Origin of the sequence: Vibrio fluminensis, assembly GCF_015278125.1 — a bacterium.
Lineage (GTDB): Bacteria > Pseudomonadota > Gammaproteobacteria > Enterobacterales > Vibrionaceae > Vibrio > Vibrio fluminensis.
On the sequence record NZ_JADILO010000011.1, the window covers coordinates 55,812 to 113,482 of the forward strand.

At 45.7% G+C, this 57,671-nt stretch carries 52 protein-coding genes and 1 pseudogene (2 of these 53 cut by a window edge); 16 read left to right on the forward strand and 37 right to left on the reverse strand.

Annotated elements, in window-relative coordinates:
- The 5 genes from IRQ95_RS09980 to IRQ95_RS10000 form a co-directional block, all read left to right on the forward strand.
- A protein-coding gene (locus IRQ95_RS09980) for an ABC transporter ATP-binding protein (RefSeq protein WP_194436788.1) crosses the window boundary here: on the forward strand, positions 1 to 185 show its 3' portion. Its footprint begins 1,738 nt before the window's first position; only the last 185 of its 1,923 coding nucleotides appear in the window; the start codon falls outside the window, past its left edge; the stop codon is at positions 183 to 185.
- Entirely contained in the window at positions 182 to 670 is a 489-nt protein-coding gene (locus tag IRQ95_RS09985) for a TIGR02444 family protein (RefSeq protein ID WP_194436789.1), read from the forward strand. Before IRQ95_RS09980 ends, IRQ95_RS09985 begins: the two co-directional genes overlap by 4 nt.
- The gene (locus tag IRQ95_RS09990) at positions 667 to 1,641 is read left to right on the forward strand and encodes a hydrolase (protein WP_194436790.1); all 975 of its coding nucleotides are present in this window, start codon (positions 667 to 669) and stop codon (positions 1,639 to 1,641) included. Before IRQ95_RS09985 ends, IRQ95_RS09990 begins: the two co-directional genes overlap by 4 nt.
- Positions 1,642 to 1,695: 54 nt before the next feature.
- On the forward strand, positions 1,696 to 1,908 hold the full coding sequence (locus IRQ95_RS09995) for a YheU family protein (protein WP_194436791.1): 213 nt from the start codon (positions 1,696 to 1,698) through the stop codon (positions 1,906 to 1,908).
- Positions 1,909 to 2,092: 184 nt separating this feature from the next.
- A complete protein-coding gene (locus IRQ95_RS10000; protein WP_194436792.1) occupies positions 2,093 to 2,962 on the forward strand; it encodes a phosphoribulokinase in 870 nt (289 codons plus the stop codon).
- 51 nt (positions 2,963 to 3,013) lie between these two features.
- On the opposite strand, the gene IRQ95_RS22295 is transcribed toward IRQ95_RS10000, so the two are convergent.
- The gene (locus IRQ95_RS22295) at positions 3,014 to 3,148 is read right to left on the reverse strand and encodes a hypothetical protein (protein ID WP_267254537.1); all 135 of its coding nucleotides are present in this window, start codon (positions 3,146 to 3,148) and stop codon (positions 3,014 to 3,016) included.
- 210 nt (positions 3,149 to 3,358) lie between these two features.
- Here IRQ95_RS22295 and crp point away from each other — a divergent pair, with 210 nt between their 5' ends.
- Positions 3,359 to 3,991, forward strand: a complete 633-nt coding sequence (gene crp / locus IRQ95_RS10005) for a cAMP-activated global transcriptional regulator CRP (protein ID WP_005597159.1) — start codon at positions 3,359 to 3,361, stop codon at positions 3,989 to 3,991.
- 425 nt (positions 3,992 to 4,416) lie between these two features.
- On the opposite strand, the gene IRQ95_RS10010 is transcribed toward crp, so the two are convergent.
- From IRQ95_RS10010 to pilM, 17 genes are all read right to left on the reverse strand, one after another.
- Complete coding sequence (locus tag IRQ95_RS10010) at positions 4,417 to 5,208, reverse strand: DUF1338 domain-containing protein (RefSeq protein ID WP_194436793.1); 792 nt, start codon at positions 5,206 to 5,208, stop codon at positions 4,417 to 4,419.
- 112 nt (positions 5,209 to 5,320) lie between these two features.
- Entirely contained in the window at positions 5,321 to 6,778 is a 1,458-nt protein-coding gene (gene astD / locus IRQ95_RS10015; RefSeq protein ID WP_194436794.1) for a succinylglutamate-semialdehyde dehydrogenase, read from the reverse strand.
- Positions 6,779 to 6,803: 25 nt separating this feature from the next.
- Complete coding sequence (astA, locus tag IRQ95_RS10020; protein ID WP_194436795.1) at positions 6,804 to 7,823, reverse strand: arginine N-succinyltransferase; 1,020 nt, start codon at positions 7,821 to 7,823, stop codon at positions 6,804 to 6,806.
- 301 nt (positions 7,824 to 8,124) lie between these two features.
- Complete coding sequence (locus IRQ95_RS10025) at positions 8,125 to 9,339, reverse strand: aspartate aminotransferase family protein (protein WP_194436796.1); 1,215 nt, start codon at positions 9,337 to 9,339, stop codon at positions 8,125 to 8,127.
- Between the two features lie 686 nt (positions 9,340 to 10,025).
- Positions 10,026 to 10,604, reverse strand: a complete 579-nt coding sequence (locus IRQ95_RS10030; protein ID WP_194436797.1) for an aminodeoxychorismate/anthranilate synthase component II — start codon at positions 10,602 to 10,604, stop codon at positions 10,026 to 10,028.
- Between the two features lie 140 nt (positions 10,605 to 10,744).
- Entirely contained in the window at positions 10,745 to 11,761 is a 1,017-nt protein-coding gene (gene trpS, locus IRQ95_RS10035) for a tryptophan--tRNA ligase (protein WP_123780078.1), read from the reverse strand.
- A gap of 236 nt (positions 11,762 to 11,997) precedes the next feature.
- Positions 11,998 to 12,678 carry a phosphoglycolate phosphatase gene (locus IRQ95_RS10040; RefSeq protein WP_194436798.1) on the reverse strand — a complete coding sequence of 227 codons (681 nt, stop codon included), beginning with the start codon at positions 12,676 to 12,678 and terminating at the stop codon, positions 11,998 to 12,000.
- A 41-nt stretch (positions 12,679 to 12,719) separates the two neighbouring features.
- A complete protein-coding gene (gene rpe, locus IRQ95_RS10045) occupies positions 12,720 to 13,391 on the reverse strand; it encodes a ribulose-phosphate 3-epimerase (protein ID WP_194436799.1) in 672 nt (223 codons plus the stop codon).
- A 100-nt stretch (positions 13,392 to 13,491) separates the two neighbouring features.
- Positions 13,492 to 14,316, reverse strand: coding sequence for a Dam family site-specific DNA-(adenine-N6)-methyltransferase (locus IRQ95_RS10050; RefSeq protein ID WP_194436800.1), 825 nt, complete (start codon positions 14,314 to 14,316; stop codon positions 13,492 to 13,494).
- A 133-nt stretch (positions 14,317 to 14,449) separates the two neighbouring features.
- On the reverse strand, positions 14,450 to 15,919 hold the full coding sequence (locus IRQ95_RS10055) for an SPOR domain-containing protein (protein WP_194436801.1): 1,470 nt from the start codon (positions 15,917 to 15,919) through the stop codon (positions 14,450 to 14,452).
- A gap of 56 nt (positions 15,920 to 15,975) precedes the next feature.
- Positions 15,976 to 17,064 carry a 3-dehydroquinate synthase gene (gene aroB, locus IRQ95_RS10060; protein ID WP_194436802.1) on the reverse strand — a complete coding sequence of 363 codons (1,089 nt, stop codon included), beginning with the start codon at positions 17,062 to 17,064 and terminating at the stop codon, positions 15,976 to 15,978.
- 30 nt (positions 17,065 to 17,094) lie between these two features.
- The gene (gene aroK, locus IRQ95_RS10065; protein WP_194436803.1) at positions 17,095 to 17,613 is read right to left on the reverse strand and encodes a shikimate kinase AroK; all 519 of its coding nucleotides are present in this window, start codon (positions 17,611 to 17,613) and stop codon (positions 17,095 to 17,097) included.
- A 164-nt stretch (positions 17,614 to 17,777) separates the two neighbouring features.
- A complete protein-coding gene (locus IRQ95_RS10070; protein ID WP_431358052.1) occupies positions 17,778 to 19,487 on the reverse strand; it encodes a type IV pilus secretin PilQ in 1,710 nt (569 codons plus the stop codon).
- Positions 19,484 to 20,041, reverse strand: a complete 558-nt coding sequence (locus IRQ95_RS10075; protein ID WP_194436804.1) for a hypothetical protein — start codon at positions 20,039 to 20,041, stop codon at positions 19,484 to 19,486. Before IRQ95_RS10075 ends, IRQ95_RS10070 begins: the two co-directional genes overlap by 4 nt.
- A complete protein-coding gene (locus tag IRQ95_RS10080) occupies positions 20,038 to 20,646 on the reverse strand; it encodes a type IV pilus inner membrane component PilO (RefSeq protein WP_194436805.1) in 609 nt (202 codons plus the stop codon). Before IRQ95_RS10080 ends, IRQ95_RS10075 begins: the two co-directional genes overlap by 4 nt.
- Positions 20,636 to 21,217, reverse strand: a complete 582-nt coding sequence (locus tag IRQ95_RS10085; RefSeq protein WP_194436806.1) for a PilN domain-containing protein — start codon at positions 21,215 to 21,217, stop codon at positions 20,636 to 20,638. The genes IRQ95_RS10080 and IRQ95_RS10085 overlap by 11 nt, the downstream gene beginning before the upstream one ends.
- On the reverse strand, positions 21,207 to 22,196 hold the full coding sequence (pilM, locus tag IRQ95_RS10090) for a type IV pilus assembly protein PilM (protein ID WP_194436807.1): 990 nt from the start codon (positions 22,194 to 22,196) through the stop codon (positions 21,207 to 21,209). The genes IRQ95_RS10085 and pilM overlap by 11 nt, the downstream gene beginning before the upstream one ends.
- Positions 22,197 to 22,341: 145 nt before the next feature.
- Between pilM and IRQ95_RS10095 the strand changes: the two genes are divergently transcribed.
- On the forward strand, positions 22,342 to 24,900 hold the full coding sequence (locus IRQ95_RS10095; RefSeq protein ID WP_194436808.1) for a PBP1A family penicillin-binding protein: 2,559 nt from the start codon (positions 22,342 to 22,344) through the stop codon (positions 24,898 to 24,900).
- Positions 24,901 to 25,038: 138 nt separating this feature from the next.
- Here the strand turns inward: IRQ95_RS10095 and oxyR are convergent, their stop codons facing one another.
- Positions 25,039 to 25,926, reverse strand: a complete 888-nt coding sequence (gene oxyR / locus IRQ95_RS10100) for a DNA-binding transcriptional regulator OxyR (RefSeq protein ID WP_194436809.1) — start codon at positions 25,924 to 25,926, stop codon at positions 25,039 to 25,041.
- A gap of 192 nt (positions 25,927 to 26,118) precedes the next feature.
- On the opposite strand from oxyR, the gene IRQ95_RS10105 reads away from it, so the two are divergent.
- A complete protein-coding gene (locus tag IRQ95_RS10105; RefSeq protein ID WP_194436810.1) occupies positions 26,119 to 26,847 on the forward strand; it encodes a glutathione peroxidase in 729 nt (242 codons plus the stop codon).
- A 57-nt stretch (positions 26,848 to 26,904) separates the two neighbouring features.
- Here the strand turns inward: IRQ95_RS10105 and IRQ95_RS10110 are convergent, their stop codons facing one another.
- The 7 genes and pseudogenes from IRQ95_RS10110 to argC form a co-directional block, all read right to left on the reverse strand.
- Positions 26,905 to 27,165, reverse strand: coding sequence for a DUF3624 domain-containing protein (locus IRQ95_RS10110; protein ID WP_194436811.1), 261 nt, complete (start codon positions 27,163 to 27,165; stop codon positions 26,905 to 26,907).
- Positions 27,166 to 28,595: 1,430 nt separating this feature from the next.
- Positions 28,596 to 30,164 (reverse strand): alkyl hydroperoxide reductase subunit F, encoded by a 1,569-nt coding sequence (gene ahpF / locus IRQ95_RS10115; RefSeq protein ID WP_194436812.1) that lies wholly within the window; start codon positions 30,162 to 30,164, stop codon positions 28,596 to 28,598.
- Between the two features lie 168 nt (positions 30,165 to 30,332).
- Entirely contained in the window at positions 30,333 to 30,890 is a 558-nt protein-coding gene (gene ahpC, locus IRQ95_RS10120) for an alkyl hydroperoxide reductase subunit C (RefSeq protein ID WP_075652225.1), read from the reverse strand.
- Positions 30,891 to 31,843: 953 nt separating this feature from the next.
- A pseudogene (argH, locus tag IRQ95_RS10125) lies at positions 31,844 to 33,211 on the reverse strand (argininosuccinate lyase); the annotation flags it as partial.
- Positions 33,212 to 33,494: 283 nt separating this feature from the next.
- Complete coding sequence (locus IRQ95_RS10130; RefSeq protein ID WP_194436814.1) at positions 33,495 to 34,712, reverse strand: argininosuccinate synthase; 1,218 nt, start codon at positions 34,710 to 34,712, stop codon at positions 33,495 to 33,497.
- An 88-nt stretch (positions 34,713 to 34,800) separates the two neighbouring features.
- Positions 34,801 to 35,592: an acetylglutamate kinase gene (gene argB, locus IRQ95_RS10135; protein WP_123780103.1), complete on the reverse strand. Its 792-nt coding sequence runs from the start codon at positions 35,590 to 35,592 to the stop codon at positions 34,801 to 34,803.
- Between the two features lie 52 nt (positions 35,593 to 35,644).
- Positions 35,645 to 36,646: an N-acetyl-gamma-glutamyl-phosphate reductase gene (gene argC / locus IRQ95_RS10140; protein WP_194436815.1), complete on the reverse strand. Its 1,002-nt coding sequence runs from the start codon at positions 36,644 to 36,646 to the stop codon at positions 35,645 to 35,647.
- 150 nt (positions 36,647 to 36,796) lie between these two features.
- On the opposite strand from argC, the gene argE reads away from it, so the two are divergent.
- The 3 genes from argE (at position 36,797) to IRQ95_RS10155 (ending at position 41,878) form a co-directional block, all read left to right on the forward strand.
- Positions 36,797 to 37,936 (forward strand): acetylornithine deacetylase, encoded by a 1,140-nt coding sequence (gene argE / locus IRQ95_RS10145; protein ID WP_194436816.1) that lies wholly within the window; start codon positions 36,797 to 36,799, stop codon positions 37,934 to 37,936.
- 314 nt (positions 37,937 to 38,250) lie between these two features.
- Positions 38,251 to 40,884 (forward strand): phosphoenolpyruvate carboxylase, encoded by a 2,634-nt coding sequence (gene ppc, locus IRQ95_RS10150; RefSeq protein WP_194436817.1) that lies wholly within the window; start codon positions 38,251 to 38,253, stop codon positions 40,882 to 40,884.
- Between the two features lie 454 nt (positions 40,885 to 41,338).
- The gene (locus IRQ95_RS10155) at positions 41,339 to 41,878 is read left to right on the forward strand and encodes a PadR family transcriptional regulator (protein ID WP_194436818.1); all 540 of its coding nucleotides are present in this window, start codon (positions 41,339 to 41,341) and stop codon (positions 41,876 to 41,878) included.
- Between the two features lie 96 nt (positions 41,879 to 41,974).
- Here IRQ95_RS10155 and cysE read toward each other — a convergent pair whose 3' ends face one another.
- The 5 genes from cysE to epmA all read right to left on the reverse strand — a co-directional run bounded on the left by cysE (position 41,975) and on the right by epmA (position 46,362).
- Positions 41,975 to 42,796, reverse strand: coding sequence for a serine O-acetyltransferase (gene cysE / locus IRQ95_RS10160; protein WP_194436819.1), 822 nt, complete (start codon positions 42,794 to 42,796; stop codon positions 41,975 to 41,977).
- A gap of 199 nt (positions 42,797 to 42,995) precedes the next feature.
- Positions 42,996 to 44,030: an NAD(P)H-dependent glycerol-3-phosphate dehydrogenase gene (gene gpsA / locus IRQ95_RS10165; protein WP_194436820.1), complete on the reverse strand. Its 1,035-nt coding sequence runs from the start codon at positions 44,028 to 44,030 to the stop codon at positions 42,996 to 42,998.
- Between the two features lie 170 nt (positions 44,031 to 44,200).
- Positions 44,201 to 44,671, reverse strand: a complete 471-nt coding sequence (gene secB / locus IRQ95_RS10170) for a protein-export chaperone SecB (RefSeq protein WP_194436821.1) — start codon at positions 44,669 to 44,671, stop codon at positions 44,201 to 44,203.
- A gap of 136 nt (positions 44,672 to 44,807) precedes the next feature.
- Entirely contained in the window at positions 44,808 to 45,242 is a 435-nt protein-coding gene (locus IRQ95_RS10175; protein ID WP_194436822.1) for a rhodanese-like domain-containing protein, read from the reverse strand.
- Positions 45,243 to 45,396: 154 nt separating this feature from the next.
- Positions 45,397 to 46,362 carry an elongation factor P--(R)-beta-lysine ligase gene (gene epmA, locus IRQ95_RS10180; protein WP_194436823.1) on the reverse strand — a complete coding sequence of 322 codons (966 nt, stop codon included), beginning with the start codon at positions 46,360 to 46,362 and terminating at the stop codon, positions 45,397 to 45,399.
- A gap of 458 nt (positions 46,363 to 46,820) precedes the next feature.
- On the opposite strand from epmA, the gene frdA reads away from it, so the two are divergent.
- Genes frdA through frdD form a run of 4 tightly spaced genes read left to right on the forward strand, consistent with a single transcriptional unit; the run spans position 46,821 to position 50,190 of the window.
- On the forward strand, positions 46,821 to 48,644 hold the full coding sequence (gene frdA, locus IRQ95_RS10185; protein WP_194436824.1) for a fumarate reductase (quinol) flavoprotein subunit: 1,824 nt from the start codon (positions 46,821 to 46,823) through the stop codon (positions 48,642 to 48,644).
- Positions 48,644 to 49,417, forward strand: a complete 774-nt coding sequence (locus IRQ95_RS10190; protein ID WP_194436825.1) for a succinate dehydrogenase/fumarate reductase iron-sulfur subunit — start codon at positions 48,644 to 48,646, stop codon at positions 49,415 to 49,417. Before frdA ends, IRQ95_RS10190 begins: the two co-directional genes overlap by 1 nt.
- Before the next feature lies 1 nt (position 49,418).
- The gene (gene frdC / locus IRQ95_RS10195) at positions 49,419 to 49,802 is read left to right on the forward strand and encodes a fumarate reductase subunit FrdC (protein ID WP_194436826.1); all 384 of its coding nucleotides are present in this window, start codon (positions 49,419 to 49,421) and stop codon (positions 49,800 to 49,802) included.
- Positions 49,803 to 49,812: 10 nt separating this feature from the next.
- Positions 49,813 to 50,190, forward strand: coding sequence for a fumarate reductase subunit FrdD (frdD, locus tag IRQ95_RS10200; RefSeq protein ID WP_194436827.1), 378 nt, complete (start codon positions 49,813 to 49,815; stop codon positions 50,188 to 50,190).
- 91 nt (positions 50,191 to 50,281) lie between these two features.
- Here the strand turns inward: frdD and IRQ95_RS10205 are convergent, their stop codons facing one another.
- From IRQ95_RS10205 to hslV, 3 genes are all read right to left on the reverse strand, one after another.
- Positions 50,282 to 51,892, reverse strand: coding sequence for a BCCT family transporter (locus IRQ95_RS10205; protein WP_194436828.1), 1,611 nt, complete (start codon positions 51,890 to 51,892; stop codon positions 50,282 to 50,284).
- Positions 51,893 to 52,218: 326 nt separating this feature from the next.
- Positions 52,219 to 53,553: an ATP-dependent protease ATPase subunit HslU gene (gene hslU / locus IRQ95_RS10210; protein ID WP_194436829.1), complete on the reverse strand. Its 1,335-nt coding sequence runs from the start codon at positions 53,551 to 53,553 to the stop codon at positions 52,219 to 52,221.
- 41 nt (positions 53,554 to 53,594) lie between these two features.
- Complete coding sequence (gene hslV, locus IRQ95_RS10215; protein ID WP_194436830.1) at positions 53,595 to 54,137, reverse strand: ATP-dependent protease subunit HslV; 543 nt, start codon at positions 54,135 to 54,137, stop codon at positions 53,595 to 53,597.
- 178 nt (positions 54,138 to 54,315) lie between these two features.
- Here hslV and galE point away from each other — a divergent pair, with 178 nt between their 5' ends.
- Positions 54,316 to 55,332: a UDP-glucose 4-epimerase GalE gene (galE, locus tag IRQ95_RS10220; protein WP_194436831.1), complete on the forward strand. Its 1,017-nt coding sequence runs from the start codon at positions 54,316 to 54,318 to the stop codon at positions 55,330 to 55,332.
- A gap of 70 nt (positions 55,333 to 55,402) precedes the next feature.
- Here the strand turns inward: galE and IRQ95_RS10225 are convergent, their stop codons facing one another.
- The 3 genes from IRQ95_RS10225 to priA form a co-directional block, all read right to left on the reverse strand.
- Positions 55,403 to 55,948, reverse strand: coding sequence for an SPOR domain-containing protein (locus IRQ95_RS10225; protein ID WP_194436832.1), 546 nt, complete (start codon positions 55,946 to 55,948; stop codon positions 55,403 to 55,405).
- Between the two features lie 166 nt (positions 55,949 to 56,114).
- Positions 56,115 to 57,128: a DNA-binding transcriptional regulator CytR gene (gene cytR / locus IRQ95_RS10230; protein WP_348541601.1), complete on the reverse strand. Its 1,014-nt coding sequence runs from the start codon at positions 57,126 to 57,128 to the stop codon at positions 56,115 to 56,117.
- A gap of 354 nt (positions 57,129 to 57,482) precedes the next feature.
- Positions 57,483 to 57,671 carry the 3' end of a primosomal protein N' gene (gene priA / locus IRQ95_RS10235; RefSeq protein ID WP_194436834.1) on the reverse strand. The gene runs 2,013 nt beyond the window's last position, so 189 of the gene's 2,202 nt are visible here — the last part of the coding sequence; its start codon lies beyond the right edge, outside the window; its stop codon occupies positions 57,483 to 57,485.

A 57,671-nucleotide genomic window follows, 5' to 3' on the forward strand; every position in this document is an offset into this window, starting at 1 on the left:
AACTTGCCAATGCAGAGCAACAATTAGCGGACAACTCACTGTATGAGGCCGAAAACAAGGCTAAACTTAATCAAGTTCTCACGATACAAGCTTCCAGCAAAGCTGAGTTAGAAGACGTAGAAATGGAATGGATGGCTCTCCAAGAAGAGCTAGAGCAGATGGAACAGGAGTTCAGTGATCAATGAGTAATAAGCGCGTATACCTTTCACTTACCCTAGAACGCCTTTGGCAGTTTAGCTTGCAATACTACAGTGTGCGAGAAGTGAAGGAAGCGTGCTTAACTCTGCAAAACCATCACCATGGTAACGTTAACCTCCTGCTGCTTCTCAAATGGCTGGATGAACAAGGCGCGACTATCGCGCTTAGAGATTGGGCTCAAGTTGAACAATGCTTGAGCCGCTCTGAAACCCTTCTCAGTAGCTTTAGAGAGCTACGCCGAAAACTCAAACTTACTGTTCCCGATAGCTTATATCGAGAAACCTTGCAATTTGAACTGCAACTAGAAAAACAACAACAGTCAGATTTAGTCGATTGTATTAATGGGCTTACTCTGCACAACGCCGAAGATGAACCATTGACTCTGCGTTATTGTCGTCAGTTAGATGGAGAGCACCTTTACTCCATTTTCTCTCAACCCTTTGCACCGGATAACCCAACTGACACGCTATGACAAACTTTACCGCTGCCGCGGGCATGGCCAATGCCCATATGCAAACTCTAGCGCCACGTTTTATTCGTAAAAAAGCGCTGTTCGAACCCATTTGGCAAACTCTCGACACCCCTGACGGTGACTTCATCGATCTTGCCTGGAGTGAAGATCCGCAAGCCGATGCAGCACAAAACAAGCCGCTATTTATTCTGTTTCATGGTTTGGAGGGTTGCTTCTATAGCCCTTATGCCAATGGATTAATGTCGGCGTTTGCTAAGCAGGGTTGGTTATCCGTGATGATGCACTTTCGCGGGTGTAGCGGTAAACCCAATCGCTTACCGCGCGCCTACCATTCAGGTGAAGTGGAAGATGCGCGTTTCTTTTTGCAGCAGCTCCAACAGCAATTCCCTCAGCAAACCAAGGTTGCGGTAGGCATATCTCTTGGCGGCAATATGCTGGCTAACTATTTAGCCGAATACGCTGAGGAGCCATTGTTAGATGCGGCTTCGATTGTATCAGCACCACTGGATCTCTCAGCCTGCTCCAGTCGTATAGAGCAAGGTTTCTCTAAGCTCTACAAAGCCTACTTACTCAAATCTCTCAAGCGCAATGCGCTGCGCAAACACCATCTACTCAAAGGAGAGCTTGGGCTCACCTACCAAACCATTAAGCGCGTGACTAAGTTATACGACTTTGACGATCTCATCACCGCGCCACTGCATGGCTTTAAAGACGCTGAAGATTATTATCAGCGCTGCTCTGGTATCCATCGCTTACAACAGATCAAACTGCCTACGCAGATCATTCATGCTAAAGATGATCCCTTTATGACTGACGCGGTGATCCCCCACTTTGTACTGCCTGACAATATCGACTATCGACTGCTCGATAACGGCGGCCATGTTGGCTTTGTCACTGGCTCACTACTCAAACCAAGATTCTGGCTAGAAGAGATGTTACCCGCTTACTATCAGCCACTAAAAAACGCATAATATGAGAGCCAGAAAAGCTGGCGCTCATTTCAATCATAAAAGTAAGAGGTATTTATGATTATCCCTTGGCAAGATATTGCTGCTGACACCCTAGACAATTTAATTAGAGAATTTGTACTGCGTGAAGGAACCGACTACGGCACTGTCGAGATTTCATTGCAAGATAAAGTCGACCAAGTTAAAGCTCAGCTTGCGACGGGTGAGGCAGTCATCGTCTACTCCGAGCTCCATGAAACTGTGGATATTCAACTTAAACAGAAATTCTGAACACGCTCCTAGGGCTACCAGACAAATAGCGAAATAAAGCAACATTGTGGATTGCTCTAGGATTATTTTTTAGCGTAAAAGTTAAAGCATGTTATATTGCTGTTATATACCCAAGTGACTCAACAACTTGTTGAGCTCGCTTAAGAACAATTAACAGGAACGTTAGTTTTAGACAGGGTTTGTCATGTCAGCAAAGCATCCAATCATTGCCGTCACTGGTTCTTCTGGTGCGGGTACTACCACGACCTCCGAAGCCTTTCGCAAGATGTTCAATATGATGGACATCAAACCAGCCTGGGTAGAGGGAGATAGCTTCCATCGCTTTACGCGTCCTGAAATGGATGTGGAGATCCGCAAAGCCCGCGAACAAGGTCGCCATATCAGCTACTTTGGTCCGCAAGCGAACGACTTCCCGGCCCTAGCTGAGTTTTTCCGTCAATACGGTGAAGATGGCAGCGGTAAAGTCCGTCGCTACTTACACACTTTCGATGAAGCGGTACCTTACAACCAAATGCCCGGTACTTTTACACCATGGCAAGAACTCCCCGAAGACAGTGATGTACTTTTCTACGAAGGTTTACACGGTGGCGTTGTTGATGGCGGTGTTAATGTGTCGCAGCATGTCGACTTTCTTATTGGTATGGTGCCGATCGTCAACCTTGAATGGATTCAGAAATTTGTCCGTGATACGCGAGACCGTGGACATTCTCGTGAAGCGGTAATGGACTCGATAGTCCGTTCTATGGATGACTATCTAAACTACATCACCCCTCAATTCTCTCGCACGCATATTAACTTTCAACGCGTGCCTACGGTGGACACATCAAACCCATTAGATGCGAAGGGGATTCCAAGCTTAGATGAAAGCTTTGTGGTAATTCGCTTGCGCGGCTTTAAAAATGTTGACTATCCCTACCTATTAGCAATGATAGATGGGTCATTCATGTCGCGTCATAACACGCTTGTTGTCCCTGGTGGCAAAATGAGTTTCGCGATGGAATTGATTGTCAGACCGATTCTTCAGCAGTTAATAGAAACGGGAAAAATTGGCTAGTTCTGTTACCCAAGCAACCTAGAAATACGAGTTTCATTGAGCACATCACCCTCACACGACTTTGAGATGGCTCGCAACTAAGCGCTCTAGCTCTCCTTGTCTTTCCTTTGAATCAGGAAAGTGACGACGCTCTGAAGTACGCATTTTGAAGTGACTTAGGTGGCGATAAACACGATTACTTTTCATACCGTGATCATGTGCACGTTTTCACTTATAAAATAACACTGAGTACCCGATTAAAATCAAGAAATCCTTCGGGAAAAAGGATACTATTTGAAACCGAAACACAAGATAGCTTGCAGCACCAGTAAAGTGCTCTTATCCTAGTTATCCCCATTTTGGGCTTAGCAACAACATGGAAAGCGCAAGCGTACCCTGCAGAGGAAGTGAGATATTATGGTTCTAGGTAAACCTCAAACCGATCCAACATTAGAGTGGTTCCTTTCACACTGTCATATTCATAAGTACCCATCAAAAAGCACGCTAATTCATGCGGGCGAGAAAGCAGAAACTTTGTACTACATCGTTAAAGGTTCTGTAGCGGTTCTTATCAAGGACGAAGAAGGTAAGGAAATGATCCTTTCTTACCTAAACCAAGGTGATTTCATCGGCGAACTTGGTCTATTTGAAGAAGATCAAGAGCGCACAGCTTGGGTTCGTGCCAAGTCTCCTTGTGAAGTAGCTGAAATTTCATTTAAGAAATTCCGTCAACTTATTCAAGTAAACCCAGACATTCTTATGCGTCTGTCTTCGCAAATGGCACGTCGCCTACAAGTGACTAGCCAAAAAGTGGGTGACCTAGCATTCCTAGATGTAACTGGTCGTATCGCGCAAACGCTACTAAACCTAGCGAAACAACCTGATGCTATGACTCACCCAGACGGCATGCAAATCAAGATCACACGTCAAGAAATCGGTCAAATCGTTGGCTGTTCTCGTGAAACCGTTGGTCGTATCTTGAAGATGCTAGAAGAGCAGAACCTAATCTCTGCTCACGGTAAAACTATCGTTGTGTACGGCACTCGCTAATTCACATTAAGTGAACGAGTAAGATTGCAAAAGCCACCCTCGGGTGGCTTTTTTCTTGAGCGGAATCGAGAATTTGGAACGCTTCGCTCCGAGATCGGACCTAGTCCTTCGAGATAAAACAACTTAAACCCCGTTCCATACACGAAACACTCCAATATCTGTCAGCGACAACATTCCGTGTGCGAAGCATTCCCGCATCCGTAAGCGACTGCGTTCCGTGCGCGAAGCATTCCCGCATCCGTAAGCGACAGCGTTCCGTGCGCAAAGCATTCCCACCTCCGTGAGAGGCAACATTCCGTGCGCGAAGCATTCCCACCTCCGTGAGCGGCAGCGTTCCGTGCACGAAGCATTCCCGCCTCCGTGAGCGGCAGTGTTCCGTGCTCGAAGCATTCCCGTCTCCGTAAGCGACAGCGTTCCGTTATCGGTTACCCGTTGGTACTCTCAAATATCTTATCGGCTGATGCGGCAACAAACCCAGGATAAAGCTCACCGTTTTCCATTGGGTAGCGCTTAGCAAACTCGTAGAAACCTCCGGGGATAAGCACTACCCCATCATCAAATTCCACTTGAACTTTGTCTGCCATAGTAGACGACTGCTCTAACAATACATCTGGGGAACCTTTTACCTCACCACCCGATTGATTAATCACAAAACCACAAGCTTTAAGGTAGTCATTCACCTGTTGCACTTGGTCAAACTGATTGAGCTGATTAACACTCACGGTAAAGTGGTTAGCGCCATAACCGTGCGCGGCTAACCACGCGGCGTACTCACTCTCTTGTGCGAGGCGTTGATAATCTTGATGCGTCAATTGCCAAGGGCGACCGGCGTACAAAAACTCACTACCTTGCATATCCTCCGCGGATACTTGAGCAACCAACTGTTTGACTATCATTTGTAGCTGCGTAGAGCACTCTTCAACTTTAAGTTGGCTGATAAACACTTTAGGTTGAGTTGGGTCAGGGTGTTGATAGTGCTTGGCGACCAGTTTTTTGGCTTCAAACAGATAATCGCCAGCCTCTTGGTAGCCTAACGCCAAGAAAGGTTTAGCTAACACCTCTAACTCAACTGGCGCTAAGTTGAAGGTACGCAGGGCTATGTGGTCATTGATTAGTGGTTCATCTTCTTGCAGCAGCTTATGCACATTACCCGCGGAAGGGCAAAGGCGCGAGGTATAATCTTCCCATAGCGACTGGAACAATGTATCTGGCGTCATAGCGCCTCCTTGTTTCGGTGTAGGGTGTCGTTATTGTTATTTGAGTGGTCAATCAAGTGTAGTGTAAGACTAAGTCACTAGAGCATTAACCTATGTGACTTAGTCTAAGTTTTTACAATGTGATGCCAGGGCTCAGGCTATCGGGCAGCTGGGGTTGCTCGCCTTCCATTGAAGCCATTGGGTAAGCGCAGTAATCAGCTGCGTAATAAGCACTTGGACGCAAGTTGCCCGACGCCCCCGGCCCACCAAATGGCGCATCGCCACTGGCTCCGGTTAACTGACGATTGCGGTTAACAATACCCGCTCGGATATGCTCAACGAAATACTCCCACTCAGCGTCATCGGTGGAGACTAACCCTGCTGACAAACCAAAGCGGGTATCATTGGCGAACTCTACCGCTTGCTCGATGCCTTGATAGCGGATCACTTGCAGTAAAGGGCCAAAATACTCTTCATCCGGCAACGCTTCGACAGCCGTTACATCAATGATGCCCGGTGAAACAAATGCGCATGAACCTAACTTTGCTTCAATGAGACTTTCACCACCGAGTGATTGCAGGTTTTGCTGCGCATCGAGAATTATTTTCGCCGCCGCTTGAGAGATCTGAGGTCCCATAAAAGGCGCGGGGTCGGCAAAAGGTTGATCAACACGAATATTGCGCGTGGCCTCGACTAGTCTCACCAGCAGTTGATCACCTTTATCGCCGCTTGGTACATACAGTCGGCGCGCACAGGTACAACGCTGACCAGCACTGACAAATGCAGATTGGATAATGGTATAAACGGTCGCATCGAGATCTCCGTACTGCTCTGAAATCACCATCGGGTTGTTACCGCCCATCTCCAGCGCCAGCATTTTATCTGGCTGACCTGCAAACTGGCGATGCAGTAAGTGCCCAGTATTAGCGCTGCCGGTAAACAACAGCCCATCAATCCCTTTTGATTCAGCGAGCGCGATCCCGGTCTCTTTACCGCCTTGAACTAAGTTAATCACACCATCAGGCAAACCCGCTTTCTGCCAAAGTTTCATCGCTAGTTCACCCGTCCACGGAGTTTGCTCCGACGGCTTAAACACAACGGTATTACCGGCTAACAGCGCAGGGACAATATGCCCATTGGGTAAATGTGCAGGAAAATTATAAGGACCAAAAACAGCCATAACGCCTAACGGTCGGTGACGCAGGACGATTTGATTACCTGCTGCCTCACGTTGCGACTCACCCGTGCGCTGATGATAAGCACGAATTGAAATGGCAATTTTACCCGCCATTGCCGCCGCTTCCGTACGCGTTTCCCACAGCGGCTTCCCGGTCTCTTTGGCAATCACCTCAGCAACTTGCTCGCTATTGGCTTTCACCAATTCCGCAAAGCGCAACACGACCGCTTCACGCTGCTCAAAGCTCAGCTTTTTCCAGCTTAAAAATGCCCGTCTTGCGGATGAAACCGCCTCATCCACTTGAGCCGCCGTTGCGCTGCGGCTTTGCCATACTACTTCACCACTGTATGGTGTGATTGACTCTATCGTTTCACCTTCACCTTCTAGCCACTTACCTGCTATCCACTGTGTCATATCATCATTCCTTAACTGTTTGACGTTATTGCGCAAGCATGCGCACGTAATCCCCGTGTTCGACCTGCAAAGCCGCTGCAACATCCGGTGCGATAATGACCGACTCAGTGGCATGGTCGTGAGCCGCTTTAGCCGCGACGGCTCTAAAGTTTTCAAACAAGGTGTTACTGATCAAATAGTCGTTATCGCTACTGTGCTCACTGATAGCAACTTTGGCACGGAAAGAGTGACGCACCGATTCGATATTACGCAAATCGCACTCGACGGTCGGGCCACCATCAAAAATATCGACGTAATTACGACAGGTGAAACCCTCTTTTTCCAATAGACTCAATGCTGGCTTGGTATTGTCATGCACCCGCCCAATGACCGCTTGCGCTGCTGGACTAAGCAAATTGATGTAGATAGGTAACTTCGGCATTAGGTCGGCAATAAATCCTTTCTTACCAATCCCGGTTAAGTAATCTGCCATGGTAAAGTCGATACTGAAAAAATTCTCTTGCAGCCATTGCCAAAATGGAGAGTTGCCCTCTTCATCAGAGACACCACGCATCTCAGCAAAAACGGTTTTTGAGAAACGATGAGGATGCTCCGCCATCATCAAAAAGCGGCACTTCGACATCAAACGTCCATTGAGACCACCACGGAACTTCTCACGCAAAAACAAGGTACAAATTTCACTGCATCCAGTGTAGTTATTGCCAAAGGTCAGCAGCTTCACCACATTATTCACCCCCAACTTGGGCGATGAATGAACGATGGTACTGATGTGGTAAGAATAAAACGGCACATCCCAACCAATCGATGCTTCAATCCCAGTACAGCCAGCCACTTCATCACTGTCACTATCAAAACCGACCATGAGATAACCTTCATCACCAGGTTCGGTAACTTGAGGTTTAGCGAAGCTATATTCTGAGTGGGTGATACGGTTAGTCAGTAATTCTTGATTAACCGGTAGAGAAGTAAATCCGTGACCAGATTCCACTGCACAGGTGTGCAACGCATCATAGTCTGACATAGAGATAGGACGAACAACCAGCATCGATACTCCCTCCAGATACTGATATCAACACCGCAATCTCAAGCAGGTTCAAGGCAAGCGAGTTGCCATAACCACTTAAGAACCGCTGCGGGGTTGATATAGCGAAAACAGAGCTCTGTTTTCGCTGAATGTTGTAATTATACCAATCAGCATAAGTCTTTGATCATCCTTGCTGATTAAAATCGCTGATAACGTTGTTGCAGATTTTGTAATTAGAATAACTAGTTAGCGGCAATCTGCGTCTAGTTCTAAGCGATTTTTCTTGCGCAATTTTCTGACCACTTACTTATCCTGATTGGTATTAGTTAGTCAGGCTTGCGAGAGCCTTATCCAGTTTTTCTAAACCTTGTTCGATATCTTGCTTACTGATCACTAAAGATGGCGTGAAGCGCACCACATTGGCTCCCGCCACAAGGACCATAAGCCCTTGTTCTCCTGCCGCAACCAACACATCGCGAGCGCGACCTTGCCATTTTTCATTGAGTGCCGCACCAAGCAGTAAACCTTTACCACGGATTTCGCTGAAGATCTGATACTTAGCATTGATTTTCTCTAGCCCTGCGCGGAATAGTGCTTCACGCTCTTTGACACCTGCTAAAGTTTGGGGCTCACTCACCACATCAATCACCGCTTCTGCAACCGCACAAGCAAGCGGGTTACCGCCATAAGTCGAGCCATGAGTGCCCACTTTTAAATGCTCAGCCAGTTCATTGGTCGTCAGCATTGCGCCAATTGGGAAACCCCCACCGAGAGACTTCGCGGTACTTAAAATATCTGGCGTAATACCCAGACCTTGGTAAGCATAAAACTCACCAGTACGTCCGTTACCGGTTTGAACTTCATCAAAGATCAGTAGCGCGTTGTGCTTATCACATAGTTCACGCACGGTTTGAATAAATTCATCGGTGGGTGCAATAATGCCGCCTTCACCCTGCAATGGCTCCATCATGATCGCGCAAGTGCGGTCAGAGATATGCGCGCGCAAAGCATCAACATCATTATATTCAAGGTGAGTAACGTCACCGGGCTTTGGACCAAAACCGTCTGAATAGGCTTCTTGACCACCGACCGTCACAGTAAAAAATGTCCGCCCGTGGAAGCCTTGTTTAAAGGCGATAATTTCTGATTTTTCCGCGCCATAAACATCCGCCGCATAACGACGAGCCAGTTTGAGCGCCGCTTCATTGGCTTCTGCGCCAGAATTAGCAAAAAAGACCTTATCGGCAAAACAGAGATCGGTCAGTTTTTTCGCCAAACGCAGCGCGGGCTCATTGGTCATGACATTACTTAAATGCCAGATTTTTTGGCTCTGATCATTAAGTGCCGCAACCATTGCTGGGTGACAATGACCCAAACAGCTCACGGCAATACCACCAGCAAAGTCGATGTATTCTTTACCGTTTTGATCCCATACTCGTGAACCTTCACCTTTTACTGGGATCATTTCCATTGGGCTGTAACAAGGTACCATCACCTCATCAAACAGCGCTCTTTGTACATTCATTTCTACCGTCATCGCACATTCCCTCTCGATACCGCATGCCAATGCAGGTTCTGTATCCTTACACTCGACCTTATCCAAGTCATCGCAAACTGCTCGGTTTAAAGTCTCTTGACTATAAGTATAGAAACAATTTTTTGTGTTATGCATTCCCTAACACGGCATTTTATTTACATTTAATTAACCAATTCAATAGTGATTTATGCTGTTTAAATGCAGAAAGATCACTTCATAAAAACAAGCCATGACTATTTATGCATCATTAAACGACTTTTATGAAGCAATTAATAGTTAAGATTGCCATAAGCTAAGGTTTAGAGTGCAGAGAGTTGAGATTGAAGAAGCGAGAATAGAGATGGTAGATGTGAGAATTGAGATAGTAGAACCGAGAGTTGAGATGGTAGATGCGAGAAGAGTAGAAAATTGAGAGATGAGAAATTAGATGGAATGGTTCCGGAATAAGAGTCGAGATAACCGGTTTGTTGCGCGCTAGAGAACGAATAGTTTTGCAAAACGCCCTACCTCAACAACCTGTAAAGCAAATGTTAAAACAGTGAGCTTCATCGACATTTGAGGGTGAGAATCGCGACTTTGGCATAGTCGAAAGCTATAAAGCGGATCTCACCAATCACCGAGACAAGTGCAGCGCATTAGGCGAACAACGCCCACTAACACCGCAATGAATTCAATAAGGGCAAGGGTTAGCGTGTGAGGAAGTTAGCCAGCAGTTGATGACCTTGTTCTGTTTTAATCGACTCAGGGTGGAACTGCACCGCATCGATTGGCAACGTTTTATGCTGGTAACCCATAATCTCATCCATTGAACCATCTTCAAGTTCCGTCCAAGCTGTCAGTTCAAAGCAATCTGGTAAAGTATCGCTTTTTACCACCAATGAGTGGTAACGCGTTACGGTCAAAGGATTGTTCAACCCTTTAAACACGCTCTCACCAGTGTGACGAATTGGCGATGTTTTGCCATGCATCACTTGCCGTGCTCGTACGACTTCGCCGCCAAATACCTGTGCGATCGCTTGATGACCAAGACAAACACCTAAAATTGGCAACTTACCCGCAAAGTGCTCAATCGCTTGTAACGAAATGCCAGCTTCATTGGGTGTACAAGGTCCAGGAGAGATCACCAAGTGGGTTGGCTCCAGCGCTTCAATACCCAAAATATCAATCTGATCATTGCGTACCACTTGCACCTCAACCCCCAACTCACAAAAGTATTGGTATAGGTTGTAGGTAAACGAATCGTAATTATCAATAATCAGTAACATGACGGATAAACAGCTCAATAATCAATCTTGGTTAGGGCGTGTATTGTGCAATAGTGAACCATAAAGGTCAGCAAAAATTTTCTCGAGTACAAATAAAAAAGGTCAGCATTTCGCTGACCTTCGATTCGTTATGCTATCGCTTATGGGCGAGTAACAAAACCCACAGCTTTGTACACTTCTTGCAGTGTAATGGCTGCGCGAGCAGATGCTTTCTCTGCACCTTGCTTCATCACTTGATCCATGTACGCGCGGTCAGCACGAATGCGGTGGTATTCCGCTTGAATCGGCTCAAGCATCGCAACTAGTGCCTCGCCAACGTCTTTCTTAAATGGACCGTACATCTCTACGCCTTGGTATTTCGCTTCAATTTCTGCAAAGCTCATACCTGTCGCTGCTGAGTACAGACCCATTAGGTTAGAGATACCCGCCTTATTTTCCCAGTCGTTAGCGATACGTGGTGGAGTCTCGGTATCTGTCTGTGCTTTGTTGATCTTCTTGATGATCGACTTAGGCTCTTCTAGCAGAGTGATAACGTTCTTACGGTTATCGTCTGATTTAGACATCTTCTTCGTTGCATCTTGCAGGCTCATAACACGCGCATTCACGGTTGGAATGTACGGCTCAGGAATGGTGAAGATTGGATTCTCTGGCGAGTAGATGTTGTTGAAGCGAGTTGCGATATCACGTGCTAGCTCAAGGTGCTGCTTCTGATCGCTGCCGACTGGTACTTGGTGCGCGCCGTACAGCAGAATATCCGCGGCCATTAGCACTGGGTAACCAAATAGACCCACGTTCACGTCATTCGCGTAACGTGCAGACTTATCTTTAAACTGAGTCATGCGGCTCAGTTCACCCATTTGGGTGTAGCAGTTAAGAAGCCAACCAAGTTGAGCATGCTCTGGTACATGTGACTGAACAAATAGTGTGCTCTTCTGTGGGTCAACACCAACAGCAAGACAGATAGCTAATGCGTCTAGAGTTGCTTCATGCAGCGCTTTAGGATCTTGACGAACCGTAATCGCATGAAGGTCAACTACGCAGTATTGGCAATCGTAATCGTCTTGCATTTGCTGCCATTGACGTAGAGCACCCAAGTAGTTACCGATACTTAGTTCACCTGATGGTTGAACACCACTCAATACAATGGGTTTGCTCATGGATGGATTCCTTTGACTTCTTAATCTAATAAATTGGGGGCATACCGCTAAACAAACTCCTCAATTTTCTGGATGTGATAGCAAGGCGACAAGCAAACGCACCGCTATACGCATAGTAAACTATGTGATCAAGCTAAGTGCGCGCTGACAGCACAGCTACAGCTATCAGAAAGCCGAGGAGCGCGGTTTAATCAGTGTACTCATAGATGAGTATTTTGAAAGAGATTTTCGTCTACTTACGCAGAAACAGCGATCACTTCGAGTAATTGCGCAATATTATCCGCGACGAAATCAGGACCACTGGCGGAAATAGGTTCACCATGGTTATAGCCATAGGTCAGAGCAAACGACGCACAACCAGCATTCTTTGCCGCTAAGATATCGTTCTTTGAATCACCGACCATCAGCATTTCATTCGGAGTACAACCATGCTTTTCCATCAACCAATTCAGTGCAACGGGATTCGGTTTACGCTCAGGAAATGCATCACCACCGAGCACATCGCTAAAGAAGTCTGCGATGTCGTGTTGCGCCAGCACATCTGGCACAAACTTAGATGGCTTGTTAGTGACCAATGCCAAAATAAAGCCCGCTTGCTTTAACTCTGCCAAGGTCTCTTTTACTTGTGGGTAAAGGTGCGTCAGTTTATGACCACTCTTTTCGTAGTAATCATCAAACAATTCACGTCCCTTCGCTCGTAGCTCCGGGCTCAGCTCAGGGTTAATATCAATACTTTGGCTCAGTGCACGAGCAATCAAAATATCAGCACCATTACCGACATAATCACGCACCTGCTCTTCGCTCACGCCCGCATAACCTAATTCACGTACCGCTTGATCAGCAGCCACGGCAAGATCAGGCACGCTGTCTAATAGCGTACCGTCAAGATCGAAGGCGATCAGTTTTAATTGGTTCAAAACTTTATCCTACTACTCTAGTTAGATTGACTCTGTGAGGCTTATTTAGCTTGCGCTAGTTCGGCACGCATTTCATCGATAACTTGCTTGTAGTCTGGTTGGCTAAAGATCGCCGAACCTGCCACAAACATATCTGCGCCCGCTTCTGCGATTTCGCGAATGTTATCCACTTTTACGCCGCCGTCGATTTCAAGACGAATGTCGCGACCAGACTCGTCAATCATCTTACGTACTGCACGCAATTTATCGAGTGTATTAGGGATAAATGACTGACCACCGAAGCCTGGGTTCACTGACATCAGTAGGATCATGTCTACTTTGTCCATAATGTATTCAAGGTGAATTAGCGGTGTAGCTGGGTTTAACACGACACCTGCTTTACAGCCGTGTTCCTTGATTAATTGTAGCGTGCGATCAACATGTTCAGATGCTTCAATGTGGAAAGTGATCATTGATGCACCGGCTTTGGCAAAGTCAGGGATGATACGATCAACCGGTTTTACCATTAGATGAACATCAATCGGTGCTGTAATGCCGTAATCACGTAATGCTTTACACACTGGAGCACCAAAAGTCAGGTTTGGCACATAGTGGTTGTCCATAACGTCAAAGTGCACAACATCCGCACCGGCTGCGAGAACTTTCTCTACGTCTTCACCTAGACGAGCAAAATCCGCAGACAGAATCGAAGGAGCGATAAGGAAATCTTTCATACCTGACCTCAAAAAGTAAATTGGCTTCATTGCGTAAATTTGGCGCAATTCTACCTAAGCGGTCAGGCAGATGATAGTGGTAGGTTAAGAAATGTGTACCCTAGTCGTTATTTGGCTTAAACAGTGCCAACAACTCATCGACTTTATTGCGCCCAGCGCCATTGCGGCTAATGGTTCGTTTCACCTTAACCACATTCAGTTCTGCGCCATGGTACAAACGACGCGTTAGTGTGGTGTCGTGATTTGAGATTAATACCGGAATACCACGCTGTTTAGCCGCTGTTTCTGCGATATCAGCCAGTGCAGCTTGATCATCAAGCGAGAAGCCATTACCTGCGTATGAGGTAAAGTTAGCGGTATTTGAAAGCGGCGCATAAGGTGGATCACAATAGACTACGCTGCCTTTACGGGCACGTTTAAACGTCTCTGGGTAACCTTCACAAACAAACGTTGCTTTCTTCGCTTTCTCGGCAAAAAACTCTAACTCTTTCTCAGGGAAATAAGGTTTTTTATAAGAGCCAAACGGGACATTGAAGCCGCCTTTTTTGTTGTAACGGCATAGACCATTAAAACCAAAACGGTTCATGTAAAGGAACGCCAACGAACGATACATCACATTGTCGGTTTTATTAAACTCAGCGCGAATATCAAGATAGACTTCTTTGCGGTTGTTCTCTGCCACAAACCAGCGCTTCGCTTCAGTAATGTACTCTTCTGGATTCTCTTTAAGTAAATTATAAAGATTGATCAAATCTGGGTTGATATCTGCCAGTAGATATTGTTCATAGTCGGTATTGAGAAACACAGAACCAGCACCTACGAACGGTTCTACCAACTTGCGCGCTTCAGGCAGATGACGCTGAATATCTTCAACTAGTCCGTATTTTCCGCCAGCCCATTTCAGGAAGGCACGCTGCTTTTTCATCGACTACTCTATCTATCAACCACAAATTAGGGCTGCGGAATGTAACATATTTAGCGCCATACCCAAAGCAATTGGCAGAGTGATTTAGGCTGAGCGAGCAGAAAGTCACTGCTTTCGCTCAAGCTTTATCTAGTTAGTTGCTTCGGGCGATTTCACGCTGAACTTGATTTAGCGATTTTGCCCAAGGTCCCAGCCGTTGAATTGGCTCTGGTAGACCCCCCACTGCATCACGCGCGACCTGAATCGTCGGATAATTCTGATAGGTAATAATAAACCACTCAACCCCATCTCTCAGGGTTGGATAGACCATAACTTTATTATTTAAATCATAACGATCAAGAAAGTTTTGCACTTCGGCCAAGCTATTCACCGCCGCCAGTTGCAAAGTATAACTGCGCGGAGAAAAGTCATTGAGTTCATCTTTGGCAAAAGAAAAGCCGATAACAGGTTTGGCTGGTGAAGCTGAATCCGCTTCAACTGGTTGACGAGTATCATCAACAAATTGTTCAATTTCCGTAATGTCTGCCTGCTGCGCTTCATTTTCTAACAGTGCATCAACGACTTCTGAAGTGATCACTACACGTTGTGAGTCATCATCAATCACACCAACGCTTTCGGGTTTTTCCACCACTTCAGGTGGTAAGGCCGTGGAATCATCTTCAGCACCAATAAATGAAGGGTCAAGCGCCCCCGATTGCTGCTCAGCAGATTCACTGTTAATGCTAGTTTCTGCGGCACTGTTAGTTTGTGGCTGTTCGAGCGTAGGAATCACCGTTTGCTCTATTTCACCCGTGATTTGCTGCGCGGTTTCATCTGGTGTGGGTTGCCCCATCATCCACCAGTAGCCCCCACCAATCATAGTGAATAACAATAATACAACCAATGCGATATTGATTGGCGAACCGATAATTGAACGAATCACAATTTTCTTCTCCACCTTTTGATCCAGCAAAGCCATGATCTCTCCTGGTCGACGCGCAACAGTACGATAAGCATTTCGCACTCTTCTTTCCATGTCATCTTCGACATAGCGCATCACCAATTGTTCCAAAAATCGTTCCGCTTCTTGCGAGCTAAGTGATTCAATTTCCAGTTCAATCGGCTTGATATCTTGTCCATGGCTTAAACGCCTAAACAGAGCATCAAGACTCGCCACTCGGGTAAACAGCACGATGTTCATTCGCCAACGGTTGTAATGCTGTGCTTGCATCAACAGCAACCAGAGTTCAGATAACAGAGACTCATTAAGCAAATGGGCATCATCCACCACAATGACAATATCACACGCTTCATGTTCCATATTGCGTGTAAAGCTCTCTACCAAGCTATCTGCAGGGTTAAACAGTGGCTCAGACAATAACTGAGTAAGAATGGTCGTACGACGTTGCTCATCGGTTTGATTAGGGTGACACATCAATAACGCTTGGTTTTTATCTTGCGCCCATGTTTCTAAAAAACGCTGTGCAAGCCAAGTTTTACCGGCACCACTAGCACCAGATACGGTGACAAAATTAGAGGTAAACTGCGTCAACAGTTGCAGACGTTCCAACAACTCTATTTGACTATCTAATTCCAGCACTCTGGCTTGATGTGTCACACTCATTTTCTCAACCTAAGCTGTTTATTACTTTGCTTTTTTCAGCCACACAATGCTGGTGATTAAAGCTTACGACCAAAATCTATCGCTTGTTTAATGGTTTGTTCTGAAACGCCTTTAATCACTTGAGCAGAACCAATATCCGTTGGTAATACCAAGCGCAATTCTCCAGCGAGGACTTTCTTATCACGCATCATATGACGCATGAAATCTTCAAAACTCATGCTTTCTGGCGTATGGACTGGCAATTTTGCACGTTTTAATAGCGTAATAATACGCTCAAGTTGCTGTTGAGTGATATCACCCAGCAATTGTGCAGTTTTAGCGGCCATTACTGTACCCGATGACACCGCTTCGCCATGTAGCCAATTGCCATACCCCATCTCAGCTTCAATCGCATGACCAAAAGTGTGTCCAAGATTAAGTAACGCGCGAATCCCTGACTCTTTCTCATCTTGAGCGACTACTTCGGCTTTGATTTCACAGCAACGAGCAATTGCGTAGGTCAATGCTTTTTCATCAAGGGCATACAACGCATCCAAGTTTTGCTCTAACCAATCGAAGAACTCAGCATCATAAATAATGCCGTATTTGATCACCTCTGCCACGCCAGCAGCAAACTCACGCTCAGGTAGCGTAGATAGGCAATTAGTATCGATGATCACCGACTTGGGCTGGTAAAAAGCACCAATCATGTTTTTGCCCAGCGGATGGTTCACCGCCGTTTTACCGCCTACCGATGAGTCCACTTGTGATAATAAAGTGGTTGGGATCTGAATAAAATCAACACCACGCTGATAGCAAGAGGCTGCGAACCCCACCAAATCGCCAATCACACCACCACCTAAAGCAATGATCACCACATCACGGCTATGGTTGTGCTCAAGCATATAGCTCATCACAGTATTGAAGGTTTCTAGGGTTTTGTACTGCTCGCCATCAGGCAATTCAAGTAGCGATGCTTGGCAGCCATGCTGTGCCAGCATTGAGAGGATTCTATCGGCGTATAACGGCGCAACAGTGACATTACTAATCACTACTACCTTTTGCTTTGCCGTTAGAAGAGAAAGGTGGGCCGGATCATCAAATAATCCGGCACCAATTGATATTGGATAGCTACGTTCACCTAAGCTGACCGTAATCCGTTCCATGGGTATGCTCCAATTCGAGTTAAGTGATTCTTAACTCTCTTCTAGCATTTTTACGATCTGGTTGGCTACCACTTTTGCACTTTGATCGTCTGTGCGTACAGTGTAATCCGCAATTTCAGCGTAGAGCGGGTTACGCTCATCAGCCAGAGACTCTAGTACATCACGAGGCTTGTCCGTTTGTAGCAGAGGACGTTTTTTGTCGCGGTTTGTACGTGCAAGTTGTTTTTCAATGGTTGTCTCTAGGTATACAACGATACCGCGAGCAGATAGACGGTTACGGTTTTCTTTGCTCATGATTGAACCACCACCTGTAGCAAGAACGATACCTTGCTCTTCAGTTAGGTCATTAATCACTTTTTCTTCACGAGCGCGGAAGCCTTCTTCACCTTCAACATCGAAAACCCAAGCGATATCTGCGCCTGTGCGTTCTTCGATGACAGTGTCAGAGTCAACAAACTCCATATGAAGCTGTTGAGCTAGATGTCTACCAATCGTACTTTTGCCGGCTCCCATTGGGCCAACAAGGAAAATATTGCGTTTCTCAGCCATGTTTTAGCAGTAATTTACAACGTTAATTCAATGACATCGCCACAAGAAGGGACAGCCTTAAGCTGACTTAGAAGATGCTTGTGACACCTATTCCTCACAGATATTTCGTGATAAGACCCGAAATTATCTAGATAAGGTCGACCTAATGCAAATTTATTTTCTATTTAATGCACAACTACTTTTGGCGTAACGAAAATAAGTAGCTCACTTTTACCCAATTGTTGGTAGCTACGTCGAAACAAAGCACCCAGCAGTGGCAGATCACCAAGTAATGGGACTTTATCCACTGTATCGGTCACACTGCGCTGATAAATACCGCCCAGCACGATTGTTTCGCCATTTTCTACCAACACCTGCGTGCCAATACGTTGGGTGTTGATTGATACCGCTTCTCCGGTACCCGTTTTCAACACCTCACCCGGTCTATCTTGAGTGACATTTAAATCTAAAATTAATCGATTATCAGGGGTAATTTGCGGCGTTACTTTAAGGCTTAATACCGCCTTTTTAAAGGATACTGATGTTGCTCCACTCGATGCAGCTTCCAAATATGGAATTTCTGTCCCCTGCTCAATATAAGCAGGTTGCTTATTGGTCGTGATAAGACGCGGGCTGGAAATCACTTCCGCCTTCGACTCACGCTGCAATGCCGACAGTTCCAAATCGAGTAAAGTACTGCTACCTAGCTTAGCTACTTGAAAAGCGATGGTCGAAGAATTCGCTGCCGCAGCGGCTAAATTTACATTGAGCAACTCACTAATATCAACGTCAGGAAGCAAGCTACCATTCGCGTCAAGGAGTTGAAATTGATTGCGCTGGTCAAAGTTACCCTCTAAAGAGGCGCCTAGTCTACCATCATTGGAGTTGACACTCCAACGAACACCTAACTCATCGAGACTTCCTTCGCTGATCGTGACAATCCGAGCCTCTATTTGCACTTGTTTAATTGGCACATCTAGAGCAGCAACTATCTCAACTACCGTCTCAATATTAGTCGAAAAATCACGAATCAGAAGCGTATTAGTGCGCTCATCAACACGCACAGTACCGCGCTCTGAAAGCACGCCAGAGACACCATCACCGCCAACAAGCTCAGCAATATCGCTTGCGTTGGCAAAATTGACTTTGATAATCTGCGATTGAAACCCCGCACGCTCACTCTCTATACGAGCTTGTTCAATAAGAAGTTTTTCCCTTTGTTCAATTTCAGCCAAAGGCGCAATCACCACCACATTACCTTCCGTGCGCTTATCAAGCCCTTTCACTTGCAAAATAACATCGAGTATTTGTGTCCAAGGCACATCATCTAAACGCAAACTGATATTCCCTGTGACGGAATCAGCCATCACCAGATTAAAATCATTATATTGGGCGATAAGTTGCAAGACATTACGTACCGGAACATCTTGAAAATTAATTGACATCGTTTTGGCTGATAAACTTCGTTCTTCACCTCGATTTTGCTGTTTAGCCTCTATGATCACCTCAAGCAAATTACCATTGAGCTGATAACGATAACTGAACACTCCTTCAATTTGCGCCCGCAACTCGATATCATCACCACGCTGAAAAAGTTCAAGCATCTGCACATTACTAGCAAAATCATCAACATCAAATCGCTTGATTTGCTCAGGATGAATACCAGTATCAAATACTTTTATTGATAAACCTTGCGCCACTTTTTCGATATCGAGGGCAATATGCGGCTCACTCAATTCAAGCATAATTTTGCTGTTGCGTTGTTCATCAAGTTGGAAATCAACACTCACAAAGCGATTAGTCGTCACTTGCGCAACACTGATAGAAGCAGTCATCAATTGCGCCATCACTAACACTATCGTAAGAACAAGATGCTTACGGTAATACCTCATCATTGCTCCACTCCTTGTTTCTCGCTCCGCTTATCTTTCGAGCCTCCGTTAACCGACGTAATGAATGGTGCCGCAGCTGTCGATGGCGCGACACACGTCCGATTATCTGTATCAAAGTGAGCCACTATTACACCTTGAGAACGAATCTCAGTGATCACTCCAAAATGAGCGCGGCTATCCAACACTTGCCCCACTTCTCGCCCAACTAATTGACCATCCGCTAATTCCACCAATGCGATAGGCTGACTTTCGCGTAACACAACACCCTTGAGCGAATGCTCACCAACTTTGATCGCAATAGGTGCTGGCAGAGTATTTGGCCTACAGTGATCCTTTTGCTCTGAAAGCGGCACCAACACATTCTTAGGAAGCGAAAAAGGAGAGCCCTGCTCTTGGTAAATCAAAGGTGAAATAGTCAATACAGGCAAAGAAAACTCTAACTTATCAGCAGACTGAGTTTGGCTGCTCGCAACAAACTCAGATAAATTGGACTGTTCAGAACGGCACCCGACTAGGCCGATAAATAGCATCACTGCCACCAACATAGTCACATTCATCGCGCACCTCTTTGATGCCTAGCTGCACTTAATTCACTAACCGTCTGATAAAGCTGTGCTCGCAATGTCACTTTAACGGTTTGACTGGTATCTCTACTGCGTTCGAACTCCATCTCGGTAACATGAATCAATTGAGGAAGGTGGGTCAATTTTTGAGTAAACCGTGCGATATCGTGATAGTACCCGCTCAGTTCAATGTTCAGGGGTAAGATATCGAAGTCAATTTGCTGATGTCGCGCCCCCCAATCCATATGCGTCAACGACAATTGGTGCTGTTTGGCAAATTGATCGACAGCTTGCAAAATCTGTGAGGATTGATGCGTCTGAAGTAACTGCTGGTGAGATTTACGCTCGAGCCTCTCCAGTTGATTAACTTGACGAGTTAGCGCTGGTAAACGTGAGAGTTCTTTCGTTTGGCTAATAATACTCGTTTTTAGGGTTCTCTCTTGCTGGCGAAGTTGCTCAAGTGTGAGCAATTTACCTTCTAAGTACCACCAATAGCCCACCATCTGAACCGCAATCAGTAACCCTAAACAAAATAGCACGCGAACCATAACCGGAGCCTGGACTAAACCGGCGAAATCAAGCTGGCTATCAATGCTCATCAATACGCTCCTCAAGCAGCTTACTTTGCAGAGGTAAGGTAAAAGAGAGGTGATAGACTTGGTTCTTTTTTCCTCTAGATTCTTGATTGTGCTGAATAGAGTGCATTACTACCTGAGTTGCTTGTGCACTTGTTTCAAACCTTTCTAATAACTGAGTAAGTTGCTCGGTTGATTGAGCAAACCCTTTGATCGTCACCTGCTGATCTTTCAGTATTACATTGTCAAGATACACACCTTTGGGGATTTGGCTCGCCAGTAGTTGCATCAATAATATGGGTTGATTACGCTGCCATTGTAAATCACTCAACTTCTGTAACTGCGTTTGCAACCTCTGTTGCTGTGCGGTTAACAGCTCAAACTCAACCTGTCGCTGATTAAGTTTCGTCAAATAAGTATTTAAAAAATCCAGTCGTTGTTGCTGGATTTGCTGTTGTAAGTCGATTTGGTGAGCAAACGTCCAAAGTAACAGACAGGCGGCTGCTATAATGGTGGTCGAGGTTGCGATAAAATTCCGTTGCCTACTCTGCAGTTCCTGCTCACGCCAGGGCAATAAATTAATGCTATGTAGCATCACTCCTCCTTAGCCAATCTAAGCCAAGTAAAGCGCTACCTAATGCGGCACAATAACTATACGTTCTATTCTGATGGTGGTTATCATCAATAAGGCTTAACGGATCCAATAATTGGCATTTAAGATCAAGCTTAAATCTAATCCTCGCTTGTAATGCTTGCGCCAATAACGGTACGTTCGCCCCGCAACCAGTTAGCCAAATACCTTGAATCAAATGTCGCTCATTACTCGGCATCAACTGCCACTGACGCTCAATTAACGCAACCAACTCAACGGTAAAGTCGTCTAAATGCCGATCGCTAACTTCTCCTTCTGCATGTTCAGTCAGTGCACGAACGCCCACGGATAATTCTTTGCACCACGGCTCTGAAGCGGAAAAATCGCGCACCAAGAGTGAACGAGAATGCCCTAGATCTAACAAAATCCAATTTTCACATGCCAATTTTTTGGTCGCATGCTGCCACAAACGAACTAACCCATGGCTATAGGTTTCGCACAACAAAGGTTTAAAGCCGGCCAAGCAAAAAATGCGACGGCGAGCATCAACAATTGCTCTTTTAGTTGCATAAACCTGTACCAATTGCCCTGATTTATTGGAAGATACTGAAGGTAAAAAACAATAATCAAGATAGAGTTCAGCAATATCAAAGGGAGATTGATGAGAAAATCCCTCAATAATGGCATACTCTTTCTCTTGTACAGACAAAGATTTATCTATCTGTAGAACTTTGGAAATAACTGAATCATCAGGTACCGATATTGCGACTAATCGACTAAAGAAAGGCAAAGCCTTCCTTAGTTCTTTTAGTTTATTTACAATTTCTTGATGATTTAACTGATGGTTATCGGAGAAAATATCATCTTCTGTAATCAACTCTCGATATGCTGAGAGTATAAAAGTGCCTTTTACTGGTTTGATAACAACGGCTGTAATGCTGTGGTGACCAATATCAACGCCAGTGATTAATGAATTAATCATATCGCTGTGCTCCAGGCATCGGTTGCAAGTTTTGCGTAAACAGCATTGTTGCCGACTAAAAGCACAAAATTAACGCAAGCTAAATTGTTAGCTTAGGTTACAAGGCTTCTTGCCTTAACTACCTCAATCAATCAGGAAATATCCGGTGAAGTTCATAAAGCGATTGCTCATTTTTATTGTGGTTTGCATGATACTTGGACTAGGAACCATTTTTGGTTTCTATCTCTACGTCAAACCAGAACTACCTGACGTAGCGACTTTACGGGACGTTAAACTTCAAACACCGATGCAGGTGTACAGCCAAGATGGCAAACTGATATCTCAGTTTGGCGAAAAGCGCCGTATCCCAGTGAAGTATGACGAAATCCCGCCACACCTAGTTGAAGCCCTAATCGCGACTGAAGACAGCCGCTTCTACGATCACTATGGTATCGACCCTATTGGTATTACTCGTGCGGCTATCGTAGTGGCACTGTCGGGTTCTGCAAAACAGGGCGCGAGTACCATTACGCAGCAGCTTGCGCGTAACTTCTTCCTTTCAAACGAGAAGAAGATCATGCGTAAGATTAAAGAGATCTTCATTGCTATCCATATTGAACAACTTCTTAGCAAGCAAGAGATCATGGAGCTGTATGTTAACAAGATCTTCTTAGGTCATCGTTCATACGGTTTTGGTGCTGCCGCACGCGTTTACTTTGGTAAAGATCTTAACCAGTTAACTCTGAGCGAAATTGCTACCTTAGCGGGTATGCCAAAAGCGCCTTCCACTATGAACCCAATCTACTCGATTGAACGTGCGACCAACCGTCGTAATGTAGTGCTACTGCGCATGCTAGATGAAAAATACATCACGCAACAAGAATACGAGCAAGCACGAAGTGAAACGATCGTTTCACGCTACCACGGTGCAGAAATTGAGTTAAGTGCGCCATACGTAGCTGAATTGGCACGTGCTTGGATGGTTGAACGTTATGGTGAAAACGCTTACACCTCTGGTATGAACGTCTATACAACCGTAAATTCTAAGCTGCAAGATGCGGCTAACGATGCTGCGATCAACAACCTGCTCGCTTACGATGAGCGTCATGGTTACCGCGGTGCAGAAGCAGAACTGTGGAAGCCTAATGCAGCACCAATGTCAGCTGAGAAAATTGAGAAAACATTGCGCAAAGTACCAAGCTACGGTGAACTAACGCCAGCAGTGGTTACCGCAGTGGCAGCAAAATCAGCAACCGTCACCATTAAAAATGCGGGTGAAGCAACACTGGATTGGGATGGCATTAAATGGGCGCGTCAATTCCGTACCGATGAACGCCAAGGCGCTGCACCAAAGAAAGCGAGCGATGTCTTGGCCGTGGGTGAGCAAATTTGGGTGCGCCAAATTGCAAACCAACAAGACGAAGGTGATGTGGTTTATCACTGGCAATTAAGCCAAGTCCCAAATGCTAATACTGCTTTTGTCGCAATGAACCCAGAGAATGGTGCTGTACTGTCACTGGTTGGTGGCTTTAACTTTGTTCATAACAAGTTTAACCGTGCCACTATGTCGGTACGCCAAGTGGGCTCAAGTATTAAGCCATTTATCTACTCAGCAGCAATCGATAAAGGTTTATCATTAGCAACACTAATTAACGATGCACCAATCAACCAGTGGGATCAAAGCCAAGGTACTGCATGGCGTCCGAAGAACTCACCACCAACTTATGTGGGTCCTACTCGTCTACGTATTGGTCTTGCACAATCGAAAAACGTAATGGCGGTGCGTGTACTGCGTGAAGTCGGCTTGGATGATACTCGTAACTACCTCACTCGCTTTGGTTTTGCGATTGAAGACGTGCCACGTTCAGAAACCATTGCGCTTGGTGCTGGCAGCTTAACACCAATCAAGATGGCGCAAGGCTACTCAGTATTTGCTAACGGTGGCTACTATGTTGAGCCTTACTACATTGAGAAGGTAACCGGCCCTTACGGTGATCTTGAATTTGAAGCAACACCAAAGACCATTTGTAAGCAAAACTGTCCTGCAGCACAAATTGCACCCGTAGCTCAAGCTCAAACACCGAAAAATGAGTTTAACGAGCAAGATATTCCAACGGGCAATGAGACGGAAGAAACCGCTAACGTTGAGTCACCTTATGCACCACAAGTGATCTCAGAGCAAACAGCATTCCTAGTACGTGAAATGATGTACAGCAACATATGGGGCGGCGGTAGCTGGCGCGATGGCACGGGTTGGAACGGTACAGGTTGGCGCGCTCAAAAACTCAAACGTCGCGATATCGGTGGTAAAACCGGTACAACCAACGATTCGAAAGATACTTGGTACAACGGTTACGGCCCTGGTGTGGTAGCGATTGCTTGGGTTGGTTTTGATGATCATAGCCGAACTTTGGGCCGCACGACACAAAACTCGAACCTAGGTAAAGGACAAATTACTGGTGCTGAATCAGGGGCGAAAACTGCTGAACCGGCGTGGATCGACTTTATGCATACAGCGTTATCTATCAACGCTGAACAAGATAAGAAAATCCCGCAAGGTATCGTACGTATTCGCATCGACCGTGACTCAGGCCTACTGACCAATAAAGTCGATGGAACTTCGATGTTTGAATACTTCCGTGAAGGTCATCAGCCAACGGAATATGTATCAGAAGAATTAACCGACACTATCTATTCAAGTGACGAAAGCGAAGAGCTATTCTAGATACCTTATTAGGTTATAAACGCAAAGAGGTTGGCAGTGCCAACCTCTTTTTTGTTCCAATCCAACTTTATTCCAATGCAACAACGTTATCATCGATTTTAATCAGCAAGAATGATCAAAGACTTATGCTGATTGGTATTAAGCTTCTAGCTGCTGCTTAATCGTCTCAGCCAGTTGCTCAAAGCGAGTTCTGAATGGCGAACCCGGGCGATAAGCCACAACAATACTGCGCGTCGGCTCAGGGTTGACCGCTCGCACATAGCAGACCCCATCTTTGACCTTCTCTTTTGGCAACGCCAGTTTCGGTAACAGTGTGATCCCCGCCCCTGCCGCAACCATATTGCGTAGCGTCTCTAAACTGGTTGCTTTAAAACGCTCATCATCTTTAGCGCCCGCAGCAAAACAAAAACCTAATGCGTGATCGCGTAAACAATGGCCATCACCCAGCGCTAAAACCGTGCGTCCATTAAGCTCTAACATGTCGATTTCATCCAGCGATGCCCATTCATGCTCGCAAGGCACGGCTACGCTTAATGGTTCACTGTAAACTTCAATCTCTTTAAACTGCGCCGTTTCTTCTACCGCCGCTAATACCAAGCAATCCAACTTGCCGTCTTCAAGTTGATGAACAAGTTGCTGAGTTTGTGCCTCATGCAGATAAAGCTCAAGCTCAGGAAACTGCTCTTTCAACTTAGGAACAATGCGCGGCAAGATGTAAGGACCAACCGTCGGGATAAAACCGATATGCATCGGGCCTGTCATCGCACCACTTTGATCACTTGCCATATCGCGGAACAACTTCACCTCACTGAGGATTTTTTTCGCCTGCTCGACCAGTTGTAAACCCGCATCGGTAAACAACACACGACGACTACTGCGTTCCAGCAGCGCGGTACCTAGCTCATCTTCCAGCTTACGAATCTGCCCACTCAAGGTCGGCTGACTAACAAAGCAGGCTTCTGCCGCTTTACGAAAATGATTGTGCTCAGCCAAGGCGACTAAGTATTCGAAATCACGAATATTCATAAACCATCCTTTACTAATAGGATCAAACTATCAAAATCATAACACCAAACGTTTATGACTATCAAAGCCATAGCGCCAAACGATTAGAGCTATCAATAAAAATTTTTATAATAACTGCAAAGAAAAAAGATTGAGTCCACCCAACTCTCAGATATATTACCAACGAACAATATCGTTAATAAGGATTTAACCATGTTTACATCAAAAGAAGGTCAAGCTGTACCACAAGTTACTTTTCCAACTCGCCAAGGTGATGCTTGGATTAACGTAACGACTGACGCTCTATTCAAAGACAAGACCGTTATCGTATTCAGCTTACCTGGTGCATTTACTCCGACTTGTTCATCAAGCCACCTACCTCGCTACAACGAGCTATTCTCTGTATTCAAAGATCACGGCGTTGATGACATTCTATGTGTTTCTGTAAATGACACTTTCGTAATGAACGCATGGAAAGCAGACCAAGAAGCAGAAAACATCACATTCATCCCAGATGGTAACGGTGATTTTACTGACGGCATGGGTATGCTGGTTGAGAAAAACGATCTAGGCTTCGGCAAACGTTCATGGCGCTACAGCATGCTAGTGAAAAACGGCGTGGTTGAGAAAATGTTCGTTGAAGAAAACGTACCAGGCGACCCGTTCAAAGTTTCTGATGCCGACACTATGCTGAACTACATTGCACCAGAGCACAAAGAGCAAGCGTCAATCACCGTATTCAGCAAACCTGGTTGCCCATTCTGTATGAAAGCAAAACAGAACCTAATCGACAAAGGTCTGAACTACGAAGAACTTGTACTAGGTAAAGACGCAACCACTGTGAGCCTACGTGCAATCACGGGTCGCACGACTGTTCCTCAAGTCTTTATCGGTGGTAAACACATCGGTGGCAGCGAAGAGCTAGAAGCTTACCTAGGCTAATCCCCTAGCCGATTTAAGCTAAATTAAAAGCTAAATAGAAAGGCGATAGCTAACTGGCTATCGCCTTTTTTCATTTCTGCTTCGATAGCGAAGTGGAATAACCACCCAGCGCATCCAAAGGTGCAATGCTAATAGCCCAGTAAAACCGACAATCGCAGTAATCAACGCGATAGATTCAATGCTCTTAGGCGTATCACGAAACATCAGCCACCAGCTCGCCATACTCAGTAGCGATAATCCACTTAATTGATACACGCAGCGCATGCAACGTCCAATCTTTTTCCAAAACCAGTTTTGTTGGCAGGTATTACAGCTCATGTTCATGACTTACAGGGAGAAGTAAGCAACATTGTAATCCCTTCCGTTATCCGTTGGTAATAGCAAAACGCGATATGGGGAGTCGATCAAAAATGAAAAGTAAGCTTTGCCAGATAACAGTAGCACGTCATTGATGTACCTTACTGCTTCAAAAATAATCAAAATAAAATCCCAGCTTACTAGGGATTAATCTCGAAATATTGAGGAGAAGTAAAGTGAGTACTGAATTAAAAACTGCATTAGTAATGGGTTCGAGTTGGTTTGTGATTGGAGCAACGGCCATTGTTTTGGTAAGCCTGCACGCCATGCACTAACCTTCCTCTTCCTAATTAGAGTCACAGCGTTGTTGAGCTGCACTCTCAAACCTCATCACATAGTTGACTATGCTCAGAGGCTTTGCTCATTTGCTCGCCTAGCTGTGATTCAAATTAGTTCGAGGAGTATCCTTTCTAATTGGTGCTTTAGCGTCGTTAACCTACACTCGAAAATCTCATCACATAGTTCACTATGCTCAGAGAGTTTTCTCATTTGGTTGCCTAGCTATAACACCAACTAGTTTGGAGAAAGACTTTCATATTGATGCTGAAGTTGAAAGCCTAATCACATAATTATCTATGTGATTAGGCTTTGTCTTATGTTCTTGTCTAACGCGCTCACAACACTCAAATTCGTCCACCTCTCTAGGTAAAAGTTCAGGACGAACTTTTAGGTTTTCGGTGTCGGGAACGCCTAAAACCGACCGGACAGCGCACTCGAAACTAAAGCGCCTTTCTGATGACTCTTTGGCGCAGCAAAGAGTTATTGGACCGCTAGCACAGAGTCTAAGAAGGCGATGAGCTAATAAGCGGGACATACCCTTCCCCTTCCTATTTGGCGCTATAGCGTCGTTAACCTACACGCGAAAATTTCATCACATAGCTCACTATGCTCAGAGACTTTTCTCATTTGATTGCCTAGTTGTAACACTAACTAGTTTGGGGAAAGACTTTTAGATTGATGCTGAACTTGAAAGCCTAATCACATAATTATCTGTGTGATTAGGCTTTGTCTTATGTTCTTGTCTAACGCGATCACAACACTCAAACTCACCCACGTCACTAGGTAAAGTTCAGGACGAACTTTTAGGTTTTCGGTGTCGGGAACGCCTAAAACCGACCGAACAGCGCACTCGAGACTAAAGCGCCTTTCTGATTACTCTTTGGCGCAGCAAAGAGTTATTGGACCGCTAACACAGAGTCTAAGAAGGCGATGAGCTAATAAGCGGGACATCCCCTTCCCCCTTACTACAAACAAAAAAAGCCAGCAGTGGGATGCTGCTGGCAAAGTCTTGGGCTTCTAGTTTTGCTTCTTTCTTGCTGTGTAATTAACTGTTACATCCTTTCTTGCCGCCTTACTTCTTATCAAGCAAATGACGCTCAAGAAATTAGCGCTTAACCTTGTTTACGGATTAGGTAATCAAATGCGCCTAAACTTGCTTTTGCACCTTCACCCATCGCAATGATGATCTGTTTGTAAGGTACTGTCGTTGCATCACCCGCTGCGAATACACCTTCGAGGCTGGTTTCACCGCGGCTACCAACTTCAATCTCACCACGCTCAGAGAGTGCTACTTCTGAATCTTTTAGCCATTCTGTGTTTGGTACTAGACCGATTTGAACAAAGATACCTGACAGTTCAATCTGTTTGATTTCATCTGTATTGCGGTCTTTGTACTTCAAGCTTGTTACGCGAGTACCGTCACCCACAACTTCTGTGGTTTGTGCCATGGTGATGATGTCGATGTTTGGTAGTGAGTTCGCTTTGTCGATAAGCACTTGGTCGGCACGAAGTACATCGGCGAATTCAAGAACCGTTACGTGTTCAACAATACCTGCAAGGTCAATAGCGGCTTCAATACCTGAGTTACCACCACCGATAACCGCAGTTTTCTTGCCTTTGAACAGTGGACCATCACAGTGTGGGCAGTACGCGACGCCTTTGTTGCGGTACTCTTGCTCACCAGGGACGTTCATTTCACGCCAACGAGCACCAGGGCTTAGGATGACACTCTTACTCTTCAGCGTTGCGCCGCTTTCAAGTTGGATGTGAATCAAACCATCTTCTGTGTGTGCCGCGCCCATTAGTTTCCCAGCTTGTTGCTCAGTCACTACGTCAACATCATATTCTTTTAGATGCTCTGCCAGGTCAGTCGCCAGTTTTGGACCTTCAGTACGTTTTACCGAAATGAAGTTCTCGATCGCCATGGTATCCATAACCTGACCACCAAAACGCTTAGCAACCACACCAGTGCGAATACCTTTACGAGCTGCGTATAGAGCGGCTGCGCTACCACCAGGACCACCACCGACAACCAATACATCGTATGGGTCTTTTTCGCTCAGTGCTTTCGCCGCTTTCTCACTTGCACCGTCATCCACTTTGTTAAGGATTTCAGTCAGAGACATACGACCTTGACCAAATAGCTCACCGTTTACGAATACGCTTGGTACTGCCATGATGTCACGCTGTTTCACTTCATCTTGGAATAAACCACCATCGATCATGGTTGCGTTCACTTTCGGGTTGATCGCTGCCATCATGTTGAACGCTTGAACCACGTCTGGACAGTTTTGACATGACAGTGAAATAAAGATTTCTACGTCTAATTCTTTGTCTAGAGCTGCGATTTGCTCAATTACTTCCGGTTCTAGTTTGATTGGGTGACCGCCAGAATGTAGCAGTGCCAATACTAGAGAGGTAAATTCATGCCCCATTGGCAAGCCTGCAAAACGTAGTGCGGTGCCTTTCGCTGGGTTGGTCACTGCCATCACTGGTTTACGTGCGCTTGCGTTGTCGTCACGTTCAACGGTGATAAGATCGCTCATTTCTGCGATTTGATTTGCTAGTGACAAGATATCATTCGATGCTTTGCTTTCATCTAGACTAACCACTAAACGAACTTCTTGTTTTACATTAGCCAGATATTGTTTGAGTTGTTGTTGGATCGCTTGGTCTAACATAGTGTTACTGCCTTCATTAAATCTTAAAAGTGGTTACTGTAGATAAAATCTTGGGGTAGAGAGCAAATCAGGCAGATGGTCGTCAAGGTATCTAACCTGAAGTGCTCTCTGTTTGGTTCTAGTCAGTAAAAGGAGAATTCAACTGACTAGAGCCTAAATTTATGTGGCTTAGATTTTGCCAACTAGGTCTAGAGATGGTGCTAGCGTCTCTTCGCCTTCTTTCCATTTAGCAGGACAAACTTCACCTGGGTGTGCTGCTACGTATTGAGCTGCTTTTACTTTGCGTAGTAGGTCTTCTGCGTCACGACCGATACCTTCAGCAGTGATTTCCATTGCTTGGATAGTACCTTGTGGGTCGATTAGGAACGTTGCACGGTCTGCAAGACCTTGACCTTCACGCATCACACCGAAGTTGTTCGTGATGTTGCCTGTTTGGTCGCCAAGCATGTAGTACTGAATCTTGCCGATTGTGTCTGAGCTGTCGTGCCATGCTTTATGAGTGAAGTGTGTGTCAGTTGATACTGAGTAAACTTCTACGCCACGTTTTTGTAGCTCTTCGTAGTGGTCAGCAAGATCACCAAGTTCAGTTGGACATACAAACGTAAAGTCTGCTGGGTAGAAGAAGAACACCGCCCATTTACCTAGAACATCTTGCTCTGTTACTTCAACGAATTCGCCGTTTTTGTATGCTGTAGCTGAGAATGGTTTGATTTGAGTGTTAATCATAATTTACTTTCCTTTGAATGTTTTAAGCTGAGCTGTTGTTGCTTTCGGAAAGTATATTCGCATCACAGTGAGTTTAAGGAAAATCGCTTGTAACTATCCTATTGATAGTCATTTCCTATTAATGGTCATTTCACTTGATAGGGAGTATCGATGTCAGTGACGTGATGTTGTGGGGTTATTTAGGGTGCTGTAGCGCCAACTAGGAAAGAGAGGTGGTATGTCCCGCTTATTAACTCAGTGCTTTCTTAAGCTCTCTGTTAGCGGTCCAATAACTCTTTGCTGCGCCAAAGAGTCATCAGAAAGGCGCTGGTGTTTAGAGAGCGCTGCCCGGTCGGTTTTAGGTGTTCCCGACACCGAAAACCTTAAAATTCTTCCTGAATTTTTACCTCATATACAGCACACCTTTGGTTTCTGCGATCTACTTCTTCATATGAAAAATCAATTACCAAAACATAAACCTCTTCCTCAAACTAATTAGATTCACAGCTAGGCGAGTAAATGAGAAAAGCCTCTGAGCATAGTGAACTATGTGATGAGGTTTTCGAATGAAACTCAACAACGCTGTGGGTTTAATTAGGCAGAGGAAGCTAGGCAAGCAAATGAGAAAAGTCTCTGAGCATAGTGAACTATGTGATGAGATTTTCGAGTGCGGGTTAACGACGCTGTAGCGCCAAATAGGAAGGGGAAAAAGAAAAAAGCCCTGAAATCAATAAAAGATTTCAGGGCTCTCTTAGATTCATCTAAGAAAAAGCAGTGGTACAGTTATAGACAGAGCCTTTTCCAGATGGTTCAATTTTTTATCGATCTTTTTTGATCTTTTTATCTATCCACTAAAAATCAACATGTTAGATAAAAGGTTGCAGTACCTATTCAAACCCATTGGTGCTGCAGGTTGGCGACCAAAGAGCAAAGCCACTGCAGCGACCATTGGGAGGAATGATGAATCGCTACTTCAATCGCGCTTCGGCTTGCTCAACGGCAAATGCCACTTGCTCTGGCGCAACGCCGCCTAGGGCATTACGTTTAGCCAAGCAAGATTCTATCGTAAGAATCGCGTACACGTCTTCTTCAATCACTGGCGAGAAGGCTTTGAGCTCTGCTAGTGACAACTCTTCTAGCGCACTGCCCTTTTCAATTGCACCGACCACGGCAACGCCGACGATATGGTGCGCTTCACGGAAAGGAATTCCTTTCGCTACTAGGTAATCAGCTAACTCGGTCGCGTTGGCATAACCTTGCTGCGCCGCTTCTAACGTACGTTCACCGTTAACTTTGATACCATCAAAACAGAGCGCAGCCATTTCAATACAATCGAACCAAGTATCGAGTGCATCAAATAGCCCTTCTTTGTCTTCCTGCATATCTTTATTGTATGCCAATGGCAGTGCTTTCACTGTCATCATCATGCCGGCTAAAGAGCCATAGACACGCCCGGTTTTACCACGGATAAGCTCTAGTGCATCCGGGTTTTTCTTTTGCGGCATCAACGATGAACCGGATGTAACGGTATCGGCTAATTCAATAAAGTTGGCTTCACCTGAATTATAGAAAATCATGTCTTCAGCTAGACGAGATAGGTGCAACATTGAAATCGACGCAACCGACATCAACTCCATCACATGGTCGCGATCCGAAACCGAATCTAGCGAGTTACGTGTTGCGCGTGTAAAGCCAAGGTTTTGTGCAATCAGCTCTCGATTCATCGCATAGGCAGTACCAGCCAGTGCGCCAGAGCCAAGTGGACAAGTATTCAGACGCGCGACTGCATCTTTTAAACGGGAATGGTCACGCTCAAACATTTCAACGTAAGCAAGACACCAGTGAGCAAATGTCACAGGCTGCGCACGTTGCAGGTGAGTATAACCTGGTAGAACGGTGGTTTGATGCGCCTTCGCAACATTGACCATTTGCAATTGCAGGTCTTCAAGCGCTTTTAATAGCACTTCGCCTTGCTCACGGCACCACAGTTTTAGGTCGGTCGCCACTTGGTCGTTACGCGAACGCCCTGTGTGCAGTTTTTTACCCAAATCACCCACTTTGGCGATCAGTTGCTGTTCAACCCAAGAGTGAATATCTTCCGCATCCGAAGCTAAGATCTGCTTTGGATTCTCTTCTACGCTGACTTTCAGCTCATTCAAAGCCTGTTCAAGTTGCAGCTGCTCTTGCTCGCTCAACACACCAACTGTCACTAACGCTTTTGACCATGCAACCGAACCGACAATGTCTTGCACTGCGAGACGATAATCAAAACGAAGCGAATCATTGAAGTCTTTAAAACGTGTATCTGCTGCTTGGGTAAATCTACCGCCCCATAGTGCCATTGCATCTCTCCTGATAATCAAAGGATCCAGCCAAAGCTGAACCCTTTTAAGTCGGTCACATCGCCCAGACTCCGCTGAGCTTATTGGTTCTGGCAGGCTTTAACCTGCCAGTTTATTTATTATACCAATCAGCATAAGTCTTTGAGCATTCTTGCTGATTAAAATCGCTGATAACGTTGTTGCAGATTTTGTAATTAGAATAACTAGTTAGCGGCAATCTGCGCCTAGTTCTAAGCGATTTTTCTTGCGCAATTTTCTGACCACTTACTTACCCTGATTGGTATTACTTTTTCTTTGCTGCGTTTAGCGCTCTGATTCTGCTTGGTAGCGAGTACAAGCGGATAAAGCCGTCAGCATGGCTTTGGTCATATACTTCATCAGCCCCAAACGTTGCGAATTCTTCGCTATACAAACTGTTGTCTGAACGCTTCTGCGTTACCGTCGCTTGACCTTTGTAAAGTTTAATCACAACTTCACCATTCACGTCTTGTGCAAGTTCGTCTGCTGCTGCAAGCACTGACTTACATAGTGGCGTAAACCAACGACCATCGTATACAAGTTGAGCAGCTTTCACACCTAATTCTTCACGGAATTCGTATGATGTCTTATCCAATACCAGTTGCTCTACACCACGTAGTGCTTCCATGATGATGGTGCCTCCTGGTGTTTCATAACAACCACGAGACTTCATACCTACAAGACGGTTTTCAACGATATCGATACGGCCAACACCGTGCTTAGCACCTTTATCATTTAAATAAACCAGTGCGTTGTATGGCGTCATTGTTTCACCATCAACCGCAACCACTTCACCTTTTTCAACTTTCAGCATGACGTATTCTGCTTCATTTGGCGCTTGTTCTGGATCAACTGTCCATGCCCAGCAATCTGCATTGGTCGCATTCCACGTATTTTCTAGCACACCACCTTCTGTTGATAGGTGCCATGCGTTAGCGTCACGCGAGTAGATCTTAGTAATTGAAGCAGAACAAGGAATGTTACGCGCTTCTAGGTAATCGAGACACTCTTCGCGGCTTACCAAATCCCATTCACGCCAAGGCGCAATCACTTTTAGATCCGGAGCAAGAGCGGCAAACGCACCTTCAAAACGCACTTGGTCGTTACCTTTACCCGTACAGCCGTGACATAAAGCATCGGCTCCAACTTTACGTGCAATCTCAACTTGAGCCTTAGCAATAATTGGACGCGCCATTGAAGTGCCCAGTAGATACTTGCCTTCGTAACATGCACCAGTTTTTAGCGTTGGGTTAATGTACTCAGCCACCATCTCTTCTTTTAGGTCAACCACATAGCATTCAGATGCACCAGAAGCCTTGGCTTTCTCTTCAATACCCTCCAACTCATAGAAGCCTTGACCGACATCGGCTACAAACGCTACTACTTCACAATCGTAGTTCTCTTTTAGCCACGGGATAATTACTGAGGTATCGAGACCACCAGAGTAAGCTACTACTACTTTATTTACGTTTACTTTGCTCATTTTTCTTTCTCCGAGCCTAAGCGTATGACGGCTTAGGTACTAATCCTTGTTATGACTCTCTACACAGGTTTTGTCTGTGCTAGAAAATTTACTGCGGCAGAAATTGTGTGCCGATACTCTCACCCGCGAAAAGCTGGGCTAATTTTTCTGGGTAACGCCAAGTAGCCACTTCAATAGGACGACCAAGGTCATTCGCCGCTTCCAGCGCCGCTTTAACCTTAACAATCATGCCATCAGTGATCACTTGACCATCAATCAGTTGGTTAGCTTTTTGCTCATCTAAACTCTTGATCAAATTACCCTTGCCGTCCAATACACCGCTCACATCTGAGAGCAAAACCAGCTCTGCATCAAGAGCGCCAGCGACCGCAACGGCAGCTTGGTCAGCATTAACATTCATCATTTGACCATCGTCGGTTAGACCAATTGAGCTGATAATTGGCAGTGCGCCCGTCGCTAATACCGCTTGCAATACCGCTGGGTTACCCGGCGCCGCTTTACCGACTGCACCAAGCTCAGGATCAAGCTCTTCAACCTGACACAAACCGCCATCCGCTAGGCTAAAGCCGACTGCATTCAAACCATCTTTGATTGCTTGACCTTGCAGTTGCTTATTGGCAGTGCCCGCTAGCGCACCGGCAATTAAACCAATTTGGTCGTAAGGGGTAACACGTAGACCCTGTTTTTTCACCGTCGGCAACTGTAGCTGTTTCATCAGGTCATCCACTAGGTAACCACCACCATGCACAATCACAATTGGTCGCAGCGCCTGAACTTGGTAGTTCGCAATGGCTCCAAATACTTGGCTAAGCGTGTCGGTACATGACAGGGCTGCTCCGCCGAGTTTGATAACTAATGGATTTTGTTTGCTCTCTGTCATAACTGCTCCTTGGTATGACTGACCTTGATAAGACTGACCTAGATATAATGAGTTAAATCAGTGCCGTGATTTCAGGGTATCCGTAGTGGATGTTCAAACATTGCATCGCTTGACTCGATGCACCTTTTAATAAGTTGTCGATCACCGCACATACAATGATGTGCTCGCCTTGTACTTTCCAACCGATATCGCAGAACGGTGTGAACTGAACGTTTTGTAGCTTTGGCATGCCATCGACTAGGCGAACCAAAGGTTTATCTTGGTACGCATTAGCAAACACTTGCGCGACTTGCTCTGGGTTTACACCCGCAGAAAGTTTCATGGTGATAGTGGCAAGAATGCCACGTTTAAAGTCCGCTAAGTGCGGGGTGAAAATCACATCACAACCTAAATGGGTGGCGATTTCTGGCTGATGACGATGAGCGAATACACCGTAAGGTTGTAAGCTCACTTCACATAAACTGTTAGTTAGCGTTGCCTTACGACCGGCACCCGATGCACCGCTAGTTGCGTTAATCACTGGCCACTGATTAGTATCGATTAAGCCCGCTTGCAGCAAAGGTTTGATTGCCAATTGTGAAGCAGTTGGGTAACAACCCGGTACCGCCACCAGTTGGCTTTGTTTGATTTCTTCGCTCGCCCACTCAGCAAGACCGTAAGCGGCGCTATCTAGCCATTGTTCGTGTTGATGCTCAAAACCATAAAACTCTGGGTAGAAGCCGCCCTTTTTAACTCGGAAAGCACCCGACAGGTCAAACACTTGGCAGCCATGCGCTAACAGCGTTGGCGCTAAATCGTGGCTCACTTCGTGCGCAGTGGCGAGAAAGACCACATCTGCATTTTTCGCGACCGCTTCAACATCCACCAGCGGTTGAACTTGGTCATCGACCAAACCGGCTAACTTACCGTGCAAAGCAGAGATTGGCGTACCTGCATCTGCGCTGTTGGCGGAAACGTATAAACCTGATAGCGTAAGCTCTGGGTGTTTGTGCACCATCAGTGCAAGTTCTGCTCCGGTATAGCCAGTGGCACCAATGATGGTCGTTTTAAGCATTTTAAGACATCCGTATCGTTATTTAGCGTCACTCAATGTGACTAAAAAACTATTCAAAGTGTTTTTTAATGATTTTTTATTCATTAAAAATGATTTAATATGTGTTTTACCTTCTTAGTTAACATCTGTCAACAGGGAAACGAAGATAATATGCAACTACCGAGCTTTATTGAGGTCTACCGCGGCCTAATTTCTACTTCCTCTATCAGCTCTTCTGACCCAAGTTGGGATGAGGGTAACCAGCAGGTTATCGAGAAACTTGCCACATGGCTGAAAGATGTCGGTTTTGATGTGGATGTCATTCAAGCCGCGCCCGGTAAATACAATCTATTGGCCAAGAAAGGTCATGGCGAAGGCGGGTTACTACTCGCCGGTCACAGTGATACCGTGCCGTTTGATGAGGGACGTTGGAATTTCGAGCCACATGCGATTACCGAAGCCAATAACCGTTTCTATGGTTTAGGCACTGCCGATATGAAAGGCTTCTTTGCTTTTATCTATGAAGCTGTAAAGAAGATTGATTGGAGCAAACAGACCAAACCGCTCTATATTCTCGCCACTTGCGACGAAGAGACCTCTATGCTTGGCGCGCGCCACTTTACTGATAACACACCGATCAAGCCGGATTACTGCATTATTGGTGAGCCAACCAGCTTAGTGCCGATCCGCGCTCACAAAGGACACGTCGCCAATGCGGTGCGCGTTACTGGTAAATCAGGCCACTCATCCGATCCTGCGCTTGGTGTAAACGCAATCGAGATCATGCATGAAGTGCTTTTTGCACTGATGCAATTGCGCGATAAGCTGATCAAAGAGTACCACCATCCGGGCTTTGCGATTCCAAACCCAACGCTAAACCTCGGGCATATTCATGGTGGTGACAGTGCCAACCGTATCTGTGGTTGCTGTGAGTTGCACTACGATGTGCGGCCTCTTCCGGGGATCAGCTTAGATGGTCTGAGCAATATGCTGCTGGGCGCTTTGCAAGAAGTGCAAGCCAAATGGCCGGGAAGAATTGAAATCACCCCACTGCATGATCCCGTGCCGGGCTTTGAGTGCAACCACGACCATCCATTTGTCGGTGGCATGGAAAATATCTGTCAGACGCCATCGGAAACCGTCAACTACTGCACCGAAGCACCATTTTTAAGCCAGCTATGCCCAACCTTAGTATTGGGCCCCGGCTCGATTGAACAAGCCCACCAGCCGGATGAGTTTTTGGCGTTTGAGTTTATCGATCCAACCATCAATATATTGTCGAAGTCGATCTATCAATATTGTTTTGATTAAAACACCTAAGGCGGCAGGCTCCGATTCTGCCGCTTTACCATTCACTTCGATCATGCACTGCTCCGATGCTCGCGACTAAAGCCTAATAGGGAAAGAATCAAATACGGTTTATAGTGATTTCGTCCACAAAACCACCGCGCTCTGTAATAAATTTTCAGTAATTTAGGCAAAATAAGCGCAATTGTTCGAAGTGAACGAAATGACACTATTTGTGCAAAATAAGCTGGCACTATTTGACTGTTGGCGATATTTTTAGCTAGATTGTCTATCGACAAGGAACAATGGATGTAATTTTTTTACAAGGCAGGATGATAATGAACGAGAAATACTCTGCTCTACGTAGTAATGTGAGCATGTTGGGTCACTTGCTCGGCAATACTATCAAGGATGCACATGGAGACGTGATTCTTGAAAAAGTAGAAACCATACGTAAGCTTTCTAAATCAGCACGCTCTGGAAATCCAGCAGCTCGTGAAAATCTGATTGACGAAATCAAAAGCTTACCGAATGAACAACTCACTCCTGTTGCTCACGCCTTCAATCAGTTTCTAAACCTGACTAACATGGCGGAGCAATACCATACAATTTCACGTCATTGTGATGCACATGTTTGCGAACCTGATGCCATCAACACTCTGTTTTCTAAACTAAGCCAAAATGGCATTGGTAAACTCGATACCGCTCAAGCGGTTCGTGATCTGAATATCGAACTGGTACTGACAGCTCACCCTACTGAAATCACTCGTCGCACCATGATCAATAAACTGGTGAAAATTAATGAGTGCTTATCCAAACTTGAGCTGAGCGATCTCTCGGTAAAAGAGCGTCAGAAGACTGAACGCCGCCTAGAGCAACTGATCGCCCAAAGCTGGCACTCAGACACCATTCGTCAACAACGCCCAACGCCACTTGATGAAGCGAAATGGGGCTTTGCGGTTGTTGAAAACTCGCTTTGGGAAGCGGTACCAGATTTTCTCCGTGAGCTTGATGAAAAACTTGAAGCTTACCTAGGCGAAGAGCTGCCAATTGATGCAGCACCAGTACACTTCTCATCTTGGATGGGTGGTGACCGCGATGGTAACCCATTTGTGACACACACCATTACTCGTGAAGTACTGCTCCTTTCTCGCTGGAAAGCAGCCGACCTATACCTAGGCGACATCAACGAGCTAGTAAGCGAACTGTCGATGACACGCTGCAACGATGAAGTACGCACACTCGCTGGCGAAGATGAACACGAACCTTACCGCGCGATCTTAAAATCACTGCGTAAACTGCTCAATGACACCAAAGATATTCTTGATGCTAAAATCCAAGGTCAAAAGCTAGCAGTTAAAGCCCCACTGCAAAATGCCGAGCAACTATGGCAGCCACTATTGGCTTGTTATAAGTCACTGCACGAATGTGGTATGGGCGTGATTGCTGATGGCTCGCTACTGGACACTTTGCGCCGCGTAAAAGCATTCGGTGTACACCTAGTGCGTTTGGATATTCGTCAAGAAAGCACTCGCCACTCAGATGTAATCTCAGAGCTAACACGCTACCTCGGCATTGGTGACTATGACCAATGGAGCGAGCAAGACAAAATTGCGTTCCTAACTCAAGAGCTGAGCTCGAAACGTCCGCTGCTTCCGCGTGATTGGCAACCATCAGAGCCAGTTCAAGAAGTACTGGATACTTGCCGTATTATCGCTGCGCAGCCACGTGATGCCTTTGGTGCTTACGTTATTTCAATGGCGCGTACAGCGTCAGATGTACTCGCTGTACACCTATTGCTGCAAGAAGCCGGCTGTCCTTACCGTATGGATGTTTGCCCGCTGTTTGAAACCCTCGACGACTTAAATAACGCCGAGTCAGTGATCAAGCAACTAATGAGCATCGATCTTTACCGTGGCTTTATTCAAAACCATCAGATGGTGATGATTGGTTATTCAGACTCAGCCAAAGATGCTGGCGTGATGGCTGCAGGTTGGGCGCAATACCACGCCATGGATGCACTGGTTAAAGTGGCTGACGAAGAAGGTATTGAGCTGACACTATTCCACGGCCGTGGCGGTACGATTGGTCGCGGTGGTGCTCCTGCACACGCAGCACTACTCTCTCAACCACCGAAGAGCTTGAAAGGTGGCCTAAGGGTAACCGAACAAGGTGAAATGATCCGCTTTAAGCTTGGCTTACCAGAAGTAGCGGTAAATAGCTTCAACATGTACGCCAGTGCGATTCTTGAAGCAAACTTATTACCACCACCAGAACCAAAACAAGAGTGGCGCGATCTGATGAACGTGCTGTCTGAAGTCAGCTGTGAATCATACCGAAACGTAGTGCGTGGCGAACCAGACTTTGTCCCTTACTTCCGTCAAGCGACACCTGAATTAGAACTAGGGAAACTTCCACTAGGCTCACGTCCTTCGAAACGTAATCCGAACGGTGGCGTAGAAAGCCTACGTGCGATCCCTTGGATCTTTTCATGGAGCCAAAACCGCCTCGTATTACCTGCTTGGTTAGGTGCGGGAGAAGCGATTCAGTACTCAATTGACCAAGGTCATCAAGAGTTGCTAGAAGAGATGTGTCGCGAGTGGCCATTCTTCTCAACCCGTCTTGGTATGTTGGAGATGGTTTACTCGAAATGCAGTATTGGTATTTCTCGTTACTATGATGAGCGTCTTGCTGATCCTGAACTATTGCCGCTGGGCGATCGTTTACGTGAACAGCTACAGAAAGACATCAAAACCGTGCTTAAAGTCGAGAACAATGAGAACCTGATGCAAAGCGATCCTTGGGGACAAGAGTCTATCCGCCTGCGTAATATCTATGTTGAGCCACTCAATATGCTGCAAGCTGAATTGCTCTACCGTACCCGCCAAGTCGAAGACCCATCGCCGGAGCTAGAAGAAGCTTTGATGGTGACGATAGCAGGTATCGCTGCTGGTATGCGTAATACTGGTTAAGCATAAGCTAGGGTCATAATACAGCAATATAAAGGTCGCTTTCATAGCGGCCTTTTTGTTATCAAATAGCATAAAACACTGGTGATATGCGTCGCAAATAACCATAACCTGATAACATTTAATTTCATTTATAAGACAATAAAAACCACACTTTCAGTATAAAATACTGAATAAATAATTTATTGAGTGTTTTGTCAGTTTTTTGTCGAGTTTGCTCCATCTATTCCACTTTATGCTTATTATTTAGATATACTAACGCTCCCCTGCGAAACACATAAATAATACAGTTCGCAGTTGCGGTTATAGTAACCGCACTAGGTGAATAACGGCTTTTTTAAGGTGACATGACCAACTTTGTTGGTACTGCCTTCATCGACATAACACACGTGCCTATAGAAGCGCATCAAGATGTTGGCGGTTGATTTGAGTTTTATTGACCATTTGGATTATAGACATGTCATTACCACACGTAATTCTCACAGTTCTTAGCACTCGCGACGCTACTGGATACGACATCACCAAAGAATTTTCTAACACCATCGGTTACTTCTGGAAAGCTAGCCACCAGCAAGTTTACCGTGAACTGAACAAGATGGCGCAAAACCAACTTGTGACGTGCGTGCTTGAGCCGCAGGAAGGCAAACCAGACCGCAAGGTATATTCAATCACTGACGCAGGCCGTATTGCGTTAGGTGAATGGTTTGACCAACCTACTGCTCACCCAACCGTACGTGATGAGTTCTCAGCTAAGTTGATGGCATGTTCAGTACAGCCCTCAACAGCCTTTAAAGAACAATTGGCAGGCCTTGTTGAAGAGTCTCGCAAGTTAGTTGATCACTACAAAGAAATCGAAACAGCGTACTATTCAAATACTGCCAATCTAGATAAGCAACAACGTCTAGAGCGCCTAACTCTGCGCCGCAACCTACTTCTGCGTCAAACGTGGATTGAGTGGGCAGATGAAGTGTTAGCAGAACTAGAATCATTAGCATAACACTCGGTCGTAAAACACTGACAGACAGATAAAGAAAAAGGTTGGCACTGCCAACCTTTTTTATACCCTGCGGATTAACGCTTATCCTGATTGGTATTAAATGCCATCGCCATGCATAAATTGCTGCGACTTGCCATTAAATTGCTGGTCCATATCGAGTGATGGTTTATCAGATTGTGGACGACCAACAATCTTCGCGGGAATCCCCGCTACCGTGGTATGAGGAGGAACTTCATTCAATACCACAGAACAAGATGCGATCTTCGCCCCTTCACCAACTTCGATATTACCTAAGATCTTCGCACCAGCACCGATCATTACACCTTCGCGGATTTTCGGGTGACGATCGCCACACTCTTTACCCGTACCACCTAGCGTTACATCTTGTAGAATCGATACGTCGTTTTCGACTACTGCCGTCTCACCAATCACAATACCCGTAGCGTGGTCTAGCATGATACCGCGACCAATACGCGCAGCCGGGTGAATATCCACCTGACACGCCACCGAAATTTGGTTTTGCAAATAAGTCGCCAGTGCCACTCGACCTTGCTTCCACAGCCAGTTAGCAACGCGGTAGCCTTGCAACGCATGGTAGCCTTTCAAGTAAAGCAGTGGGATTGAATACATTGAAACCGCAGGGTCACGATTGACCGTCGCGCAGATATCACACGCTGCCGCTTCAGTAATACTTGGGTCTGCAGCAAATGCCTCTTCCACCACCTCACGTACTGCCATTGCTGGCATTGACGCAGTGTTAAGCTTGTTGGCAAGAATGTAGCTCAGTGCCGCACACAAGCTATCATGCTTGATGATGGTGGCATGATAGAAACTTGCGAGCATTGGCTCTTGTTCAGACTGCTCACGCGCTTCCTGAATAATCGTCTGCCATATCTGTTTTTTTTCACAATGCTTCATATTGATTGAACCTTTCTAAACGACGAACTTCCTTGTTATGCCTATACCCGTCCTACTTGAAGTTGCAGCGGTGTTGACTGGCACTCACAAACCTCATCACATAGACCATCTATGCTCAGAGGCTTTGTTCCTTTGTCGCCTACCTGCATCTCCAAGTTGTTTGGGTACATCCCCTTAATTATAGATTTGATGGGATAGATTAAGCTTCTGCTTTTTTATCGCGAGCGAGTAAGTCTTTAGCCGCTTCTCGCGCGTCTTTGTTTTGGTAAAGCACTTGGTAGATCTGATCAACGATTGGCATCTCGACGCCCATACGCTGTGCCAGCATCCACACTTCTTTAGTATTGCGGTAGCCTTCAACCACCTGACCAATCTCTTGCTGAGCGGTATCAACGTCTTTACCTTGACCAAGAGCCAAGCCAAAACGACGGTTACGTGATTGGTTATCAGTACAGGTTAGTACAAGATCACCCAAGCCAGCCATGCCCATAAAGGTCTCTTTATGCGCACCCAATGCCGCACCAAGACGGCACATTTCTGCTAGACCACGAGTAATCAATGCAGTACGAGCGTTGGCACCAAAACCAATACCATCCGACATACCCGCACCGATGGCGATAACGTTTTTCACCGCACCACCTAGCTGCATACCCGTAAAGTCACTGTTGGCATACACGCGGAACGTTTTACTACAGTGGATTTTCTCTTGTAGATCAGCCACAAACTGCGCATCTGGTGATGCAACCGAGATAGCAGTCGGCATACCCATAGCCAGCTCTTTAGCAAATGTAGGACCTGACAGTACAGCGAGCGAATAGCTTTCACCGAGAATATCGTGCGCCACCTCTTTGAGTAGACGACCTGTCTCAGGCTCTAATCCTTTGGTTGCCCAACAAATACGCGAGTTATCGTGCAGGTAAGGCTTTACATTGCCTAACACAATACCAAATACATGGCTGGGTACGACCACCAGCAAGTCACGGCTCGCTTGAACTGCCTTTCCTAAGTCTGACTCTACAATCAACGACTCAGGAAAATCAACGCCTGGTAAAAACTCATGGTTAGCACGCTCCGCTTCAAGCTTCGCCATGTGCTCAGGCTCATGCCCCCAAATCACCACATTGGCGCCATTACGAGCCAGAGAAATAGCAAGAGAGGTGCCGTAAGAACCAGCGCCTAAAACCGTCATTGCGATCTCTTTTCCGTAGGCATTATTGATGTTTGAATTTGTCATTCGTCCGCCTGTTCAATATATATTGAGTTGTTATACCAAAACCGCTTTAGCCACAAAGCTAAGTTTGAGTATAACCACTGTGCTAAAAACAAAAAATGCACAACGCACGCTGTTTACGCGATGCCTTGTGCATTTTAATTGCAATCTTACCAATTAACAAAAAACGTTAATTAAGCTTCAGCTTGGCCTTCGCCTTGTTGAGCTTGCTGTTGTAGATAGTTCATGAACAGCGCATCAAAGTTTACTGGAGCAAGGTTAAGCTGAGGGAAAGTACCCTTCATTACTAGGCTAGAAATAGTTTCACGCGCATATGGGAATAGGATATTTGGACAGAAAGCACCTAGACAATGTGCTAGTTGACCAGCTTCCATATTCTCAGCAGTGAAAATACCACCTTGCTGAACTTCACATAGGAATGCAGTCTCTTCAGCGTTTTGCACTGTAGTAGTAAGGCGAAGAACAACTTCGTAAACACCAGCACCTAGCTCACGGCTTTGCGTGTCTAGATCTAGCTTCACTTCTGGATTCCAATCTTTTTGGAACATTTCAGGTGAGTTTGGCGCTTCAAAAGAAACATCTTTTAGGAAGATGCGTTGAATTACAAAGTTTTGCGCTTCTTGTTGCGGTGCTGCTTCAGCCATGTTCGAATCCTTTATTCCTTAAATTTCAAATTCTGCTTGAGACTAACGGAGAGATGCGTTTCGCTCTATCTGGACACGCAAAATCGTGCCACAATTCACATCTCTCTCAGTCAAACGCCGATTTATTACTCAGCGCTTACTTCTTACCACGTACTAGAGGTAGGTTTGCTTCGCTCCAAGAGACTAGACCATTCTTCAGAACAAACACTTGTTCAAAGCCAGCTTTCGCTAGTAGGTTTGCACTCTCTTGAGCAGTTTGACCTGTCTTGCATACCACAATAATTGGGTCAGCTTTACGATTTTCAAGGCTACCAAAGTTACCCGCTTTGATATCTGACGGTAAAATGTGAAGTGCTTCAGTAATGTGACCTTTTTTGAACTCGTCTTTTGAGCGGATATCAACAACCACACCGTTCTCACGGTTGATCTTGTGCGTCATATCGCCCGCAGTGATCTCTTTGTACGCTGCAGTCGATGTTTTAACGATATTCATGATAAGTGCAACCAAAAGGCCAACCCAAACCACAGACAGAATCATATTCTCTTGAAAAAACGCGATGTACTCTTGCATATCCTGTGCTCTTGTATAAATAAGAGGGGCAAATCGGTCGCCCCAGTTTCAAAATCAGATTGGGAGTATAGCGGGCTTGTCATCTCTAGGCGAGTCTAGAACTGCAAGAATCGGAGATCCTGACCACGCTTTCTCGCAATATTAAGTTAAAGTTTTAGGCAATTGGGAATGGGAATGCGGTGACTTGATCAATATGATCGCAACCAAGCGCGAGCATAATCAAACGATCAACGCCAAGGGCTACCCCTGCACACTCCGGCAAACCTGATTTCAACGCTTCAATTAAATGGTAATCAATTGGTTGCGTCGGCAAACCCATCTCAACGCGCTTAACATTATCTTGCTCAAAACGCGCCAGCTGCTCCACGGGGTTATCAAGCTCATGGAAGCCATTTGCCAATTCAATTCCTTTGAAATAAACCTCAAAGCGATCAGCCACGCGCGAGTCTGCTTGATTAATCTTGGCCAATGCCGCTTGGCTAGCTGGAAAGTCATAAACAAAGGCTGGCACTTGTTGACCAATCTTTGCCTCAACCCCAATGCTAAATAGCAGTTGCAATAACGTGTCGCGGTCTTGCTCTGGCTCCGCAATATCACTTAAGCCTAACTTAGCCGCTACTTGCTTAAGCTCCCCCATTGAGCCTTCTAGGGGACACACGCCAAGCACATTAATGAATGCTTGCTGGTAAGTCATTCGCTCTGCTTGACCAACCTTTAGCACTAACTGAAGTAATGCATCCATCTCATCCATTAGCTTGTGGTGATCAAACCCAACGCGGTACCACTCGAGCATAGTGAACTCAGGGTTGTGGTAGCGACCGTTTTCTTCATTGCGAAATGCTTTGTTGATTTGATAGATGCAACCACTGCCCGCTGCCAACAGACGCTTCATATGAAACTCAGGGCTGGTCATCAAAAATAACTTACTGCCGTCTGCGTAGCCTGGGCCAATAAAATCGGTTTGAAAGGTATGTAGGTGGATATCGGTTACGGTGGCGTGGCTCATTGCCGGCGTATCGACCTCAAGGACATTGCGCTCAGCAAAAAAGTGGCGGATTTGGCTGAGAACACCAGCCCTTTGTTTAAGTAAATCAATCGATGCGGTTGGTTGCCAGTTCATCTTGCTACCTTGTATATCAAACCAATCAATGGGCGAGGAAGATATCATAACAATCAAAATAAGTATTTAACCAGCGTGATGAGGAGCAAGAAAGCTTGTCAGATCGCCAACAGATTTACTCAGGAAACAGTACGCGTAACGCATTTATAAAATCCATTATCAGTGATTCAAACTTATCTTTACAGCGATGTAACAGGCGCAATATCCACAACTTCATATTACGAATAATCAGCCGTGATTAGCCTCACATATCCTATAAATTGTATGCCCACAAGTTCATTACCGGAGTAAAAACCGGATCAAATCAATTTTTACCCTTAGCCCCTCTTTTACACTGTTTGTAACACTTTTGAGTCGTGTGTAGCACGTTCTTCCTAGGCTAGAAAGTAACCGACTGCACCTACTCTATTACTATAACAAAGCGGCTATAGGCTGCACTTACACACTGGAGGATAACTGTGCAAACTATCATCACAGATATCGCAGTCATCGGCGCTGGCGGCGCTGGTCTTCGTACTGCTATTGCAGCGGCAGAGGCAAACCCGGACTTAGAAATCGCTCTGATCTCTAAAGTTTATCCAATGCGTTCCCACACAGTCGCGGCAGAGGGTGGCTCAGCGGCAGTTATCAAGGATGAAGATAGCTTAGACAATCACTTCAACGATACCGTTGGCGGTGGTGACTGGCTATGTGAACAGGATGTGGTTGAATACTTCGTTGAGAATGCGACTCGCGAGATGATCCAAATGGAACAATGGGGTTGTCCTTGGAGTCGTAAAGAAAACGGTGAAGTCAACGTACGCCGCTTTGGCGGTATGAAAGTAGAACGTACTTGGTTCGCAGCCGATAAAACCGGCTTCCACATGCTGCATACCCTCTTCCAGACTTCAATGAAGTACCAAAACATCAAACGTTTTGATGAGTACTTCGTACTTGACCTATTGGTTGATGAAGGTGAAGTGCAAGGTCTTATCGCTATCCATATGGCGGAAGGCGAACTGGTTACCATCAAAGCTAAGTCTGTGGTACTAGCAACCGGTGGTGCGGGTCGCGTTTACCACTGCAACACCAACGGCGGCATCGTAACGGGTGATGGTATGGCAATGGCTTACCGCCACGGCGTACCACTGCGTGATATGGAATTCGTACAATACCACCCAACCGGTCTACCTGGCACAGGCATCTTGATGACCGAAGGTTGTCGTGGTGAAGGCGGTATCATTGTTAACAAAAACGGCTACCGCTACCTACAAGACTACGGCATGGGACCAGAAACCCCTGTTGGCGAGCCGAAGAACAAATACATGGAACTGGGTCCGCGTGACAAAGTTTCTCAAGCATTCTGGCACGAGCAGCAAAAAGGCAACACCATCAAACACCCACTGGGTGATGTCGTGCACCTTGACCTTCGCCACCTAGGTGAAGAGTACCTACAAGAGCGTCTACCGTTTATCTGTGAACTTGCCAAAGCTTACGTCAACGTAGATCCGGCGAAAGAGCCGATTCCAATTCGCCCTACCGTTCACTACACCATGGGTGGTATTGAAACCAACGGTCAATGTGAAACGCGCATCAAAGGTCTATTTGCCGTTGGTGAATGTGCATCTGTTGGCTTGCATGGCGCTAACCGTCTTGGCTCAAACTCACTGGCTGAGTTTGTGGTATTTGGCCGCGTAGCCGGTGAACACGCGGTTCAACGCGCAGCAGAATTCAAAGGCTGGAATGACGAATCAATCGCGGCACAAGTGGAAGCAGTTGAAGCTCGCATTGAAGCGCTGATGAACCAAGAAGGCGATGAAAACTGGGCAGATATCCGCACGGAAATGGGTCACACCATGGAAGCGGGTTGCGGTATCTACCGCCAAGAAGATTTGATGCAAGCGACAATCGAAAAGATCACTGAGCTGAAAGCACGCTACAAGAAAATCAGCATTAAAGATAAAGGCAAAGTGTTCAACACTGACCTACTTTACGCTATCGAAGTGGGCTACGGCTTGGAAGTGGCTGAAGCGATGGTTCACTCAGCAATCCTACGTAAAGAGTCTCGCGGTGCGCACCAACGTCTCGATGACGGCTGCACAGAGCGTGATGACGTGAACTTCCTTAAGCATACTCTGGCTTTCTACCAAACGGATGCAGCGCCAGCTATCGACTACAGCGATGTCACCATCACTAAGTCACAGCCAAAAGCGCGTCTATACGGCGAAGCAGCTGAGAAAGCAGCGGCTGAAGAAAAAGCAGCAGAGAAAGCGGCAGCGAAAAGCGTAGAGGAGCAAGCATAATGTCAGCACATCGTATTCAAAAAGTAGACATCCTGCGTTATGACCCAGAGAAAGATTCAGAGCCGCATTTCCAAACCTTTGAAGTGCCGTTTGATGAAACTATGTCTGTACTTGATGCACTCGGCTACATCAAAGATCACCTAGATAAAGATCTTTCTTACCGCTGGTCTTGCCGCATGGCGATCTGTGGTTCTTGCGGCATCATGGTTAACGGCGTGCCAAAACTGGCGTGTAAGAGCTTCTTACGTGACTACATTGATGGCGTGAAGATTGAGCCTCTCGCAAACTTCCCGATCGAGAAAGATTTGATCGTTGATATGACGCCATTTATCGAGCGTCTTGAAGCGATTAAACCTTACATCATTGGCAACGATCGCAAACCTGAAGATGGCACCAACCTGCAAACGCCTGAACAGATGGCGAAATACAAGCAGTTTGCTGGCTGTATCAACTGTGGTTTGTGTTATGCAGCGTGTCCGCAATTCGGCTTAAACCCTGAGTTTATTGGCCCTGCGGCACTAACCCTTGCACACCGCTACAACCTAGATAGCCGTGACAATGGCAAAGCTGAACGCATGGCGCTAATCAACGGCAAAAACGGCGCTTGGGGCTGTACCTTTGTTGGTTACTGTTCTGAAGTATGTCCGAAAAACGTCGATCCAGCAGGCGCGGTTAACCAAGGCAAAGTCGAGTCTTCAATGGATTTCGTGATTGCGATGCTTAAGCCTGACGGCAAACCTGTCGATTCAGCAAAAAGTACAGAGGAAGCTTAGTATGAGTAACCGTAAACCTTATGTACGTGAGATGAAACGTACTTGGTGGCAAAGTAGCCCTTTCTACCGCTTCTACATGCTGCGTGAAGCAACAATACTGCCTCTGATCCTATTCACGCTGTTCCTAACCTTTGGTTTAGGTGCACTAGTCAAAGGCCCTGAGGCTTGGCAAAGTTGGTTAGAGTTTATGGCAAATCCTGTAGTAGTGGCGATCAACATCGTTGCACTAGCAGGTAGCCTACTGCATGCACAAACTTTCTTTAGCATGATGCCACAAGTGATGCCAATTCGTATCAAAGGCAAACCAGTAGAGAAAAAGCTTATCGTACTTGCTCAATGGGCAGCGGTAGCATTTATCTCTTTGGTTGTTCTGATCGTTGTATAAGGAGCAATGTATGAAACCGAATTATAAAGTTGACCGTTCTCCTGCTCGTTCAGATGAGCCTATTTGGTGGAGCCTATTTGGTGCCGGCGGCACTTGGTTTGCGATGATCACGCCAATTACTGTTCTAGTTTTGGGCATTTTGGCGCCGCTAGGCATCATTGATGCTGACGCACTAAGCTATGAGCGCGTAGCTGAGTTTGCGACTAGCTGGATTGGTGCGCTGTTTATCATCGCTACCCTTTCACTACCAATGTGGCATGCGATGCACCGTCTACACCACGGCATGCACGATCTGAAAATCCACGCAGGTGTGGTAGGTAAAGTATTGTGTTACGCATTTGCGGGTCTAATCTCAGCACTATCAGTGATCTTTATCTTTATGATCTAAGCTTCACTCTGAAATAAAAAATCCCCCATTAATTTAAGCTATTAACTGGGGGATTTTTGTAACTGCAGGAAATTCTTGATCAGAAGCCGACCTAGATAAGACCTTGCTCTTTCGCCATTTGCTGGGCGATTTTTGGCGCATTCCACAACGATGGCAAAATAATGAAAGAGGTAGGCACAGCCGTGATCACAATAAAGGATTGCAGTGCGGAGATACCACCGTCGCCCATTGAAATCAGCACAATCGCGACTGTCCCCATCACCAAGCCCCAAAATGCACGGATCAATGCATTCGGTTGGCTATTACCAGTCATTACCACACTGATGGTATAAGTCATTGAGTCACCAGTGGTGACAATAAAGGTGGTGGTTAACACTAAAAACAGAATCGAAATCAGCATTGGGAACGGCAATTGCTGGGTTATCGCAAGTAACGCACCAGGTAAATTAAAGCCTTCAAAGCCCGCTTGAATACTGCCTGGGTTAGCTAACTCAAACGCTAATCCGCTACCACCAACAATACTGAACCAGAAACAGGTGATCAGTGGCGCAGCAATACTGATCGCCAGAATCAATTGACGAATGGTGCGGCCACGAGAAATGCGGGCAATAAAGATTGCCATCATCGGCGCGTAACCAATAAACCAGCCCCAGAAAAATACCGTCCACCAGCTTAACCAGCCAGTATCACCACGATAAAGCGCCATAGGGACAAAGTTATCGACCATGCGCCCTACCCCTTGAATATAGCCATCAATGATAAAGCTGGTTGGTCCCGCAACCAAAATAAACACCACCAAAGCTAGCGAAAGGATAATGTTGTAGCGGCTGACAAGCTGAATGCCTCGGCTTAAACCGCTTAGCGCTGACAAGGTATAACAAGCCATCGCGAGTACGACCACAAGAGTTTGGGTTTCAAACTGATCCGGCAGACCAAACAACGCATTAAGCGCATAGCTAATCTGCAAGCCCAAAAAGCCAATCGGACCAATCGTGCCCGCAGCAACCGCAATAATGCTCAACGCATCAATGCTGTTGCCGAGCCAGCCATGAATCGCACGCTGGCCAAAGATTGGATAAAGCAAAGTACGCGGCTTAAGTGGCAAGCCTTTATCGTAGTGGAGGTGCATTAACACAATTGAAGATAAACAACCCAAAATGGCCCACGCCAAAAACCCCCAGTGCAAAAATGACTGCGATAGTGCATTGATAGCCATATCACGAGTGCTGATCGAGCTATCATGATCACTATAAAATGGCGGCGCTGAAACAAAGTGTGCAATCGGCTCAGCCGCAGCCCAAAAGACACCACCACCGGCCAGTAGAGTACAAAGTACAATCGATAGCCATTTTGAAGTTTCAAGTTCAGGTTTGGCTAAACCGCCCAAACGCACATAACCCGTTTGACCAAGGGCGATAAACAGACCAATTACAAAATTGGCGAACAACAATATTTGCCAGTAGCCACCAAACCATTGGGTAGCATAGCTAAAACCAGTATTAACCAAAGAGGTCAAAAGCTCAGTATCAAGAATCGCAAGTAGCACGAACAAAGAAAGAAAAGTGCCACTTAACCAGAGCACAGGGTTAGACAGCTCCAGTTGGGAGCGGATAGAAGGTTTACTCTTTTGAGTAATAGATGAAGTTGAATAATCAGCTTCAGAAACGCAGGAAAGTCCTGCCGCCAAAGTGCCTTTAGACATTAGTGTCTCGCTTTTTTTGGCCCGCGTTAACGGGTTAGGCGTATTTCCCCCACAACTCATCCAGAGCGTGAGAACGATCACAAAGGCGAGGTATCATACAGACACTTTTATCAAATTGCACACCAACAACCGGTTCAAACGACTAACTAAACTATTAAATTATCTATAATTAGCTAGTTAAACCCTTAATATGCGGTCAATTTCTCTGAGTTAAAAATTTGTATAAAAAATATCTTAACGACAATGGAATTAGTGTGATTTTAGGTGAATAAATGCACAAAAAAGCCCCACCATATGGCAGGGCTAGCAAACTTCAATTCGGGGAATTAAAGAATAAAGCGGCTTAGATCTTCATCTTCAACAAACTCACCTAGACGCTCTTTCACGTACGCAGCATCAATCACCATCTTGCTGCCAGGCTTATCTGTCGCTTCAAATGAAATCTCATCCATCAAACGCTCCATCACCGTATGTAGACGACGCGCACCGATGTTTTCCGTGGTTTCATTTACCGTCCATGCTGCTTCAGCGATTTGCACGATGCCATCTTCAGTAAACTCAACATCCACTTCTTCAGTTTTCATTAACGCAATGTACTGCTCAGTTAATGATGCTTTAGGCTCAGTCAAAATGCGTTTGAAGTCATGACTAGAAAGCGCTTCAAGTTCAACGCGAATTGGCAAACGACCTTGCAGTTCAGGGATCAAATCCGATGGCTTCGCCACTTGGAATGCACCTGAGGTGATAAATAGAATATGGTCAGTTTTCACCATGCCGTGCTTAGTTGATACTGTGCTACCTTCAATCAATGGTAGTAAATCACGCTGTACGCCTTCACGTGATACGTCAGGACCTGAGCTCTCACCACGTTTACAGATCTTATCGATCTCATCGATAAACACGATGCCGTTGTTTTCAACGTTGTAGATCGCCTGCTCTTTTAGCTCTTCTTGATTCACAAGCTTAGCGGCTTCTTCCTCAATTAGGGCTTTAAGTGCATCTTTGATCTTTAGCTTACGCTTTTTCTTAGTATCGCCAGCTAGGTTAGAGAACATGCTTTGTAGCTGATTGGTCATCTCTTCCATGCCAGGAGGCGCCATGATTTCCACGCCCATTTGTGGCGCAGCAACATCGATTTCAATCTCTTTTTCATCTAATTGGCCTTCACGCAATTTCTTACGGAAAATTTGACGAGTATTTGAGCTGCTTTCTTCTTGTTGCTCGTTTTGCCCCCACGCATCACGCGCTGGCGGCAGCAATGCATCGAGAATTCGCTCTTCGGCTTGCTCTTCGGCGCGGAATTTTACTTTTTCCATCGCTTGCTGATGCGTCATCTTAATTGAAACATCAGTTAGGTCGCGGATGATAGTTTCCACTTCCTTACCAACATAGCCAACCTCAGTAAACTTGGTCGCTTCCACTTTGATAAATGGAGCGTTCGCTAACTTAGCAAGGCGACGAGCGATTTCAGTTTTACCAACACCCGTTGGGCCAATCATCAGAATATTCTTTGGTGTCACTTCAGCACGTAAGCTCTCTTCAAGCTGCATACGGCGCCAGCGGTTACGCAGCGCGATTGCTACTGAACGTTTGGCTTTATCTTGACCAATGATATGGCGATTCAATTCATGAACAATTTCACGTGGAGTCATTTCAGACATAATCAAATTCCTTTAAATTCCTACGAACACTATCTTTGGTTTTATTCAGCTTTATCTGCTGGAATTTCTAGTTCTTCAATAGTGTGATGGTGGTTGGTGAATACACAGATATCACCAGCAATAGTTAGCGACTTCTCCGCAATTTCGCGCGCGTCTAACTCAGTATTTTCTAGTAGTGCCGTTGCCGCCGCTTGAGCAAAGTTACCGCCTGAACCGATCGCGATTAGATCGCGCTCTGGCTGCACCACGTCACCGTTACCAGTAATGATCAGCGATGCCGTTTCATCAGCTACGGCAAGCAGTGCTTCAAGCTTACGCAACGCGCGATCGCTGCGCCAATCTTTTGCCAGCTCAACAGCCGCTTTAGTCAAATGACCTTGGTGCATTTGCAGCTTGCTTTCAAAGCGCTCAAACAGAGTAAATGCGTCTGCTGTACCACCAGCAAAACCTGCCAGTACTTTACCGTTGTACAAACGGCGTACTTTGCGCGCATTACCTTTCATGACGGTATTGCCTAGTGATACTTGTCCGTCACCCGCAATGACAACTTTGTTATTTCGACGCACAGATACGATGGTAGTCACGAGTAGGGCCTCTTATTTTTAAAATTCGCTATTAATGAGTATATGCGGATAACAGAGGGAGAATTCAAGGGAGAATCTCACTAATCAAGCCCCTAAAAAATTCTAGTTTGGGAGTTATCGGAAAACACAACTACACTCAAATTGAGTCCATGGATGAACTAAGTAGGGTTACAACTATATGAAAATACTAGTGACAGGTGGTACGGGCTATATTGGAAGCCATACTTGCATTCAACTAATACAGGCGGGTTATACTCCAGTAATTGTTGATAATCTGTGCAACAGTAAAATATCTGTCCTTCCTCGTATAAAGCGCATTGCAGGCCATGAAATAACGTTCATTCAGGCCGATGTTCGAAATAAAGAGGCAATGGTGGATATCCTTCAAGGCCATGACATCGACGCTGTAATTCATTTTGCAGGTTTAAAAGCTGTTGGTGAGTCTGTCGAGCATCCTTTAGAGTATTTTGATGACAATATTCATGGCACCCTAACTTTGATCGATGCGATGCGTGAAGCGATGATTAAACGCCTAATCTTCAGTTCCTCTGCTACCGTTTATGGCGACCCTGCTTCAGTGCCAATCACTGAAGATTTTCCAACTAGCGCAACCAACCCATACGGTCGTAGTAAATTGATTGTTGAAGAATGTCTAACTGACTTTCAAAAAGCGAATCCTGATTGGAGCATCACTTTGCTGCGCTACTTTAACCCGGTAGGCTCACACCCTTCAGGTTTGTTAGGTGAAGATCCTCAAGGTATCCCAAATAATTTAATGCCTTTTGTCGCTCAAGTGGCTGTAGGTCGCCGCGAATTTGTTTCTATATTTGGTAATGATTACCCGACTCAAGACGGTACCGGGGTACGTGACTATATTCATGTCATGGACTTAGCTGACGGCCATATCGCTGCACTTCAACATGTTGGTCCTAAAGCAGGCCTACATGTTTATAATTTGGGGACCGGTAATGGCTACAGCGTTCTCGATATGATTCATGCGTTTGAAAAAGCATGCGGTAAGACAATTCCTCATCAATTTGCTTCTCGTCGCAGTGGTGATATTGCCGAATGCTGGGCAGATCCAAGCAAAGCAAAACAAGATTTAAAGTGGTCAGCAAAACGTAACTTAGAAGAAATGACCGCGGATGCTTGGCGCTGGCAATCTACCAACCCTCAAGGTTATCCTGAAGATTAATCAGCACTTTAAAATGACAAGGCATACCGTGAGATATGCCTTGCTATTTCAATCGATAATAACCACTGTACTACTGCGTTTCTTTCCAAATCGCGCATGGTTCAATTTTGGCTCGCTGCAATTTGTGCTTATCTCGCTCTGCATCGCGCTTCAGCTTATATGGACCTAGCACTACGCGATACCATGAACTGCCGTCTTTCTTACGCACTTCACTACTAATACCTTGGAATGCGATATCCAACTTACGAGCTTCTGCTTGCTGCGCATTTTTGTACGCGCCGCATTGCATGATATACGGGATCGCCGAGATCACTTGTTCTTTGGCTTTCACTTCCACTTCACGGCTTGGCAAGCTATCAACATAATCCCACTTCTCTTCTGGAGGAGGCGGAATAACCTTTGCAGGTTTAGTCTCTTTCTTGCTTTGCGTTGAAGATAAATTGTTGGTGACCTGAGGCTCTGGATCTTGACTCAATGTGTATAAGCCAAAGCCAAAACCACTCAGCACGATCAAAGCTACCAGTCCGCTACGCCATGGTTTGCGTTTCGCCGGAGCGGGCTTTTTCTTTGCGGGTCTCTTATTGGCTCCACGTTTTACGTAATCTCTACTTGCCACAGTTGTACTACAATCTCAGTAATTTATTGCTAATATCTTAATCCAGAACTCTGAACGATAATAGCTTGGGAGCTATTTGCTAACAGAATCAGGTGTAAAATTTGACATTAGTTAATAAAAAAGCGGCAAAATCTTTTTGCCGCTTTTTTAAGAAGTGTGACCCGTCCTAAATAACACGCGGTGGCGCAGCACTCTTACGTACCACTAAGTTGGTCTCTAGCAGGCGAGAGCCAGTGCGCACATCATGGCCACGTAAAATCTCTAGCATCATCAACATAGCTTGACGACCAATCTCGTAGCGAGGCTGAGAAATTGTCGTCAGAGGTGGATCGCAGTATTGAGCAAACTGAATATCATCAAAACCCACTACAGAAAGATCTTGAGGTACACGTAAACCAAGGCGTTTTGCTTCTTGAATGGCGCCAATTGCCATCGCATCGTTATGACAGAAAATCGCGGTTGGCGGCTCAGGAAGCGTAAGTAATTGACGCACCGACTTCGCGCCATCTTCAAAGCTAAAGTTGCCGTGAATGCTGTAGGCAGGATTCATAGTAATGCCTGCTCGACGCAGCGCTTGGAGGTACCCCTGCTGACGGAACTGACACAAGGCCGCTTCCTGTGGGCCGGATATTTGTGCGATACGCTTATGACCAAGCTGCGTTAAGTAGTTTACCACTTCAAATGCAGAAGTAAGGTTATCAATATGAACGGTTGGCAACTCAAGCTCAGGAGCAAATTCACACGCCATCACCATAGGCGGCAAATTTTTCTGCTCAGGCTTACTAACATCAAATGGAATATCAGTTCCTAGCAATAACATACCATCCGCTTGCTTAGTAAAAACTAAGTTAACAAAGGAATTCTCGCGTTTTTTCTGTTGAGCGCTATCACCAAGAAGAACAATGTATCCATGCTCCATCGCGGCATCCTCTATACCGCGAATAATCTCGGTGTAGTAGGGATCGCAGATATCAGGAACGATCGCAATGATTGTTTTAGACTCGTTACGTCGCAGATTGCGCGCAAGTGAGTTTGGTGAGTATCCAGCTTCTAGCACTGCATCTTCGACGCGCTTACGCGTTGCTGAAGAAACTTTTTCAGGATTCATCAGCGCCCTAGATACCGTCGCTGTAGAAACCCCTGCGAGCTGAGCAACATCCTTCATTGTCGCCATAAGTATAACCCTCTTAAATTTTCCCTTGTTAGTAGCCTGAGCCACCCAAGCCTTATTGCTATTGATGGACTATACCCATGAGAATACAAAATACTGACTTCTAAAATTCAATTAAGAAACTGGTATTTTGAGCAAACATTAGATATATGTGCCCACTCTTTAATTGTGTCTTTTCTTGGTAATTAGGCAAAAATCAAGCTCGTTCCACCTCTATTCACCAAGATGCGTAATATTTCTTGTAATAGTGTATTTATTTCACACCATAAAGTTACGGCATATTTAACAAAACACGACCCATAACCGAGATTTGCATCACAAAATGACTTTCTAATGTAGCGTACGTAACATTGTAAAATCGAACTAGCTTAGATCTTGAGGTTCTATATCTAGTGACCAACGCACTTTTTTGCTATTAGGTAATACCTCAATAGCTGGTTTAGCGCTTGCCAACAAACGCTGCATTTTAGGCCTAGTTTGCGTTTGCAAAAGAAGTTGCCAGCGGTACTTTCCCGCTTTTCTCGCCAAAGGTGCAGGTGTTGGTCCTAGTAC

Bases quoted from the DNA above. Each gene is read 5' to 3' on its own strand.
- frdC (WP_194436826.1), top strand. From the start codon at position 49,419: ATGAGTAACCGTAAACCTTATGTACGTGAGATGAAACGTACTTGGTGG.
- IRQ95_RS10190 (WP_194436825.1), top strand. From the start codon at position 48,644: ATGTCAGCACATCGTATTCAAAAAGTAGACATCCTGCGTTATGACCCA.
- IRQ95_RS10000 (WP_194436792.1), top strand. From the start codon at position 2,093: ATGTCAGCAAAGCATCCAATCATTGCCGTCACTGGTTCTTCTGGTGCG.
- pilM (WP_194436807.1), bottom strand. From the start codon at position 22,196: ATGATTAATTCATTAATCACTGGCGTTGATATTGGTCACCACAGCATT.
- IRQ95_RS10105 (WP_194436810.1), top strand. From the start codon at position 26,119: ATGTTTACATCAAAAGAAGGTCAAGCTGTACCACAAGTTACTTTTCCA.
- argC (WP_194436815.1), bottom strand. From the start codon at position 36,646: ATGCTTAAAACGACCATCATTGGTGCCACTGGCTATACCGGAGCAGAA.
- IRQ95_RS10205 (WP_194436828.1), bottom strand. From the start codon at position 51,892: ATGTCTAAAGGCACTTTGGCGGCAGGACTTTCCTGCGTTTCTGAAGCT.
- IRQ95_RS10130 (WP_194436814.1), bottom strand. From the start codon at position 34,712: ATGAGCAAAGTAAACGTAAATAAAGTAGTAGTAGCTTACTCTGGTGGT.
- frdD (WP_194436827.1), top strand. From the start codon at position 49,813: ATGAAACCGAATTATAAAGTTGACCGTTCTCCTGCTCGTTCAGATGAG.
- secB (WP_194436821.1), bottom strand. From the start codon at position 44,671: ATGGCTGAAGCAGCACCGCAACAAGAAGCGCAAAACTTTGTAATTCAA.
- IRQ95_RS09995 (WP_194436791.1), top strand. From the start codon at position 1,696: ATGATTATCCCTTGGCAAGATATTGCTGCTGACACCCTAGACAATTTA.
- astD (WP_194436794.1), bottom strand. From the start codon at position 6,778: ATGACACAGTGGATAGCAGGTAAGTGGCTAGAAGGTGAAGGTGAAACG.
- IRQ95_RS10030 (WP_194436797.1), bottom strand. From the start codon at position 10,604: ATGTTACTGATTATTGATAATTACGATTCGTTTACCTACAACCTATAC.
- galE (WP_194436831.1), top strand. From the start codon at position 54,316: ATGAAAATACTAGTGACAGGTGGTACGGGCTATATTGGAAGCCATACT.
- gpsA (WP_194436820.1), bottom strand. From the start codon at position 44,030: ATGACAAATTCAAACATCAATAATGCCTACGGAAAAGAGATCGCAATG.
- IRQ95_RS10055 (WP_194436801.1), bottom strand. From the start codon at position 15,919: ATGAGTGTGACACATCAAGCCAGAGTGCTGGAATTAGATAGTCAAATA.
- cysE (WP_194436819.1), bottom strand. From the start codon at position 42,796: ATGAAGCATTGTGAAAAAAAACAGATATGGCAGACGATTATTCAGGAA.
- rpe (WP_194436799.1), bottom strand. From the start codon at position 13,391: ATGAAAGATTTCCTTATCGCTCCTTCGATTCTGTCTGCGGATTTTGCT.
- IRQ95_RS10085 (WP_194436806.1), bottom strand. From the start codon at position 21,217: ATGCTACATAGCATTAATTTATTGCCCTGGCGTGAGCAGGAACTGCAG.
- epmA (WP_194436823.1), bottom strand. From the start codon at position 46,362: ATGAACTGGCAACCAACCGCATCGATTGATTTACTTAAACAAAGGGCT.
- astA (WP_194436795.1), bottom strand. From the start codon at position 7,823: ATGCTGGTTGTTCGTCCTATCTCTATGTCAGACTATGATGCGTTGCAC.
- IRQ95_RS10080 (WP_194436805.1), bottom strand. From the start codon at position 20,646: ATGAGCATTGATAGCCAGCTTGATTTCGCCGGTTTAGTCCAGGCTCCG.
- IRQ95_RS10110 (WP_194436811.1), bottom strand. From the start codon at position 27,165: ATGAGCTGTAATACCTGCCAACAAAACTGGTTTTGGAAAAAGATTGGA.
- aroB (WP_194436802.1), bottom strand. From the start codon at position 17,064: ATGGAACGGATTACGGTCAGCTTAGGTGAACGTAGCTATCCAATATCA.
- argB (WP_123780103.1), bottom strand. From the start codon at position 35,592: ATGACAGAGAGCAAACAAAATCCATTAGTTATCAAACTCGGCGGAGCA.
- IRQ95_RS10025 (WP_194436796.1), bottom strand. From the start codon at position 9,339: ATGACGGTAGAAATGAATGTACAAAGAGCGCTGTTTGATGAGGTGATG.
- IRQ95_RS10070 (WP_431358052.1), bottom strand. From the start codon at position 19,487: ATGATGAGGTATTACCGTAAGCATCTTGTTCTTACGATAGTGTTAGTG.
- IRQ95_RS10010 (WP_194436793.1), bottom strand. From the start codon at position 5,208: ATGACGCCAGATACATTGTTCCAGTCGCTATGGGAAGATTATACCTCG.
- IRQ95_RS09990 (WP_194436790.1), top strand. From the start codon at position 667: ATGACAAACTTTACCGCTGCCGCGGGCATGGCCAATGCCCATATGCAA.
- IRQ95_RS10075 (WP_194436804.1), bottom strand. From the start codon at position 20,041: ATGAATGTGACTATGTTGGTGGCAGTGATGCTATTTATCGGCCTAGTC.
- crp (WP_005597159.1), top strand. From the start codon at position 3,359: ATGGTTCTAGGTAAACCTCAAACCGATCCAACATTAGAGTGGTTCCTT.
- trpS (WP_123780078.1), bottom strand. From the start codon at position 11,761: ATGAGCAAACCCATTGTATTGAGTGGTGTTCAACCATCAGGTGAACTA.
- ppc (WP_194436817.1), top strand. From the start codon at position 38,251: ATGAACGAGAAATACTCTGCTCTACGTAGTAATGTGAGCATGTTGGGT.
- IRQ95_RS09985 (WP_194436789.1), top strand. From the start codon at position 182: ATGAGTAATAAGCGCGTATACCTTTCACTTACCCTAGAACGCCTTTGG.
- IRQ95_RS10050 (WP_194436800.1), bottom strand. From the start codon at position 14,316: ATGAAAAAGCAGCGTGCCTTCCTGAAATGGGCTGGCGGAAAATACGGA.
- IRQ95_RS10175 (WP_194436822.1), bottom strand. From the start codon at position 45,242: ATGCAAGAGTACATCGCGTTTTTTCAAGAGAATATGATTCTGTCTGTG.
- argE (WP_194436816.1), top strand. From the start codon at position 36,797: ATGCAACTACCGAGCTTTATTGAGGTCTACCGCGGCCTAATTTCTACT.
- oxyR (WP_194436809.1), bottom strand. From the start codon at position 25,926: ATGAATATTCGTGATTTCGAATACTTAGTCGCCTTGGCTGAGCACAAT.
- aroK (WP_194436803.1), bottom strand. From the start codon at position 17,613: ATGGCTGAGAAACGCAATATTTTCCTTGTTGGCCCAATGGGAGCCGGC.
- IRQ95_RS22295 (WP_267254537.1), bottom strand. From the start codon at position 3,148: ATGAAAAGTAATCGTGTTTATCGCCACCTAAGTCACTTCAAAATGCGT.
- ahpF (WP_194436812.1), bottom strand. From the start codon at position 30,164: ATGTTAGACCAAGCGATCCAACAACAACTCAAACAATATCTGGCTAAT.
- IRQ95_RS10155 (WP_194436818.1), top strand. From the start codon at position 41,339: ATGTCATTACCACACGTAATTCTCACAGTTCTTAGCACTCGCGACGCT.
- ahpC (WP_075652225.1), bottom strand. From the start codon at position 30,890: ATGATTAACACTCAAATCAAACCATTCTCAGCTACAGCATACAAAAAC.
- hslU (WP_194436829.1), bottom strand. From the start codon at position 53,553: ATGTCTGAAATGACTCCACGTGAAATTGTTCATGAATTGAATCGCCAT.